The organism is Streptomyces sp. NPDC091682 (assembly GCF_044756625.1).
Lineage (GTDB): Bacteria > Actinomycetota > Actinomycetes > Streptomycetales > Streptomycetaceae > Streptomyces.
The window spans coordinates 511,159-568,829 of record NZ_JBIVTH010000003.1 but is presented as its reverse complement, the minus strand read 5'-3'; the positions used below and the strand labels follow the sequence as shown (position 1 = coordinate 568,829).

Annotated in this window: 44 protein-coding genes (1 of these 44 running past the window's edge); 27 read left to right on the top strand and 17 right to left on the bottom strand. The window is 71.9% G+C overall.

Annotation, left to right across the window (positions count from 1 at the left end; genetic code table 11):
* Positions 1 to 181: 181 nt before the first annotated feature.
* Positions 182 to 412, top strand: a complete 231-nt coding sequence (locus tag ACIQK6_RS10565) for a hypothetical protein (RefSeq protein WP_329098483.1) — start codon at positions 182 to 184, stop codon at positions 410 to 412.
* A gap of 119 nt (positions 413 to 531) precedes the next feature.
* Here the strand turns inward: ACIQK6_RS10565 and ACIQK6_RS10560 are convergent, their stop codons facing one another.
* Complete coding sequence (locus tag ACIQK6_RS10560; protein WP_402694667.1) at positions 532 to 2,784, bottom strand: amino acid adenylation domain-containing protein; 2,253 nt, start codon at positions 2,782 to 2,784, stop codon at positions 532 to 534.
* 812 nt (positions 2,785 to 3,596) lie between these two features.
* On the opposite strand from ACIQK6_RS10560, the gene ACIQK6_RS10555 reads away from it, so the two are divergent.
* The 17 genes from ACIQK6_RS10555 to ACIQK6_RS10475 all read left to right on the top strand — a co-directional run bounded on the left by ACIQK6_RS10555 (position 3,597) and on the right by ACIQK6_RS10475 (position 27,562).
* On the top strand, positions 3,597 to 4,763 hold the full coding sequence (locus tag ACIQK6_RS10555) for an ATP-grasp domain-containing protein (protein WP_402694666.1): 1,167 nt from the start codon (positions 3,597 to 3,599) through the stop codon (positions 4,761 to 4,763).
* Positions 4,764 to 4,791: 28 nt separating this feature from the next.
* A complete protein-coding gene (locus tag ACIQK6_RS10550; protein ID WP_329098477.1) occupies positions 4,792 to 5,562 on the top strand; it encodes an NAD(P)-dependent oxidoreductase in 771 nt (256 codons plus the stop codon).
* On the top strand, positions 5,559 to 6,500 hold the full coding sequence (locus ACIQK6_RS10545; protein WP_329098475.1) for a Gfo/Idh/MocA family oxidoreductase: 942 nt from the start codon (positions 5,559 to 5,561) through the stop codon (positions 6,498 to 6,500). Before ACIQK6_RS10550 ends, ACIQK6_RS10545 begins: the two co-directional genes overlap by 4 nt.
* Complete coding sequence (locus tag ACIQK6_RS10540) at positions 6,497 to 7,585, top strand: DegT/DnrJ/EryC1/StrS family aminotransferase (protein ID WP_329098473.1); 1,089 nt, start codon at positions 6,497 to 6,499, stop codon at positions 7,583 to 7,585. The genes ACIQK6_RS10545 and ACIQK6_RS10540 overlap by 4 nt, the downstream gene beginning before the upstream one ends.
* The gene (locus ACIQK6_RS10535) at positions 7,545 to 8,267 is read left to right on the top strand and encodes a DegT/DnrJ/EryC1/StrS family aminotransferase (protein WP_329098471.1); all 723 of its coding nucleotides are present in this window, start codon (positions 7,545 to 7,547) and stop codon (positions 8,265 to 8,267) included. Before ACIQK6_RS10540 ends, ACIQK6_RS10535 begins: the two co-directional genes overlap by 41 nt.
* Positions 8,261 to 9,094 (top strand): sugar phosphate isomerase/epimerase family protein, encoded by an 834-nt coding sequence (locus tag ACIQK6_RS10530; RefSeq protein ID WP_402694665.1) that lies wholly within the window; start codon positions 8,261 to 8,263, stop codon positions 9,092 to 9,094. The genes ACIQK6_RS10535 and ACIQK6_RS10530 overlap by 7 nt, the downstream gene beginning before the upstream one ends.
* Complete coding sequence (locus ACIQK6_RS10525; protein ID WP_329098467.1) at positions 9,091 to 10,353, top strand: M20/M25/M40 family metallo-hydrolase; 1,263 nt, start codon at positions 9,091 to 9,093, stop codon at positions 10,351 to 10,353. The genes ACIQK6_RS10530 and ACIQK6_RS10525 overlap by 4 nt, the downstream gene beginning before the upstream one ends.
* A gap of 55 nt (positions 10,354 to 10,408) precedes the next feature.
* A complete protein-coding gene (locus ACIQK6_RS10520; RefSeq protein WP_402694664.1) occupies positions 10,409 to 13,492 on the top strand; it encodes an amino acid adenylation domain-containing protein in 3,084 nt (1,027 codons plus the stop codon).
* 10 nt (positions 13,493 to 13,502) lie between these two features.
* Complete coding sequence (locus ACIQK6_RS10515; protein ID WP_329098463.1) at positions 13,503 to 15,125, top strand: condensation domain-containing protein; 1,623 nt, start codon at positions 13,503 to 13,505, stop codon at positions 15,123 to 15,125.
* Positions 15,126 to 15,166: 41 nt separating this feature from the next.
* Positions 15,167 to 19,333 carry an AMP-binding protein gene (locus ACIQK6_RS10510; protein WP_402694663.1) on the top strand — a complete coding sequence of 1,389 codons (4,167 nt, stop codon included), beginning with the start codon at positions 15,167 to 15,169 and terminating at the stop codon, positions 19,331 to 19,333.
* Between the two features lie 37 nt (positions 19,334 to 19,370).
* Positions 19,371 to 20,147, top strand: a complete 777-nt coding sequence (locus ACIQK6_RS10505; protein ID WP_329098458.1) for an SDR family oxidoreductase — start codon at positions 19,371 to 19,373, stop codon at positions 20,145 to 20,147.
* 63 nt (positions 20,148 to 20,210) lie between these two features.
* On the top strand, positions 20,211 to 21,488 hold the full coding sequence (locus ACIQK6_RS10500) for a nucleotide sugar dehydrogenase (protein ID WP_329098456.1): 1,278 nt from the start codon (positions 20,211 to 20,213) through the stop codon (positions 21,486 to 21,488).
* Positions 21,489 to 21,525: 37 nt separating this feature from the next.
* A complete protein-coding gene (locus ACIQK6_RS10495) occupies positions 21,526 to 22,851 on the top strand; it encodes an acetyl-CoA carboxylase biotin carboxylase subunit family protein (protein WP_402694662.1) in 1,326 nt (441 codons plus the stop codon).
* Positions 22,833 to 24,110 (top strand): MFS transporter, encoded by a 1,278-nt coding sequence (locus tag ACIQK6_RS10490; protein ID WP_402694661.1) that lies wholly within the window; start codon positions 22,833 to 22,835, stop codon positions 24,108 to 24,110. The genes ACIQK6_RS10495 and ACIQK6_RS10490 overlap by 19 nt, the downstream gene beginning before the upstream one ends.
* Positions 24,107 to 24,772 (top strand): GPP34 family phosphoprotein, encoded by a 666-nt coding sequence (locus tag ACIQK6_RS10485; protein WP_329098450.1) that lies wholly within the window; start codon positions 24,107 to 24,109, stop codon positions 24,770 to 24,772. The genes ACIQK6_RS10490 and ACIQK6_RS10485 overlap by 4 nt, the downstream gene beginning before the upstream one ends.
* Positions 24,773 to 25,124: 352 nt before the next feature.
* The gene (serS, locus tag ACIQK6_RS10480) at positions 25,125 to 26,405 is read left to right on the top strand and encodes a serine--tRNA ligase (RefSeq protein WP_329098448.1); all 1,281 of its coding nucleotides are present in this window, start codon (positions 25,125 to 25,127) and stop codon (positions 26,403 to 26,405) included.
* Positions 26,406 to 26,578: 173 nt separating this feature from the next.
* Positions 26,579 to 27,562 (top strand): LuxR C-terminal-related transcriptional regulator, encoded by a 984-nt coding sequence (locus ACIQK6_RS10475; RefSeq protein ID WP_329098446.1) that lies wholly within the window; start codon positions 26,579 to 26,581, stop codon positions 27,560 to 27,562.
* 157 nt (positions 27,563 to 27,719) lie between these two features.
* Here ACIQK6_RS10475 and ACIQK6_RS10470 read toward each other — a convergent pair whose 3' ends face one another.
* From ACIQK6_RS10470 to ACIQK6_RS10440, 7 genes are all read right to left on the bottom strand, one after another.
* The gene (locus ACIQK6_RS10470; RefSeq protein ID WP_329098444.1) at positions 27,720 to 28,604 is read right to left on the bottom strand and encodes a D-hexose-6-phosphate mutarotase; all 885 of its coding nucleotides are present in this window, start codon (positions 28,602 to 28,604) and stop codon (positions 27,720 to 27,722) included.
* 154 nt (positions 28,605 to 28,758) lie between these two features.
* Positions 28,759 to 30,408, bottom strand: coding sequence for a DUF6297 family protein (locus tag ACIQK6_RS10465; protein ID WP_402694660.1), 1,650 nt, complete (start codon positions 30,406 to 30,408; stop codon positions 28,759 to 28,761).
* A complete protein-coding gene (locus ACIQK6_RS10460) occupies positions 30,405 to 31,130 on the bottom strand; it encodes an ABC transporter ATP-binding protein (protein ID WP_329098439.1) in 726 nt (241 codons plus the stop codon). The genes ACIQK6_RS10465 and ACIQK6_RS10460 overlap by 4 nt, the downstream gene beginning before the upstream one ends.
* Positions 31,123 to 32,358, bottom strand: a complete 1,236-nt coding sequence (locus ACIQK6_RS10455; RefSeq protein WP_329098438.1) for a cytochrome P450 — start codon at positions 32,356 to 32,358, stop codon at positions 31,123 to 31,125. Before ACIQK6_RS10455 ends, ACIQK6_RS10460 begins: the two co-directional genes overlap by 8 nt.
* On the bottom strand, positions 32,355 to 32,546 hold the full coding sequence (locus ACIQK6_RS10450; protein WP_329098436.1) for a hypothetical protein: 192 nt from the start codon (positions 32,544 to 32,546) through the stop codon (positions 32,355 to 32,357). The genes ACIQK6_RS10455 and ACIQK6_RS10450 overlap by 4 nt, the downstream gene beginning before the upstream one ends.
* A 153-nt stretch (positions 32,547 to 32,699) precedes the next feature.
* The gene (locus tag ACIQK6_RS10445) at positions 32,700 to 33,167 is read right to left on the bottom strand and encodes an NUDIX domain-containing protein (RefSeq protein WP_329098434.1); all 468 of its coding nucleotides are present in this window, start codon (positions 33,165 to 33,167) and stop codon (positions 32,700 to 32,702) included.
* A gap of 157 nt (positions 33,168 to 33,324) precedes the next feature.
* The gene (locus tag ACIQK6_RS10440; protein WP_329098433.1) at positions 33,325 to 33,615 is read right to left on the bottom strand and encodes a peptidoglycan-binding domain-containing protein; all 291 of its coding nucleotides are present in this window, start codon (positions 33,613 to 33,615) and stop codon (positions 33,325 to 33,327) included.
* Positions 33,616 to 33,808: 193 nt separating this feature from the next.
* Here ACIQK6_RS10440 and ACIQK6_RS10435 point away from each other — a divergent pair, with 193 nt between their 5' ends.
* The 4 genes from ACIQK6_RS10435 to ACIQK6_RS10420 all read left to right on the top strand — a co-directional run bounded on the left by ACIQK6_RS10435 (position 33,809) and on the right by ACIQK6_RS10420 (position 37,210).
* Positions 33,809 to 34,336 carry a toxin-antitoxin system HicB family antitoxin gene (locus ACIQK6_RS10435; protein ID WP_329098431.1) on the top strand — a complete coding sequence of 176 codons (528 nt, stop codon included), beginning with the start codon at positions 33,809 to 33,811 and terminating at the stop codon, positions 34,334 to 34,336.
* Between the two features lie 172 nt (positions 34,337 to 34,508).
* Positions 34,509 to 35,357, top strand: a complete 849-nt coding sequence (locus ACIQK6_RS10430; protein ID WP_329098429.1) for a DUF4097 family beta strand repeat-containing protein — start codon at positions 34,509 to 34,511, stop codon at positions 35,355 to 35,357.
* Positions 35,358 to 35,402: 45 nt separating this feature from the next.
* The gene (locus ACIQK6_RS10425; RefSeq protein WP_329098426.1) at positions 35,403 to 36,416 is read left to right on the top strand and encodes an ATP-binding cassette domain-containing protein; all 1,014 of its coding nucleotides are present in this window, start codon (positions 35,403 to 35,405) and stop codon (positions 36,414 to 36,416) included.
* Entirely contained in the window at positions 36,413 to 37,210 is a 798-nt protein-coding gene (locus tag ACIQK6_RS10420; RefSeq protein ID WP_329098423.1) for an ABC transporter permease, read from the top strand. The genes ACIQK6_RS10425 and ACIQK6_RS10420 overlap by 4 nt, the downstream gene beginning before the upstream one ends.
* Before the next feature lie 129 nt (positions 37,211 to 37,339).
* Here ACIQK6_RS10420 and ACIQK6_RS10415 read toward each other — a convergent pair whose 3' ends face one another.
* Positions 37,340 to 37,576 (bottom strand): MbtH family protein, encoded by a 237-nt coding sequence (locus tag ACIQK6_RS10415; RefSeq protein WP_329098421.1) that lies wholly within the window; start codon positions 37,574 to 37,576, stop codon positions 37,340 to 37,342.
* A gap of 687 nt (positions 37,577 to 38,263) precedes the next feature.
* Between ACIQK6_RS10415 and ACIQK6_RS10410 the strand changes: the two genes are divergently transcribed.
* Entirely contained in the window at positions 38,264 to 40,510 is a 2,247-nt protein-coding gene (locus tag ACIQK6_RS10410) for an MMPL family transporter (protein ID WP_329098420.1), read from the top strand.
* A gap of 72 nt (positions 40,511 to 40,582) precedes the next feature.
* On the opposite strand, the gene ACIQK6_RS10405 is transcribed toward ACIQK6_RS10410, so the two are convergent.
* The 4 genes from ACIQK6_RS10405 to ACIQK6_RS10390 form a co-directional block, all read right to left on the bottom strand.
* Complete coding sequence (locus tag ACIQK6_RS10405) at positions 40,583 to 42,808, bottom strand: protein kinase (RefSeq protein ID WP_402694659.1); 2,226 nt, start codon at positions 42,806 to 42,808, stop codon at positions 40,583 to 40,585.
* A 4-nt stretch (positions 42,809 to 42,812) separates the two neighbouring features.
* Positions 42,813 to 43,748 carry a serine/threonine protein kinase gene (locus ACIQK6_RS10400; protein ID WP_329098418.1) on the bottom strand — a complete coding sequence of 312 codons (936 nt, stop codon included), beginning with the start codon at positions 43,746 to 43,748 and terminating at the stop codon, positions 42,813 to 42,815.
* A 130-nt stretch (positions 43,749 to 43,878) separates the two neighbouring features.
* Positions 43,879 to 45,984 carry a serine/threonine-protein kinase gene (locus ACIQK6_RS10395; protein WP_329098416.1) on the bottom strand — a complete coding sequence of 702 codons (2,106 nt, stop codon included), beginning with the start codon at positions 45,982 to 45,984 and terminating at the stop codon, positions 43,879 to 43,881.
* A 153-nt stretch (positions 45,985 to 46,137) separates the two neighbouring features.
* Positions 46,138 to 46,593, bottom strand: a complete 456-nt coding sequence (locus ACIQK6_RS10390; protein ID WP_329098413.1) for an Lrp/AsnC family transcriptional regulator — start codon at positions 46,591 to 46,593, stop codon at positions 46,138 to 46,140.
* Between the two features lie 151 nt (positions 46,594 to 46,744).
* Here ACIQK6_RS10390 and ACIQK6_RS10385 point away from each other — a divergent pair, with 151 nt between their 5' ends.
* Positions 46,745 to 47,746, top strand: coding sequence for an asparaginase (locus tag ACIQK6_RS10385; protein WP_329098412.1), 1,002 nt, complete (start codon positions 46,745 to 46,747; stop codon positions 47,744 to 47,746).
* Between the two features lie 125 nt (positions 47,747 to 47,871).
* Here ACIQK6_RS10385 and meaB read toward each other — a convergent pair whose 3' ends face one another.
* The 4 genes from meaB to ACIQK6_RS10365 are packed head-to-tail and all read right to left on the bottom strand — an operon-like array spanning position 47,872 to position 54,139.
* Entirely contained in the window at positions 47,872 to 48,855 is a 984-nt protein-coding gene (meaB, locus tag ACIQK6_RS10380; protein ID WP_402694658.1) for a methylmalonyl Co-A mutase-associated GTPase MeaB, read from the bottom strand.
* A 10-nt stretch (positions 48,856 to 48,865) separates the two neighbouring features.
* The gene (gene scpA / locus ACIQK6_RS10375) at positions 48,866 to 51,052 is read right to left on the bottom strand and encodes a methylmalonyl-CoA mutase (protein ID WP_329098410.1); all 2,187 of its coding nucleotides are present in this window, start codon (positions 51,050 to 51,052) and stop codon (positions 48,866 to 48,868) included.
* Complete coding sequence (locus tag ACIQK6_RS10370) at positions 51,049 to 52,914, bottom strand: methylmalonyl-CoA mutase family protein (protein WP_402694657.1); 1,866 nt, start codon at positions 52,912 to 52,914, stop codon at positions 51,049 to 51,051. Before ACIQK6_RS10370 ends, scpA begins: the two co-directional genes overlap by 4 nt.
* Entirely contained in the window at positions 52,898 to 54,139 is a 1,242-nt protein-coding gene (locus tag ACIQK6_RS10365) for an ROK family transcriptional regulator (RefSeq protein WP_329107572.1), read from the bottom strand. The genes ACIQK6_RS10370 and ACIQK6_RS10365 overlap by 17 nt, the downstream gene beginning before the upstream one ends.
* 1,344 nt (positions 54,140 to 55,483) lie before the next feature.
* Between ACIQK6_RS10365 and ACIQK6_RS10360 the strand changes: the two genes are divergently transcribed.
* The 3 genes in view from ACIQK6_RS10360 to ACIQK6_RS10350 are tightly spaced (at most 51 nt apart) and all read left to right on the top strand, a layout consistent with a single transcriptional unit that may run on beyond the window.
* A complete protein-coding gene (locus ACIQK6_RS10360) occupies positions 55,484 to 56,452 on the top strand; it encodes a TauD/TfdA family dioxygenase (RefSeq protein ID WP_329098406.1) in 969 nt (322 codons plus the stop codon).
* A gap of 21 nt (positions 56,453 to 56,473) precedes the next feature.
* A complete protein-coding gene (gene ssuE, locus ACIQK6_RS10355; RefSeq protein ID WP_402694656.1) occupies positions 56,474 to 57,049 on the top strand; it encodes an NADPH-dependent FMN reductase in 576 nt (191 codons plus the stop codon).
* Positions 57,050 to 57,100: 51 nt separating this feature from the next.
* A protein-coding gene (locus tag ACIQK6_RS10350; protein ID WP_402694655.1) for an ABC transporter substrate-binding protein crosses the window boundary here: on the top strand, positions 57,101 to 57,671 show its 5' portion. The gene runs 464 nt beyond the window's last position; 571 of the gene's 1,035 nt are visible here — the first part of the coding sequence; its start codon is at positions 57,101 to 57,103; its stop codon lies beyond the right edge, outside the window.

Below are 57,671 nucleotides of genomic sequence, written 5' to 3'. Positions count from 1 at the left end.
CATGGCACCAGGCGGCAGCGATTTGCTCACCGTCGTCGAGGTGGCGGCGATCTAAGGTTCCTGTGTGTATGCCATCAAGGTCGTCCTGCAGCCGCAAGAGAGCGCCCCTCGCGTTGAGCAGAGGCCCTGTGACGCGGTGGCCTCGTGGATCCGGTGTGATGCGCAGCCCGGGGTCGAGCACGTGACGCTCGTCCCGGCGCCGCCGTACGTCGTGGCCATGACCTTCGTGATGGCCAGGAACCTGCTGGGTGCGGAGGGCGTGGCTCTGGCGGCCTGGGAGCACTGGCTCCGCCAGTCCTGGTTGGACGCCTGGCGGCTCGTCTCCTGCGCGGGGGACCTCGGACTCGGGGTCCCCGCAGTGGCCGAGCTGTTCGTCGCCAGTGAAGGGGCCGATGACTCCGGGGGCTTCTGAGGCGCGAGGCCCCGTCCGTCGCCGATGGCGGTCATGGTTCCGTGGGCCCAAGGGCCCCGGGGCGCGACATGGCTGTGTCCCGCACGTCGTCGACGTGCGGGACACGGGCCGGTTCCGCATCAGGCTCGCGTCAGCGCCTTCAGGTCTCGCTTTCCGTTGTGGTTCGTGGGGATCCCGTCCACTTCGACCACTTGGCGCGGAACCATGTACGCGGGCAGGTCCGCCGCCAGCGCCTCGCGCAGGCGGGTCTGCGAGTAGTCCGGGCCCGGGACCACGTACGCGACCAGGGCGACGGCGCCGGCCCTGTTCGTCGCCGTGGTGACCGCACAGTCGACGACGCCGGGACAGGCTGCGGCGACGTGTTCGATCTCGCCCAGCTCGATGCGGTAGCCGCGGATCTTCACCTGGGCGTCGATCCGACCGAGGTACTCGATGGTGCCGTCGTCCAGCCAGCGGGCCAGGTCGCCCGTGCGGTACAGGCGGCCCCCGTCCTCGAAGGGGTTCGGTACGAACCGCTCCTCGGTGAGCTCGGGTGCGTTGAGGTAGCCGCGGGCCAGGCCGGTTCCGGCGATGCACAGTTCGCCAGGGGTGCCCACGGGCGCCAACTGGCCCGCTCTCGTCAGGATGTAGAGCCGGATGTTGTCGATCGGGCGGCCGATCGGGACCGCGCGGGTGGTATCGACGTCGGTGCACGCCTGGTACGTGACGTCTACGGCGGCCTCCGTGGGCCCGTACAGATTGACCAGTTGTGCGGAGGAGCCGAGCCGGCGCGTGAACGCCTCGCTGTGGCTCACCGCGAGCGCCTCGCCGCTCGCGAACACCCTTCGTAGCGAGGAAAGTTCGGGAACATCGCGCGTGACCGTGGTGTACAGCAGGAAGGCGTGCAGCATCGAGGGAACGAAGTGCATCGTGGTGACCCCGGCATCGGCGATCCGCCGGGCGATCCGCTGCGGGTCCCTTTCGTCACCGCCGGGCAGGGTGACGACCGAGGCGCCGGCCAGCGACCACCAGAAGATCTCCCACACCGAGACGTCGAAGGTGAACGGCGTCTTGTGCAGGATGACGTCGTCCGAGCCCAGCGGGTAGGCGCGCTGCATCCACCACAGGCGGTTGACGATGGCCCGGTGCTCGACCATGACGCCCTTGGGGCGGCCGGTGGAGCCCGACGTGTAGATGACGTACGCCAGGTCCTCGGGGCCGCTCACGGCCTCCAGGTCGGTCGCGTCCGAGGCCTCCACCGCCGGGTCGTCCGCGTTGACCGCCGTGCGGCCCGTCGCGACGTGCGCGGTCTCGTCGGTCACCACGACCACCGAGGTGCCGCTGTGGCCGAGGATGTAGTCGATGCGGTTGGCCGGCAGCGTCGGATCCACCGGCAGGTACGCACCACCCGCTTTGAGGACGGCGTACACCGCCACGAGCATGCGGGGTGAGCGCGGGACGCAGACGCCGACCACGTCGCCCGCGCCGATGCCCCGGGACCGTAGTGTGCGGGCGAGGCGGTTCGCCGCCGTGTTCAGCTGGGCGTAGGTCGTGCCGTCGTCGACGACGGCCACGGTGTCGGGCGTGGTGGCGGCCCGCTCCTCCAGGAAGCTGTGCAGGGTGCGGTCCGCCGGAAACGCTGCCGATGTCGCGTTGAACTCACGGCTCATCAGGGAGCGTTCGAAGTCGGTTGCGGGGAGGAGGGAGGTGACGGACTGCGCGGGGTCCTTGAGCAGCAGGCCCATGAACTCCACGAAGGACTCGGCCAGGCGATGGGCAGTGGCACCCGAGAACAACCGTGCTTCGTAGAGCAGCTCGATCCAGCCGGATCCGCCCTCCGGCTCAAGACGCAGGTCGAGCAGGAGCGGGCAGCCGCGGGCGGAGGCGTCCTCCTCGGTGAGGCAGCCGCCCACGGCGAGCATCAGATCGGTGGGCCGGGTCTCTTCCGCGTCCAGGAGCGCGTGCAGCGGAACGTCCAGGTGGACCGACGCCTCCTCGAGGGCGGCGCGAGCCGAGCCGAGCAGGCCCTCCCCGGTGAGGTCGTCCGTCAGTGCAATGGTCACGGGGACCGCCAGGTCTCCGCCCGCCGCCGCGGGCAGCGGGAGGAACACGGTCACCTCGTCCCGATCGGTGGCGCGCGCCGCGAGCAGGGCGAGCACCGAGCCGCCGAGCACCCGGGTCAGTAGCGGATCGCCGGAGGTCAGGGACCGGGCGGCGAGGGCCGTGTGGTCCGGGAGCGCCACGGTGACGGCGGTGCGGCCGCCGGCGTGGTCGCGCAGGTGGTCGCGGACCAGCGCCGTGGGATCGGCCCAGGTGGTCCGCTGTCGCTGCCAGAACGCAGCTTGATCCGGGAAGTCCTGCAGGATGAGCTGGAGTTCGAGGGCGTTGCTCACGAAGCGTCCTAGTAAGAGAAGTCGGTGGCCGCAGCAGCCGCGACGGGCTGCTGCGGCTCGGATCGCGGCCGGAGGGCCGCCAGGCCGTGTTCCCGGCGAGTGCTCGGTGGGTCGTGCCGACACGACCCACCGAGCACCGTCAGTCCCAGGCCCAGTTGCCGGGCGGCGCCTGCTCCGTTGCCCCGGCCGTTGTCTCGGCCGTTGCCTGGGCGGAAGCCAGGGCGGAGGCCGGGGCGGGCGCCTGGGCCGGTGCCTGCGCGACGTAAATCGGCGGAATGACGAAGAGCGCGGAAAGGAACGTCCCTCGAAAGACGTTCGTGATGTATCGATTCACTCTCGACCTCGCATGATCGGACTGTCTGGACCCAATCCTGTTTGCTGCAGGATGCCGCGTCACGCTTTCGGGCTGGCACTTACAGGTCATGTCCTCCAGAGGCCAAACCCCGATGGCGCGGATGTCAGGGAGGCGGCCCATCCCCGACGCGCCGGTTCTGCGGGATCCGGCGGGCCGCGACGTGGCCTCTGGGTGCCATGGCCGGGAGGGGCCAGCTCGAAAGCATGACGCCGCACTTCGCGAAGTCCAGGATTGGTCGAGACGGCCGGGTCGCTCAACTTCATCAGATTCGACGGCTATTTCGCGCCGTCCGACCGGACGGGCCTGAAGGTGCGTCGGTACGTAAGTAATTTCCAATCGGGCCCGGACTGGCCGTAGTTGTTTCCACTCACTGGGAGTCGGCGTGGTAGCTGTTGGCTGTGAAGATCGAGCCGTACCGGCGCGGAGGGTTCTCCTCATCGGCTGGAGGATCGCCACCTTGAGTGCGCTGCGTGAGCTGGGCGCCAGGGTGTGGTGCGTGGCCACCCCGGACATCTACGCCCGGTTCGGCGACCAGGCCGAGGTGGAGAGCGCCGTTCTGGTCTCCGACTGCACGGATGTGGAGGAGATCCTGTGCGCTCTTCAGCGAGAGGGTCTCAGCCCCTCTGATTTCGACGCCGTCTGTAGCCAGCAGGAGTTCTCCCTCGTCGCCACGGCGCTCCTCGGTGCGGAATTGAGCCCGATAAAGCCGTTGACGGCGGCTCTGCTGCGGGACAAGTACCTGCAGAAGAGCCGGATAGCGGAGGCAGATATTCCAGTCGCGGGTTGTCGCATTCATCCCGACCTCGCTGCGCTGGACAGCGTGTCGGACCAGCTGCCGGTGGTGGTCAAGCCCATTCTGGGCGCCTCGTGCGCGAACACCTATGTGGCGTGGGACACGCAGGAATTCGGCCACGCGATCGCCGAATTCCGTACCTCCGGATTCAACGGGCCGTTCCTGGTGGAGGAGTTCGTCACCGGTGCCGAGCACCACGTGGACGGAATCGTCCGCGACGGCGAACTGCTCTTCCTCGGCATCAGCCGGTACCTCCAGAACGTGATCGAGCTCCGCTCCGGCGTACTGTCCGGCAGCATCGCGCTGCGCCCCGTGCTGTACCCGTCCCTGTACGAGAAGGTCAGCTCGCTGGCACGCGCCTCCCTGGCCGCGCTCGGTCACCGGGACGGGGTCTTCCACATGGAGGTCTTCGTGCACGGCGACGAGGTCACCTTCAGCGAGTGCGCCGGACGCGTCGGCGGCGGTCCCATCGACCAGCTGGTCTCTGCGCACTTCGGCGTCGACCTCCACCTGGAGTGGGCGAAGACGATGTTCGGCGGCCCGGGCCCCGTCACCGCCGCACCCTCCGGCGAGGTGCACGGCTACGCCCTGCTGATGGCCGCGGGCACCGGCACCGTACGCGCCATTCCGAGCCGCGCGGAGTTCCTCGCGCAGGACGGGGTGGTCTCCGGGCGCCCCATGGTGGGCGTCGGCTACCGGGTCGACGCGCCGACCGCCGCATCCGACGTCCACATCGGCGAGGTGGTGGTGCGTGGCGCAACCGAGGACGACGTCGTCAAGAGGCTTCACGAGATCAACGAGTGGTTCCGCGCCCAGGTCGTCCTGGGCTGAGCCGACCGACAAGCGGGTGGGAAGAACTATGGATCAACCGGTACTCATCACCGGGGCGGCCGGGAACATGGGTCGGATGCTGAGGCAGGGCCTGCGGCATCCGCTGCGGCTCACGGACAGCACTCCGGACGAGGGCTGTGAGCAGGCGTCCGTCACCGACCTGGACGCGATGCGGGCCGCGATGCGCGGCGCGAGCGCCGTCGTGCACCTCGCGGGCATCACCGACGAGGACAGCTGGGAGCGGATCGTCGACGTCAACGTCGACGGGACGCGTACGGTCCTCGAAGCCGCGCGCCTGGAGGGCGTCCAGCAGGTCGTGCTGGCGTCGAGCAACCACGCGGCGGGGTTCCAGGAGCGGGGTGCGGGTGAACTGCCGGGCGACATCACCGCACGGCCGGACACCTATTACGGGTTCAGCAAAGCGGCTCTGGAGTCGCTCGGCGCCCTCTACCATGACCGGTTCGGCATGAACGTCGTCTGCCTGCGCATCGGGACCTGTTACGACAAACCGTTCGACGTCCGGTCGCTCTCCACCTGGCTCTCCCCGGCGGACTGCGTGCGGCTGGTCGAGGCGTCGCTGCGGGCCGAGGGCTTCCACATCGTGTGGGGCGTCTCCGACAACACCCGGCGCTGGTGGTCGCTCGACGCGGGCAGGCACATCGGCTACGTACCGCGCGACGACGCGGAGGTGTTCGCCGAGGAGATGCTGGCGAAGGCCTCCGGGGACCTGTCGGCCGACCTCGGGCAGCGCTACGTAGGGGGCTTCTTCTGCGCGCTTCCCCTCGGCGAGCGCCCATGAGGACCGTCCTCGTCGGATACGGGCACGCGGCGCGAGACCTCCACCGAACGGCCATCGAGGAATCCGACCTCAGGTACGCGGTCGACGAGATCGTCGCCGTCGACCCCCGTAGTCCGCAGGCCCATGACCTGCCGGTCTACGCCACCCTCCAGGACCTCCCCGGGATCACCGCGTCCGACGTCTTCCACGTGACGGTCCCGCCCGCCGACCACGCGGCCGTGGTCGAAGAGATCGTTGAGCTGGGCGGCAAGCGGATCATCGTCGAGAAGCCCCTGACGACGGACGGCAACACCGCACGCCGGATGGCGAAGGCGTGCGCGGGTGCGGGCGCCTCCCTCTACCCGGTGGGCATCTGGAACTTCTCGTCGGGCGTGGACCGTCTGCGCCGCGACCTGGACCGGGGCGGGAAGCCCCTGCACTACGAGTTCGAGCAGTCCAAGGACCGCGTCGGCCGGACCTTGTCGAACACGAGTCACAGCAGCGCCTTCGAGGTGGAGCTGCCGCACCAGGTGCTCGCCGCGATCTGGACGTTCGGCGAGATAGAGGACGTCCTCCAGGCCTCGTCGCGGTCGCTGTGGGCCGACGGCCGCGAACTGCCGCACGCCGGCGGCGCGTACGTGGTCGTCAGACACCGCAGCGGCGTGATGGGAACCCTCGTCGGCCACCTCGACAAGGAACTGCGGACCAGGCGCCTGCGCGTCGCCTGCTCCGGCGGCGACCTGCGGGTCGACCTCCCGCTCACCAAGGCCGACAGATCGAGCTTTTACCACGACAGCACGGGGCGGATCCACGAGATCCCGGACCGCCCCCTCACCGAGTGTCTGGTCTCCGCCTACACGGCGGGGCCGGCGGAAGGTCAGGCCAGATTCAACGTGGACATGCACGTGCATTGCATCGACGTACTGGAAGCCGCACGGCGCCGGGCAGGTGCTCCGTGACGAACGTACCGTTCTTCAGGAACTCGACGACCTGGCAGCAGGTGCGCGGGAGCGTCGAGACGAACATCGCCCGGAGCATCGACGAGGGCCTCCCCGTCGACGGCGTCCTGGTGCGCGAGGTCGAGGAGGAGCTGGCCCGGCGGCTCGGCTGCGCAGGGGTCCGCATGACCGCCAGCGGCTCGGACGCGCTGCTCGTACTGCTCCGACAGCAGGGCATCGGCCCCGGCGACGAGGTGATCGTCCCGGCGTACACCTTCTTCGCGTCGGTCGCCGCGGTGATCCACGTCGGCGCGCGCCCCGTCATCGTGGACATCCGCCCGGACTCCTACACGGTGTCCGCGGAGGCCGTCGAAAAGGCGGTCACCGAGCGCACCAAGGCCGTACTCGCCGTCCACCTGTTCACGACCATGGCGGACATGGAGCGCCTCGGCCTCCTCTGCGAGGACCGCGGGCTGCTCCTCATCGAGGACAGCGCGCAGGGCATCGGCATGAGCCGGGCCGGGCGCGTGGCGGGCACGGCCGCGCGCGGCGGAGTGCTCTCCTTCTTCCCCAGCAAGACGATCGGCGCGCTCGGCGACGCCGGGGCGGTCATCGCCACGGACCCGGCCCAACTCGAGCAATTCGACGCCATCTTGGGGCGGCTCGACGGATCGGCGAGCGTGTACGGGTGCGACGAGATCCAGGCGGCCGTCGTCCAGGCCTGCCTGCCGCTCCTCGACGCCTTCAAGGACAAGCGCCGGGAGCTGTTCGCCTATTACGACGGGCGGCTGCGCGACACGGAGGGCGTACGGCAGCTGCCGCAGCTGTCGCCCGAGGACGTCGGCTACGTCTACGTCGGCGAGTTCGACCGCCGCGACGAGCTGCAGGCCCATCTGAAGGCCCGTGGCATCACGACGGAGATCTTCTACCCGCTGCCGCTGTCCCGGCAGGAGTGCCTGGCGGACGTCGCGGACTGCGCGCAGCCCGTGCCGGTCGCCGAGGCCGCGTCCACCCGCGTGTTGGCCCTGCCGCTGTATTCGGATCTCTTGGAAGAGGAGGCAGCACATGTCTGCGACAGCATCGTCGACTTCTACCGCGGGGCGTGACCTGGCCCGCACGGTCCTGTTGTACATGGACGCCGCCGTGCGCGACGAGTCGTTCATCGTCGGCCCGCAGGTGCGGGCGCTGGAGGAGTACGTCAGCGGGGTTACGGGCAAGAGCGCGGTCTGCGTGAGCAGCGGACCGGTGGGCCTGATGCTGGTGCGCCGGGCCGGGTTCGCGGGAGCACCGCTGACCGTGGCGTCGGACGCCGGTGCCGCGGTGCGCGCCGTCGTCGAGGGCGAGGGCCGTCTCGTGCAGCAGGCGAGCGCACTGTGGGCCGATGGGGTTCCGGTTCAAGGATCCCTCTTGGTGAGGGACCTGACGGTGCCCGCAGAAGCTGCGCAGTGCCCGGGCGCGGTCGGTACCGCCGAGGTCGTGGGCATCGGGGAGTTCGCCTCGCTCGTACGCCAGGAGCGGGTCGCCCGACGGGTCGCCGCGGCGGACGCGGTGGTCGTCCACGCCGCCCGCGACTACGGGTACGGAGCCGGTGACTTCGGCATCGTCGCCTGCTCGGAGGAGACCGCCCGGCGTCTGCGCGTGCTGCGCAACCACGGGCGCGACGGTCTGGGTACCTATCTGCACGCCCAGGTCGGCTTCAACAACCGCATGGACGAGGTGCAGGCCCGGTTGCTGCTCGACCGGATCGCAGCCGAGGTCGACGACGGCGCGGAGGGCACGGCGTGCTGAACGAAGGGTGGCGCGACCGGCTGTCCGTCATCGGCGACGAGTGCGGCTTCACCTGGGAGCAGCAGATCGCCAACACCGAGGCCCTGGGACTGAAGAGCATCGAGCTCCGCTCGGTCGCCGGCCGCTCGTTGGGCGCGTACGCGTGGCCCGAGACCGAAGACATGGCCCGCTCCCTGGCGGACGCCGGACTCTCGGTCGTCGCCCTGGACAGCCCGGTCGGCGCCGGGAGCATCGCCGCCACCACGTTGGAGGAGGACCTGGCGACGGCCGAACGCTGGTTGGAGCTGGCCTGTCTCTTCGGGACGCCATCGGTGCGCGTGATGTCGTACGGACGGGCGGAGCTGACCGACGAGGCGTGGCAGGCCGAATCGGTGCGCCGCCTGCTCGCCCTGCGGGACCTGGCCAAGGGCTACGACCGCCGTCTCCTGCACGAGAACTGCGTCGGCTGGGGCGGCCGGGACGCGGCTTCGGCGGAGCTGTTCATGCGGGAGGCCGGCGACGAGCACCTCGCCTTCCTCATGGATACCGGAAACGGCGTCTGGTACGGCTACGACTCCGTCGAGATGGCCGGGGCGGTCCTCCCGTACGTGCGGCACGTACACATCAAGGACGCGCGACTGCGCGAGGGGGAGGCCGTGCCCTGCCTGCCCGGCGAAGGGAGGGCCCGCGTCGCGGACACGCTGGCACTCGTCCTGAGCGAATACCCCGAAATGACGCTGAGCCTGGAACCGCACCTCCTGGTGCAGCCGCACCTGGGAATTCAGTGCGAGGACGGCGAAGCGCTGTACAAGAGCGTCGCCGCATGCATAGAAGGTTTGACCGGATGATGATGGACAATGATGCGATCGAGTTCCTCCTGCGGTTTCTCGAAACCGACAGCGTGAGCCCGCTGGAGGGCGGCGACCCGGCCGGGACGCGGCGGGCGCAGGAGATGTTCGCGGAATTCACCCGGGACCGGGGATTCGAGGTGTCCTGGGAGACCGCCGACGTCACGGCGCTGCTCGCGGACCCGCACACTCCGGTGCTGGTGCGGGAACACGCCGGTGCCGAGGGGTGGCTGAGCGACCAGCCGGTCGTCGCGGCGAGCATCGGTGACGCCGACGCGGAGAAGACGGTCGTCATCAATTTCCACGTCGACACGGTATCCCCGCACCTTCCGGTCGAATTCCGGGACGGCGTCATTCACGCGCGGGGCGCGGTGGACGACAAAGGGGCTGGAATTGCCGTTGTCTGCGGTGTAGCGTACGCATACCGCCAGAATCCGGATCTCGCCGGAAAAGTCCGTACGGTCATTCTTTCCGTACCGGGTGAAGAAGGCGGAGCGATGGGGTGCTACGGCACCAAGCCGGCGCTGGCGAAGCGCGACAAGGCATCGTTGCTGGTGTTCGCCGAGCCGACCGGTCTGCTCGTCCACGACACGTCGTTCGCGACGATGACGCTCGAAGTCACGATGGACGCTCCGGACAGCACGGACGACTTCCCGTACGAGAACGCCAACGCCACGCTCGTCCTCGCGGCCGTCGCCACGGACCTCGCCTCCGGTCTGAAGGACCTGGTGGAGAACCGCGACATCAAATGCTGTGTCGCCGGTCTGCACACCGGCCTCCAGCACAACCGCGTGTACGGAAGCGGGCGCCTGCTCGTCAACTTCGCCTACTGCGACACGCGTTACGCCCAGGTCGTCCACGAGCGGGTGGAGGAGATCCTCGCCGCGTCCGTGGAGCGCGTGAAGGCGGAGTACGGACCGAGCCGGTTCGCCCGCGAGTGGGCCGCCGATCTCGGCGACGCACTGCACTGGCGGTGGCTCAAGCAGGGCCTGCCGTCGTTGCGCAACCGGTCGTCGGAGTACGAGGCACTGCTCGCGGAGTGCGGCCTGGAGCGGCTCGCGGGCGACCAGCTCGACGAAGCCTTCACCAGCGACGCGATCTGGGGCCAGGACGCGGCCGACTACACGGTGGTCTGCGGCCCCGGCGGCCTGGACAGCCACGGCGCCCACACCGACGGCGAGTACGTGGCGGTCAGCGAACTCGACGAGTACGCACGGCGGATCGCCCTTCTGGTCACCAAGGTCGCCGACTCCGGCTGACCGGGCCCGCGGCCCGTCCGACGAACCGACACGAAGCCGGGAATGAGGTTGAGTCATGAGCGAGACTGCCGCACTGCTGCGGGATCTCGTCGAACAGCGCGCGCGCACGAGCCCCGACGTGCTCGCGGTGGGCCGGAACGACGCCGGCTGGCTGACGCTCGGGCAGTTGGACCGGGTGGCGGGCCGACTCGCCCGCGACCTGGCCGCGCAGGGCGTCGGCCCCGGCGACGTGGTGGGGCTGCTGCTGCCGCGCTCGCCCGAGTTCGTCGTCGCCGCCTTCGCCGCGTGGAAGACTGGGGCCGCATACACCCCGGTCGACCCCGCCGCTCCGGAACACCACCGGGCCTTCGTCCTGGACAACAGCGACGTCAAGGCGGTGGTCACCGCCGACGAGGCGGCCGGGCGCGCGACGGGACGGCCGTGGTGCCTCGTCGGCGACGGGCGGCGCCCGGCGGACGGCGTCGGGGGAGGGACGGCGGGCGCCGAGGCCTTCACCTCCGTGCCGCTGGCCCCCCAGGACCCGGCATGGGTGCTGTACACGTCGGGGTCGACGGGGCGCCCCAAGGGCGTCGTCGGCTCGCACGGCGCGACCCTCAACCGGTGCACCTGGATGTGGGAGGCCCAGCCGTTCGCCAGCAGCGACGTCTCGGTCCAGAACACGGCGCCGTCGGTCGTCGACTCCCTCTGGGAGGTCTGGGGTTCGCTCGCGCAGGGCATCCCCGTGGTCCTGCCGCCCGCCCACGCCTCGCTCGACCTGGACCTGCTCGTCCAACTCCTGGCCGAGCACCGGGTCACCCGGATCTGCCTGGTGCCGTCGCTACTGCGGGCGCTGCTCACCAGCTTTCCGGACCTGGGCGCACGCCTGCCCGTCCTGGAGATCTGGACGTGCAGCGGGGAGACCCTCGACCGGGACCTCGCGCAGCTGTTCCGCACGGCCCTGCCCGGACGGACGCTGCTGAACCAGTACGGACTGACCGAGTCGTCCGCCGACGTGACGACGTACGACACCCGGGACCTGCTCACCGACGAAGACGCCGCGGGCGAGGCACGCGTACCGATCGGGCGCCCGATCCGCGGCACCCGCGTCCTCGTCGTCGACGAGGACCTGAGGCCCGTGCCCGACGGAGTGGCCGGTGAACTCCTGCTGGCCGGACCGTCCTTGGCCAACGGATATGCGAACGCACCCGAGCTGACCGCCGACCGCTTCCTGCCCGGCCATCCGGCCACGGGCACCACCGTCTTCCGCACCGGCGACCTCGCACGCCTCGACCCGGACGGCACCCTGCACCACCTGGGCCGGCGCGACCGCCAGGTCAAGATCCGCGGCTTCCGCGTCGAGCCCGAGGGCGTGGAGGCCGTACTCAAGGAGTGCGCCGGGGTACGGGATGCCGCCGTACGGGTGTGGGTGCGCGCGGGCGAGAGCGAGCTGGCCGCGTACGTGGTGCCCGAAACGCCCGGCACACCGCCCGACGCGGGCGAGCTGCGCGCCCGGATGCTGCGGGACCTGCCCTCGCACGCCCTGCCCTCGACGTTCACGGTCCTGGCTGAGTTCCCCCGCACCGCCAGCGGCAAGACCGACCACGGACTGCTGCCCGAGCCGGCCCGGCCCGGCACCCGATCCGGTGCGGTGGCCCCGCGCGACGAGGTCGAGAAGACGGTCGAGCGGATCTGGCGCGAGGTCCTGCGCGAGCGCGACTTCAGCGTCCTGGACGACTTCTACGAACGAGGAGGCCACTCCCTCGCGTTGATGCGGGTGATCGCCCGGGTGAACGCCGCGTACGGCGTACGGCTGCGGCGAGCGGACTTCGCACGCGCCGTCACCGTCGAGTCGCTGGCGCGCGCCGTGGACCGGGCGGCCGCCGAGCCGGATGCACCGGATGCAACGGAGCAGGCGCCGACCACCACCGGCGGCGTCGGTGTCGACCTGGCCTCCGAGACCCAGGCCGCCATGTGGCTGCACGAGAAGTGCACCCCGGCACCGGGGCTCTACAACATCCAGCTGGCGTTCCGGATCCGGGGCGCACTGGACGTCGAAGCCCTGGCCCGCGCGCTCCACGACGTGGTCGCCGCACACCGGGCCCTGCGCATCGGGTTCGAGCACAAGAACGGTGCGCTGCGACTCACCGAGACCCGACCGGCCCTCAGCCGCGTAGAGCTGGCCACTGTCCAGACGGACGAGGAACTCGTCCCGGGCCACCTCGGCGACGAGGGCGCCCGGCCCTTCGACCTGGCGAGCGGACCGCTGTTGCGGGCCCTCCTCCTCGACGTCGGCGACACCGGTCACGTACTGAGCCTCACGGTCCACCACACCGTCTGTGACGGACAGTCCCTGCGCCCGCTGCTCGCCTCGTTGAGCACGGCGTACGCGGCCCGCTCGCAGGGCGCGGCGCCCCACGCCGCCGTGAGCCGGACCCCGGTGGCGGCGCCGGAACCCGCCACGCACGCCCCGCCCCCGCACCGGTACCCGACCGCCCAACTGCCCACGGACCACCCGAGGCCCAAGCGGGCGGACGGCCACGGCGCCACGCTCCGCGTCGACGTACCGGACGATCTGGCCGTACGCGTCCGGGGCCGGGCACGACGGCTGCGGACGACCCCGTTCACGCTGTGCTGCGCGGCCTTCGCGGACGTCGTCGCCTCCTGGACGGACCAACGCCGCTTCGCCGTGTCCATTCCCGTCGCCAACCGCGGTGACGAGGTGTCCGACGACGTCCTGGGCTGCTTCATGCGGACGGTCGCGCTGCACGTGGAGATCGAGCAGGGCGCCCGCGCACCGGAGCTGCTCGACGGGATCCGGGGCGCCCTGGAGCGGGCGTACGAGGCGCCGAGCGTCACGCGGGTCGAGGTCGGCGGCCGGCCCCCGCAGCTGATGCTCGCCTACGACGAGGCGCACGGCGCCGCGTTCTCCCTGCTGGGCACGGACGTCACGCCCCTGCACGTCGAGAGCCGGGTCTCCAAGCTCGACCTGACGCTCTACCTGGACGAGTCGGACGACGACTACGACTGCCGGATCGAATACGCGACGGCCCTCTTCGAGGAGAGCACGGTGCGCCGGTTCGGCCGGGAATTCCTGGCGGCGCTGACCCGCATGTGCGGTGAGGAAAGCGACGCCGGCCAAAACGCCAAGAACGAATTCTAGGGTGGGAACAGTGGATCAGATCGAAAAGGTCGTACGCGACGGCTGGGCCACGATGCTCGGCTGCGAAGTGGACGACGACACCAACTTCTTCGAGGCGGGCGGAGATTCCATATCCGCCATCCTCCTGATTTCCCAGCTCAATGCGGCGCTCGGCACTTCGCTCGCTCCGCACATGCTGTTCGAGGCCGAGGACTTCGGGGCATTCCGAGTGCTGGTCCAGGCTGAACACGGCGGCGGTACGGAGCAGGAGCAGCAGCAGGAGCCGGCAGGGGAACAGGAGGCACCCGCGGCGCGGACCGGCGGCGCAGTGAGCGTCACCTCCCGCCTCCAGGAGCGCTGGTTCGGCCTCGCGAAGGAACAACTGGGCAACGTCGACCTGTTCTTCGAGGTGACCGGCGAGCTCGACCACCGACTCTTCGAGGCCGCACTGACGGAGCTGAGCCGCCGCCACGCCGTGCTGCGCAGCGTCTACGAGCCGGGCAGCCCGCCCCTGCAGCGGAGCCTGACCGACTGGCGTCCCCCGACCCGCACGCAGGACCTGCAGGGTCTGGGCGAGGCCGAGGTGCGGGCTGCGGTCCACGCCGCCGTCGAGCGGTCGATGCGGTTCTTCGACCTCGAGTCCGAGGTGCCCTTCGAGCTGGAACTGCTCACCCTGTCGCCGACCGAGCACCTCGTCATCGGTCACCTGCACCACATCGCCACCGACGGCTGGTCGATCTCCCTCCTGTTCGAGGACCTGGAGCGCGTCTACCACGCCCTGGAACAGGGCACGGACCCCGCGACACTGGAGCCCGCCCCCCAGTACGAGGCGTTCGCCGCCCGGCAGCGCGCGTACGTCGCGGACGGCCGGATCGAGGAGGCGCGGGACCACTGGCGCTCCGTCTTCCGCGGCGCCGGCGCCCCGACGGGGCTCCCGGCGACCCTGGCGCCGAGCTCGCCGGCCGGGTCCGGCGACTCCAGCCGGTACGTGAACCTGCTGCTCGCCCCGGGGCAGGCCGACGCGGTGCGCACGTACGCGCAGCACCAGCGCGTCACCGTCTACAACGTCCTGCTCACCGCGTTCGCCCAGTTCCTTTCCGAGGTCACCGGGAAGGACGACCTGCTGATCGGCACGTCGACCGCAGGCCGCCAGGGCGGCGAGGACGACACCTGCCTGGGCGTGTTCATCAGCCCGATGCCGCTGCGCATCTCGCTGACCGGCGCCGGTCCGGCCCAAGGTCTGCACGCGCTGATCAGCGAGCGGATGCGGGACCTCGCGAAGTACCGGATGTACCCCTTCGCCGACCTGATCGAATCGGTCGAGCCGTTCGCCGGAAAGCAGCTCGCCGAGGTCTTCTCGATCCACTTCATCTACCAGAACCAGCCGCAGCCGAGCGCTGCGCACGGCAGGCGCTATCACCAGATCGACTTCCAGGACGCCGGCCTGCAGCGTCCGCACGGGCTGCCGATGCCGCGCAGCCGGGTCCTGCGCGAGCTGGAGGTGGTCGCCTTCGACCGGCTGGACGGTTCGCTCTCGCTCAACTTCGCCTTCGACCCCGGCCGGTTCAACGAGACCGAAGTGGCGGGCTGGCTCCGGACGTACGGGGCGAAGGTGGCCGAACTCGTCGAGGAACAGCCCACGACGCTCGGGTGACTTCACGGCATGGGCCATGTGCTGGAAAGGAAAGGAAGCCCGTGTATCACTTTCTCGGGGAAATGCTCGAAGGGAACGTGCGCGAGTCGGGCGGGCGGATCGCCCTTTCGGACGCGTACAGATCGTGGAACTACTCCTCCCTCGGTTCCTTTGTCGGCCATCTGGTCGAGGAGTTCAAGAACACGGGAGTCGTGCCCGGCGAGCCGGTGGCGGTCGCGGGACCGCGTGACGCCCGCCTGATGGCGCTGCTGTACGGCGTGCTCGGCTGCGGCAACCCGGTCCTCGTCGTCAGCCCGGACTGGAGCGAGAGCGACCGCGAGCGCAGACTGCGGACGGTCGGCGCCCGGGTGGTCCTGTCGACGCGGGCCGCCGAGGACGCGCACTTCGTCGACGTGGACGACCTCATGGCCCGCGCCGACAGCGGCGCGAGCGTCTGGGGCTGGCAGCCGGACGCCGACGACGTCGCGTACTTCTCCTTCACCTCCGGGTCCTCCGGGGAGCCGAAGGCCGTGGCGGTGGCGCAGCGCAACGCGGCCCACTACGCCGCCTCACTGGCAGGGCGCCTGCGCTTCGAGGCGGCCGAGCCGCCCTCCTTCGCGCACATGACGACCCTCGCGGCCGACCTCGGTCACACGTCGTGGATGCTCGCCCTGGCGACCGGGGGCCGCGTCCACGTCGTCTCGGACGGCGTCGCCCGCGATCCGTACGCGCTGTGGCAGGAACTGGCGGATCACCAGGTCACCTGCCTGAAGACCACCCCCTCCCACCTCGCGGCGCTCCTGCCCGGACGCCCTGCGCGATCGGCCGCGCTGGACACCGTGATCATCGGCGGTGAGCTGCTGTCCCGGGAATTCGCGGCCGGCTTGCTGGAGGGCGGGGTCGCACACCGGATCGTCAACCACTACGGCCCGACCGAGACCACGGTCGGCACGGCTTGCTTCGTCGCCACCCGCGCCGGTGACCTCCCCGAGGACGAGCCGTCCGTTCCCATCGGCACCGCGATCGGCGAGAACACCCTCGACCTGGACCACGGCGCAGAACCCGGGAACCGGGTGGACCGCACGGTCGGCGAGCTGGTCGTGGGCGGCCCCGGGGTCACCCTGGGCTACGTCGGCATCCGGCCGGACACCGCCGGCCGCTTCCGCACCACCGAGGGCGGTACCGTCTACCGCACCGGCGACCGCTGCCGCAGGCTCCCCGACGGCAACCTCGTCTTCCTCGGCCGGGCGGACCGCCAGACCAAGGTGAACGGCTACCGCGTGGACCTCGCCGAGGTCGAGCAGGTCCTCGCGCACTGCCCCGGTGTCGCCGGCGCCGCCGTGCTCGGCCGCATCGTGGACGGTCAGACGCGCCTGGTCGCGGCGGTCACCCTGGACTCCGGGGCGGCCGGCGCGGATCGCGACGCGACGCTCGCCGCGCTCCCCGGGCACATGGCGCACAAGCTGCCCCGGTACGCGCTCCCCGCACCCATCGTCGCCGTCCCCCGGTTCCCGGTCGACGCCAACGGCAAGCGGGACAACCGCAGGCTCCGGGCCATGGTCGAGGAATCGCTGGAAGTTGGGCCGGAACAGCCGCACGACAGCACCGGGGCCGGCCGACTCGCCCACGAGATAGCCGAGTTCTGGGGCACGAGCCTGGGCCTGAGGAACGTCGGGCCCGACTCCGACGTCCTCGCCCTGGGCGGGGACTCCCTCCTCGCCATGCGCACGGTCGTCTTCCTCAAGGAACGCGGCCACGACGTCGTCGTCACCGACGTGTACGACCACCCGAGCGCGGCGCGGCTCGCCGAGGCCGCCGCCCGGCGGGAGAACGCGACGGATCGCGCACCGGCCGAGGCCGCCGAGCCCGGCAGGTGGGGCACGCTGGGCCCCGCGCAGCGCTGGTTCTTCGACGCCGTGCCGGGCGGCACGGCGCACTGGAACCAGGCGATGCTGCTCGCCTGCGAGCCCACCCTGGACATCGCTGCGCTCAGCGCGGCCCTCGCGGCGGTCCTCGACCGCCACGAGGCACTGCGCGGCTCGGTCGGCGCGACGGGCGCCCTCGACGCCCTCTACCCGGTGACCGGCACGCTGGCCGTGACCTGGTCGTCGGTCGGGGACGGGCCGCCGGCGGCGGAGGCGATCGCACGTACGAGCGCCGAGCTGAACCGCTCCCTGGACCCGGCCTCGGGCCGGCTCCTGCGCTGCCACGTCTTCCGGGGCGGCCCGGGCGCAGCGGACCGGCTGCTGCTCGTATGCCACCACCTGGTGGTCGACACCATCTCCTGGCGCATCGTCCTGGACGACCTGCTGCGGGCGTACGAGGCCGCCGCCGAGGGCGCCGACATCTCCCTCGCGCCGTCGCGGTCGTACTACGACTGGGCCGCCGCCCTTCCCGACGCCGAGGAGCGCGCCGCGCGCGGGGCGGCCGGTGACGTGCCGGACGTCCACGGAGCGACGTACACGTGGACCGCCGCACCGGAGGTGACCCGGAGCCTGCTGGCGCGGTTCGGTCACGGACTTCGCCTGGAGGCCCTGGCCATCGCGTCGATCGTGCGGGCGCTGCAGAACGCCACCGGCTCGGAGCGCACCCGCGTCACCGTCGAGACCCACGGCCGGGACCAGGGCGAGCACACCAGCGCCTACCTGGACACCGTCGGCTGGTTCACCGCGGTCAAGCCGCTCCTGGTGAGTGCGCTCGGCGACGACCTCGCCCGCAACGTCGCCGAGGTCGAGAACAGCGTGGCGAACGCCCCCGTCGAGCGCCTGGACTCGGCGCGGCCGGGTGCCGAGATCGCGGTCAACTACCTGGGACGGTTCAGCCCGCCCCGGGGCAGGAACGTCACCTGGACGTTCGCGCCGGAGTACTGCGGCCCGGCGCGCGCCGAGCGGCACGACCCGATGTACCCCATGGTGCTGACGGCCAGGCTGGTCGACGACGCGTTCGTGGTGGACCTCGTCTGCACCGAGCGGGAACGCGCCCGGGGAGCGGCCCGGCAGGCCTTCGACCGCTTCGTGGCCGACATCCAGCGCGCTGCCGGTGCCCGGGAGTCCGCGCCGCCCGTCGAGGAACTGCGGCGGACCACCTCCGGCCTCCCCGCCTACGCGGGCGGTCTGCCGCCCGAGACCAGGGCGCGCACCCTCGTCACACAGGCGCCCCGGGTCCTGCTCACCGGAGCGACCGGCTTCCTCGGCGCACACCTGCTGGACGGGCTGGTGGCGCAGGGCGCCCACGTCCTGTGCCTGGTGCGCGGCGCGGCCGGGCGCAGTGCGGCCGATCGGCTCGTGGCGTCGGACCGGGTCCGGGTCGTCGAGGGTGACCTGACCGACGGGGACCTGCTGCGCGAACTGTCGGCGCGGGGCGTCCTGGACGGGCTGACCTCGGTCGTCAACGCCGCCGCCGACGTACGGCTGGTGGCGCCGCCGGAGGAACTGGCGAAGGTGAACGTCGGCGGGGTGCGCAACCTCGTCGACCTGATCCGCGCGGACCACCCGGACATCCCGCTCCACCACGTCTCGACGCTGGCCGTCGCGGGATTCCACGACAGCGGCGCACGGCGCTTCGCCGAGTCCGACTTCGACCTCGGGCAGAAGTTCATGTCGCCCTACGAGGCCTCCAAGTTCGAGGCGGAGAAGCTGGTCCGGGCCGCGAGCGACAGCGGTGTCCGGTGCTCCGTCTACCGCACGAACCACGTCGCCGCCCACAGCGTGACCGGAGCCTTCCAGCCCAACACCGGCGACAACCGGGTCTACCAGACGCTGAAGGGCTACGTCCTGGCGGGATGCGCCCCGCGCAGCCCCCGGACCTCCTTCGGCTTCTCCAACGTGGACACGGTGGCGGAGGGAATCTGCCGGATCGCGCTCGCCGCGGAGGTGCCACCGGACGTGCACCACGTGGAGACGCCGCACTCCGTCCCGCACGACGAAGTCATCCGCTGGATGCGGGGGTTCGGCTACCCGGTGCGGCTCGTGGAGCGCGGCGAGTTCGCCCACGCGCTCGGCCGGCTCGAGAGCGCCGACGCCCGCAGCGCGGAGATGAGCCGCGCTTGGGAGCACCGGCCCGAGCGCAACGTCGCCTTCGACAACGCACGGACCGTGGCCCTGCTGCGCCGTCTCGACGTGGAGTTCGCCCCGCCGACGCAGGCCTGGCTGCACACGGCACTGGAGTGGGCCGCCGGGACCGGCTTCCTGCCGACCCCGGCGACGGCCGCGCGGTGCATGGCCTCGTAACCATCGCCCCCAACCATCAACGAACGTGGAGGTTTTGATGAAGCAGGAGATCAGGCGCGCGGCCATCGTCACCGGGGCGTCCTCCGGAATAGGCTTGGCCGTCTCGCGCAAGCTCGCCGCCCAGGGCTACGACCTCGTCGTCAACGGGCGCAACGAGGACCGGCTGCACGAAGCGGCCGTCCGGCTCGAGGAGTTCGGCGGCCGGGTCATCGCCGTGGCCGGCGACGCCAGCCGCACCGAGGTCCTCACCGAGTGCGTCGAGCGGTGCGCCGCCGAGCTGGGCGCGGCCCCCGCCATCGGTGTGGTGAACGCGGGCCGGGGCCTGCCCGGCACGGTCATGACCTCCGACGAGTCCCAGTGGGCCGAACTGCTCGAGGTCAACGTCCTCGGCGCGCTGCGGCAGATGCGGATCCTCGCCGGGGCGATGTGCGTGGAGGCCGAGGCGGCGCCGGCGGTACCCCGCCGCTCGTACGACCTGGTCGTACTGGGCTCGACCATCGGCCGCAACGTCTCCCCCTTCAACAGCGTGTACGGCGCCACCAAGTTCGCCGTGCACGGAGCATCCGAGGGGCTGCGGCGGGAGCTGGGGCCCAAGGGCATCCGGGTCTCGCTGATCGAGCCGGGCATCGTCGCCAGTTCGTTCCAGGCCAACGCCGGTTACGACCCGGAGTGGTTCAGGTCGTACCAGGAGCAGATCGGTCCGATCCTCACCCCGGACGACATCGCGGACCTCGTCCAGTTCGTGGTCTCCCGTCCGGCCCACATCCACCTGGACAACGTGTCCATCCGTCCGACCAGGCAGGACTACCCGTAGATGTCTGTTTCGTTCATAGCGCCCGAAGTATCCGATCTCAAAGAAAGCGGAAGGGGGACAGGCATGCGCGCGGTGCAGCAGAAGCAGAAGAGCGTGGCCGTCATCGGGCAGGGCTACGTGGGCCTTCCACTGGCCCTTCAGGCCGTCCGTGCGGGCTTCCAGGTCATCGGTCTCGAAGTCGACGAGCAGCGCGTCGCGCGGCTCCTCGCCCGCCACTCGTACGTCGAGGACGTCTCCGACCTCGAGCTCCAGGAGGCGTTCGACTGCGGGCGCTACCGCGTCAGCCCGGATTTCGGCGACGCCGAGGGCTTCGACATCGCGGTGATCAGCGTGCCGACCCCGCTGACCGGTGGGGAGCCGGACCTGTCCGCCGTCATCGGCTCGGCGACCACCCTGGCGCCCCTGATCAAGCCGGGCGCGGTGGTCATCCTGGAGTCCACCACCTACCCGGGCACCACGGAGGACGTCGTCGCGCCCCTGCTGGAGCAGGGCTCCGGCCTCAAGGCGGGGCGTGACTTCGCACTCGGCTACAGCCCCGAGCGCATCGACCCCGGCAACGCCACGTGGACTTTCGCCAAGACCCCCAAGCTCGTGTCCGGCGTGAACGAGTACTCGCAGATCAAGGTGAAGGAGTTCTTCGACACGATCGTCGAGCACACCGTCGTCGTCAGCGGTACCCGCGAGGCCGAGCTGGCGAAGCTCATGGAGAACACCTTCCGCAGCGTGAACATCGCGCTGGTCAACGAGACCGCGATGTTCGCCGCGGACATGGGCATCGACATCTGGGAAGCCATCCGCGCCGCGGGCACCAAGCCCTTCGGCTACATGGCCTTCACCCCGGGCCCGGGCGTCGGCGGCCATTGCCTGCCCATCGACCCGATCTACCTCGACTGGCTGTCCCGGGAGAAGACGGGCCGCCCGCTCGGCTTCGTCAACCTGGCCAACGACATCAACCGGGGCATGCCCGGCTACGTCGTGCAGCGCATCGGCGAGACGCTGAAGAAGTACGACCGGGTGCTCGCGGACAGCCGGGTGCTGCTGCTCGGACTCGCGTACAAGGCCAACACCGCCGACCTGCGCGAGTCGCCGGCCATGGACGTCGCGCTCAAGCTCTTGGAGGCGGGCGTCGAAGTCCGCGCGGTGGACCCGCACGCGACCCCCGGCACCCTCGACCCGCGCATCGAGATCGTCCAGCTCACCGCCGACGAGCTCGCGTCGGCCGACGTGACCGTGCTGCTGACGGACCACGATTGCTTCGACTACGACCTCATCGAGTCGGCCTCCCAGCACGTCTTCGACACCCGTAACCGGCTGCGCAACCGCGCCGTCGAACGCATTTGAACACACCTGCCCCGTGAGGCAGCCGGAGGTCATGCACATGGAAATGAGTACAGAGGGCAGCCGCGACGCGATCGCGGTGATCGGTCTCGATCCGCAGCTGCTCCACGAGGCCGTCCGGCGCGGACTGCGCACGGTCATGGTGCGGGACACCGCCGATCACCTGCGCGGCACGTCACTGCGGATCCCGCCCGGGGTCGAGGAGGTGGTGGTCGAGGACGTCACCGACGTCGGGGACGTGTGGGCCGGGCTGTCGCGCCACTTCGGCGATCGGCTCCGGGAGGACCTGCGCGGCATCGTGACCTTCGACGAGTTCGCGGTGAGCACCGTCGCCGCGCTGGCCGCACTCCTGAAGCTGCCGGGCACCCCGCTGGGGCGCGCGGTCCTCATGCGCGACAAGCACCTGCAGAAGCAGGCGGTCCTGGCCGCCGGGCTCACCGCCGCCCGCTCACGGGTCGTGGTGCCCGGCAGCCCCCTGACCGATGTGCCCTTCCCCGGCCCGTGCGTGGTCAAGCCCCTGGCCGGCGGTGGCACGACCGCCACCGAGGCGGCCCGGTCCGAGGAGGAGTACCGGGCGCTCCTGCAGCGGCTGGCTCCTTCGGCGACGACACCGTTCGTCGTGGAGGATCTGGTCGACGTGGAACGGGAGTGGATCGTCGACGGCGTCGTCCAGAACGGCACGGTCGTCTTCTCCTCCGTCGGCTCCTACGCCGAGCCGTGCCTGGAGTACACGACCGACACCAAGCCGCTGACCGTCTACCGCGCGGACGGCACGGGCGAGGACGAGCGGTGTGAGGAGGCGCGGGCGTTCGCGGGCAAGGCGCTGCACGCGCTCGGGTACGACGACGGGGTCTTCCACCTGGAGCTGCTGCAGGACCGGGCCACCGGCGCCTTCTGGTTCGGCGAGTGTGCCGCCCGCGTCGGCGGGGCCCTGATCCAGGAGGGGGTCATGGCCAAGCACGGCTTCTCGCTGGCCCGTTCCGCCGTCGAGGTCGCACTCGGAGTGCCGGTTTCGGGGGCGGACGAGGACACGGGCCGGTACGTGGCGACGACCTCCCTGCACCTGCCGCGCGGCACCGTCATGAAGGTGCCGGACCCGCAGCGGTTCTGCGCCCCGGAGTACGTCCACGAAGTGCGCATCGCAGCACGGCTGGGCGTCACGGACACGCCCGCCGTGCGCTCCACCGTCCACTGGCAGGGCCTGTGCCTCGTCTCTGCCGACTCCGCCGAGGATCTGGAGGTCCACCTGGAGGCCGTGCGCAGCGCGTTCGTCGAACAGTCGATGGTCGCCCCGACCTTCGGTACCGGCCGGCAGGTGCGCGCGTTCATGGACGGCTACGAGGAGATGTGGCGGCAACAGCTGTGATCTCGCTGCACCAGGATCTGCGGCCACTGCGGATACGGGAGTTCCGGATCTTCTGGGTCGGTCATGCCGTCTCTTGCCTGGGAGACGGCATGGTCCCCCTGGTCACCGCCTTCGCGGTGATCGGCCAAGGAGGCGGGGCCGTCGAGCTGGGCACCGTGCTCGCCGTCGGCATGCTGTGCAGGCTGGTCGCCACCCTGATCGGCGGCGTCGTGGCGGACCGCCTGCCGCGGCGACGCGTGATGGCGTGCGCGGACGGCGTCCGCTGCCTCTCCCAGCTGTCCCTGGGCGTGCTGGCGGCCACCGGCCACGGCTCCGCACTCGTCCTCGCCGTGGGCAACGCGGTCTACGGGATCGCCGCCGGATTCCACGGCCCGGCCTCCAAGGGGCTGATGCCCTCCTTGGTGGGCAAGGAACTGCTCCAGCAGGCGGCAGCCCTGCAGTCGCTGGTCCGCAGCGCGTCCATGATCGCCGGTCCCGTCGTGGCGGGCATGCTGATCCCGTTGGTGGGTACGAAGGCGGTCTACTTCCTCGATTCGGGGACCTTCGCGGTCAACTTCGTCGCCCTCCTGATGCTGCCCGCCGCGACGGCCCGGGGCATGCGCGGGCAGTCCTTCGCCGCCGACCTCGTCCAGGGCTGGAGCGAGATCGTCTCCCGCCGCTGGGTGGCCGCGAACCTCGTCGTGCACGCCCTGTGGAACTTCGGCATGGCCGTCTTCTTCGTCCTCGGCCCGGTCCTCGCACAGCAGCGCTTCGGTGGTGCCGCCGCTTGGGGGGTGGTCAGCGCGGGCATGGCGGTCGGCGCGCTGGTGGGCGGCGTGATCGCACTGCGCTGGCGCCCGCGGCTGCCCCTGGTGGCGGGCAACCTGGTGCTGGCCGCCTCGGTGCTCCCGCTGCTGACGCTCTGGCTCGAACTGCCCATGGCCTGGGTGGTGGTGGCGGCCGCGGTGGGCGACTGCTGCATGATCCTGCTGAACACCCTGTGGGACGCGACGCTGCAGCGCGTCATCCCCGAGCAGGTCCTGTCCCGGGTCTCCTCCTACGACTTCCTGCTGACCGTGGTGTCGATGCCGCTGGCGTACGCCCTGATCGGCCCCCTCACCGAGCAGATCGGCACGTCCGGTGTCCTGCTGGCCGGTGCGGCCCTGGTCGCGGTTCCCTGCGTACTCGTCTGCCTGCTGCCGTCCGTACGGGGGATCACCGGCCCGCAGCGGGCCGTCGAGCCCGCGCCGCGCCCCGAAGCGACGGCGGAGGCGGTGTGACCCTCGGCCTGCCCGGCCGCTACCTGCTCCTCGCCGCGGGCGCTCTCGCCGGTGACGCACCGGGCCGAAGGGAAGAGCTGAGCCTGGGAGTCGCCGGCGCCGCACTCATGTCCCTCACGCTGGCGGGGCGCCTAGGTAGGGAGCGGGGAGCCCTCGTCGTCGTCAATGACCGTCCGACGGGGGCGCCGCACCTCGACCAGATCCTGCAGCGGCTGCGGGCAACGCGACGGCCCAAGTCCGTGAGCACCTGGGTGAACGACCTCGCCCCCGTGACGTACGAGGGTGTCCTGAGCGCTCTCGTGTCGTCCGGGGAGCTGGTGCCCGTGCCGCGCGGGTGGCCGAGCCTGCCGGCCGGGGAGAGGTACGGGCCGGCGGACCGTGCACAGTACGAGCGGTACGTGGGTACCGTCCGCAATGCCCTGTTCCGCTACCCGCCGGTGAGTAGGAACGGTGCGCTGACCGCCTCCTTGTTGTGCGCCACCGGGGTGCACCAGGTGCTGTTCCAAGAGATCGGCCGAAAGCGGCTGGGTGAATGGAGCGTGTTGGAGGAGTCCCTTTCGGCGGTGTGCGACCCTGCCGAACGGGCAGCCGTCACCGCGATCTGCCTGGGTGTTCGGGACGTGATATCAGGGCGCACGGCCGAGCTGCAGTTCCACGGATGAAGAGCGGCCTCGACCTTCGGATTAATGTCCCTTGACCGCGGTCGAGTTCGTGATCTAGGGTCTTTACAACACGTTGACGGAGACGAGTAGTTCCGGGAAGTTGCGAGTCCAGAGAGCCGCCGATTTGCTGAGAACGCGGCCTCGTACCCCGGAGTGAATCCCCTCCCGAGTGCAGGGAGGAAAGGCTGGCGAACGCCGGCTCAATGCCCTGCCGGCTCGCCCCCGTGACCGGGCCAACCGAGGCCGACTCTGTCGGCGAAAGCGTGGTGGCACCGCGAGTTACCCTGCTCGCCCGCGCTCCGCAGGGACGATGCCGCAAGTCGGCCATCAGTGGAGTGGAGTGTCACCTCACATGCTGGATGTTGCTCTGATCCGTCAGGATCCCGAAAAGGTCGAACGAGCCCTGGCCAAGCGCGGGGTCCAAGTCGACCTGCGCCGATTCCTCACTCTGGACGCGGAGTACCGCCATGTCCAGAGTGAGATCGGGGCGCTGCGCGCCGAGCGCAAGAAGCTCTCGGGCCAGGTCGCCCGCGAGGGCCTCACCGACGGCGCCCTGGACGAGGTACGGACCAGGTCGCACGAGGTCGGTGCCCGCATCAAGGAGCACGAGGACCGCCTCGCCGAGCTCGCCGCCACCCGCGCCGCCTTCCTCGACCCGCTGCCCAACCTCCCGGACGACGACGTCGTGCCCGGCGGTAAGGAGAACAACGAAACGCTCCGCGTCATCGGAGACAAGCCCCGGTACGCATTTCCCGCGAAGGACCACGTGGAACTCGCGGAGACCCTGCGCCTGGTGGACTATGCGCGTGGGGTGAAACTGGCGGGAAGTGGGTTCTGGGTCTATACGGGTGACGGCGCAATGCTCGAATGGGCTCTGCTCAATTACTTCGTCGAGGCCCACCGTCGCGACGGATACGAATTCATCCTGCCGCCGCACATTCTCGGCCAGGAGGCGGGATATGCCGCCGGGCAGTTCCCGAAGTTCAGCGAGGACGTCTTTACGGTCGGTGCGGGCAAGGGTGAGCAGAACCGGTTCCTGATCCCCACCTCGGAAACGGCACTCATCGCCCTGCATCGAGACGAGACCTTGCCGGAGGAGGACCTTCCGAGGCGGTACTTCGCCTATTCCCCCTGCTATCGGAGTGAGATCGGCGGGTATCGTTCCACGGAGCGCGGAACCCTGCGGGGGCACCAGTTCCAGAAGGTGGAGATGGTGCAGTTCGCGCACCCGGATCGCTCCGACGCGGCCCACGCGGAGCTGCTCGCCAAGGCCGAGCAGCTGGTGGCCGACCTCGGACTGCACTACCAGGTGACCAAACTCGCGGCCGAGGACCTCAGCGGCGCCATGGCCAGGACCGTTGACGTGGAGGTGTGGCTGCCGAGCGTCGATGCGTACATGGAGGTCAGCTCGGTCTCCAACTCCCGTGACTACCAGGCGCGCCGGGGCGGCATCCGCTACCGCCCGCGCCACGGCAAGGGCGGCTTCGTCCACACCCTCAACGCATCGGGTCTCGCCACGAGCCGGCTCCTGCCCGCGATCCTGGAGCAGTACCAGCAGGAGGACGGCAGCGTCCGCGTCCCCGAGGTGCTCCAGAAGTACGGACTCGGCAAGGTCCTCAAGCCCGCCACGTGACGCTCCGGACAACCCGGCGAGTGTCCGAATATCGGACGTTCGCTGGGTTGTCAACGAACTCCCCTGCCTGTCTGATCACTCTAGAACTTCCTTTGGTCAGTGCAAACCGGTCAGTATGATGGCGCCACTGCGGCCTTCCCTGCTGGCCGTTTTGAAGGCGAGGGGGACCAGGGATGCTGTCGAGCGTTGGGCTGAGGGAGCGGGATCACGATGTCTACCGGGCGCTCCTGCTCCACCCGAACTGGGACATAGCGGAGATCCAGCGGAACATCGACCTCGCTGAATCCGAGATCCGCGCATCCCTCGACCGTCTCACCCGGCTGTCCCTTCTGCGTTCCTCTTCCAACGTCGAGCGCTTCGTACCGGTCAACCCCGAAGTCGGACTCGCGCCCCTGCTCCACGAGGCCAAGGCCGAGCTCGACGCGCAACGCGCCATGCTCTCCCGCGACGAAGCCGTCGTCGCGGCGCTGGCCTCTGAATACACGTCCTTGCACATCCAGGCGGGTACCGAGGGCGTCGAGCGGTTGCACGGGGTGGACAGCATCCGCATGCGGCTGATGGAACTCTCGCAACGGGCCACCTCCGAGGTCCGCGCCTTCATGCCCGGCGGCGCCCTCAGCGCCGCCGCCCTGGAGGCGTGCCGGCCGCTCGACCAGCGCAACCTGGCCCGCGGCGTACGGATGCAGACGGTCTACCTGGACAGCGTCCGCAACGACAACGCCACGGTGGACTACGCCACGTGGTTCGCATCCCGGGGCGGCCAGACCCGCACGGTGCCCTCCTTGCCCATGCGTCTGATCCTCTGCGACCGTTCCGTCGTGGTGATCCCCGTCGACGAGGACGACAGCCGCGAAGGCGCGTTCGTCATCCGCCTCAGGAGCGTCGTCGCCGCCCTCGACGAGCTCTTCGACGTCTTCTGGTCGCGCGCCGTACCGCTCGGCGAGGCTCCCGCCACCGACAACGACGACGCCCCCAGCGAGCGGGACCTGGCCCTGCTGAAGATGCTGGAGGACGGCCTCACCGACGAGGGCGTCAGCCGCAAGCTCGGTGTCTCCATCCGGACCGTCCGCCGGCTCATGGCCGATCTGCTCAAGCGGCTGAACGCGCAGAGCCGCTTCCAGGCCGGCGCGGAGGCCGTCCGCAAGGGGTGGATCTAGTGCTGTGGCCGGAAAGGCTTGCCGGTTCGCGGCGTTCGGTGCGGTCCATCGCAAGGCGGAGGACCGCGGCTCGTACTGGACGTACTTGCGCGGTCCGACAACGCGGCGAGGTGCCGTACCGGGCGTCGTGAGCCGGTGAACCTTTCCGGTCACAGCACTAGCCGGTCCGCGCCACCCGCAGCGAGACCGCGAGCAGCGCCGACTCCGACGGCGTACTCACGAGCGGTCGCCCCAGTCGCGCCGTCTCCACGCACACGAACTCCCGATGGGCTCCCTCCGCGACGTCGGGCACCGGCTCCTCGCCCGGATTCCACACCACCACATCGCTGTGCTCGCGGTGACAGACCTCGACGACCCGGCCCGTTCCCCGGCCCGCTCCCCGGTCCTCGACCCGGCTCACCTCGCCCGCCTCCGGGTAGTACCGCTCGATCTCTTCGTCCTCGACGAGAACGAGCGGACCGTCCTGCACCCCCGGGGCCTCCTCGCGCAATCCGTCCGTGTACCGGCCCCCCAGCCCCGCGACGCTCACGCCACCCACCTTGCCCACGCGCAGGTACGTGTGCAGGGCGCCCACACTGCTGTGCTCCCCGCTGACCTCCATCTCCAACGAACACTCCCTGCCCACCGCGATCCGGGCCCGGAGCGTGAAGTCGTGCGGCCACAGGGCCCGGGTTTCCTCGCTGCTGCGCAGCTCCAGCGTCAGCCGCACACCGTCGTCGCTCTCGCGGCACGCCACGAGCGCCCACATCGTGGTGCGGGCGAACCCGTGCATGGGCTCGCCCGCGTCGTCGAACCACGGCCAGCAGATCGGGATGCCTCCCCTGACCGCAACCCCCGCCTCCCAGCGGGCCTGCTCGCTCAGCCACAGGACGGGCTCGTGCCCCGCCGGCTGCCAGGCAACGAGCTGCGCACCCTGCAGGCATACGGCGGCGCGCGCCCGGGGATGGTCGACGACGAGGAGCGGAAGCCCACCCAGGCGACGCAGGCTGACGGTACCGGCCAGCGCCTCGTCCACGGGCAGGGCGAAGATCTTTTCGAGCATGGGACGACCCTCGAAGGCGAACCCCCGCGGAGTCAAGCCTTCAGGGCGGATTCGGACGTGGACGCGGGTGCTCTCAGGGCGGACGGACATGGATGAGCGACAGCACCCGCGGTTTCCACCGGGCGTGCGGTTGCGTACCTGCTGGCTCAGCTGCTCAGCTGCTCAGTTCCTCGGCCTGGCGGCCGATGCGGCGGACGGCCCAGGCCAGGACGGCGGCGGAGCGGACGGCCAGCCACAGGGTGTCCCCGTCCGGGCCGGCGGTCGGGTGGTACGCGACGTGCCACAGGTAGGGCGCCGTCACGAACCCCGCGGCCAGCGCGGGGGCCAGCCGCCACAGGACGAACGGCACGGCCGCGTACCAGTCGAGGGACAGGGCCAGCAGGTCGTAGCGGGGCGCCCCCCGGTAGGCACCCACCAAGGTGGTGCCGACCAGCGCGGGACCCGCGAGCAGCAGCGCCGTGGCGTACGCACCGAGCGGTCCCGCGGGCGGTCCGGACAGCAGGGCCGCAGCCCAGCCGACACCGCCGGCGGCCCACAGGAACGCGACCGGTACCACCAGGTGGGAGAGGGCCAGGACACCGGGCGACAGCGGCAGCAACAGGGCCCGGCGCGGCCGGTCCGTGTCCTGGTAGGCGGGTTCGGCCAGCGCGACCGCCGCGAGGTACGGCGGTACGACGAGGAGCAGGCCCACGAACGCCGCCTTCAGGGGGCCGACCGCACCGTGGCCCGGCTCCGTCAGCCAGTCGGCCACCACGCGGAACTGGGCGAACCCGGCGACCAGGGCGGCGCAGGCCAGGACCGGCCGCCAGGGGTGGCGCAGCAGGACGACGGCGTCCCGCCACAGCGGCAGCGCCCAGCGGGAGTTCGGCATCGGGATCCGGGCCGTCCGCCGGCGCCGCCCGCCCGTCGACTGCAGGACGAGGGTCAGCGCGCGCAGGTCCAGTAGCGTCGCGCCCCGAGTGACCTCCCGCCCGGTGCGGGCCCGGGCGAGCAGCGCGTCCGTCGGGATGCCGGCCACGGCCCGGAACGCCTGCCGCAGGGCGCCCGCCGCGCACGCGGCGAGGCAGGCCAGCGCCGCCGTCTGGGCCAGGGGCGAGCCGTGCCCGGCCGCCGTGTCGACGGCCGCGCCCGCCCAGCCCCAGGGGCCGGACCAGGCGGCCAATTCGGTCACCGCGGGTGCCGAGGTTCCGCAGGCGAGCACGGTCGCTCCGGCCAGTGCCAAACCGCCTCCGATCAGCCGGACCCGGCCCGCGAGGACGGGGCGGGCCTCGGCCACGGTGCCCACTCCGACCGCGAGGCAGGCCAGCGCCAGGTGGGCGAGGAGCGCGACGGGGAGGACCTCGTACCGCCGCTCGCCCTGCAGGGCCAGGGCGAGCGCGACGGCCAGTGCACCGGTGGGCAGGGCCGCCGCGCAGGCGACCGCCACGGCCCGCACCAGCCGGGGGCGCAGCAGTCGGCCCCGGTCGCCGGGCAGCGGCAGGAGCCAGGTGATTTCGGCGGGGCTGAGCAGTACCGGCCCCAGCCGTACGCACAGGGCGATCTGGCCGGCGAACAGCAACAGCGTGGTGCCGACCACTCCGGCGCGGGCGGCCGGTCCGCCGGACCATCCCAGCCCCTGGCCGATGCCCGGTGCCGCCTGGACCAGGCCCGCGAGCACCACCAGTGCGGAGACGGCCGCCACCACCCAGGTCCACGCGTCGTCGAACCGGGGCCGGCCGGCACCGCGTTCGCGCCGGGCCCGCGCCGCGGTGGCCACGGCCGTGGCCGTGGCGTCCCGGCCCTCGGCGGCGTGTTCGGTGGTCACCGCCACGGTGAGACCTCCGCGACACCGGTCACCTCGGCGGGGGTGCCCAGGGCGGCCGTCCGGCCCCGGTCCAGGAGCAGCACCCGGTCGGCGGCCTCCTCGACGGTGGCGCGGTCGTGCGAGGCCAGGAGTACGGCCGTGCCGGCGGCCTTCGCCGCCCGCAGCGCGGCGGCCAGCCTGCGCCGGGCAGCGGTGTCCAGGCGCTGCTCGGGCTCGTCCACGACGATCAGGCGGGCCGGGCGGACCAGTACCGAGGCGAGCAGCAGCATCTGGCGCTGTCCCGCCGACAGGGCGTCGGGGAAGGCGTCGCCACGGTGGTCCAGGCCGAGTTCGGCCAGTACCCGGTGGGCGGCGGCAGCGGCCCGGGGGCCCAGGCCGTGGGCGGTGGCGACCATCCGGACGTGCTCCGCGACGGTGAGGTCGGGAAAGCATTCGGCACCGTCGAGGAGCAGCCCGACGTCCCGCCGGAAGGCGGGGTCCGCCTCGCGCGGCGCGGCCCCCGCGAAGCGGGCCCCGCCCCGGTCCGGCTGCTGGCGGCCCACGCAGACGCGCAACAGGGTGGACTTGCCGGAGCCGTTGGCACCGGCGAGAGCCAGACAACGGCCGGGTTCCAGGGCCAGGGAGACGTCGGCCAGGACGGTCTCTTCGCCGTAGGCGACGTGGATGTCCTGCGCGTACAGCAGGGCGGCGTTCCCGGAGGTGTCCTCGGCGGCGTCAGTCACGTCCGTCCCCCTTCGCGGCCGGTACCGGCCGTGGCCCGCAGCCGAGGGTGAGGGGGAGGGCGGTCAGACCGCGAGTGAGCCGGGTTCGGCGCCAGGTCAGGGATCCAGCGGGGACGGCCGGGCGCGTGTTCGGGAAGCGGGTCACCAGCGCGCGGAGGGCGATCTCCGCCTCGGCCCGGGCCAGGGGGGCGCCCGGGCAGCGGTGGATGCCGTGGCCGAAGGAGAGGTGGGCGCCGGCGTCGCGGTCGAGGTCCAGTTGGTGCGCGTCCGGGAACGCGGACGGGTCGCGGTTCGCGGCCCCGGGGGCGATGAGCACCGGGAATCCCGCCGGGATGTCGACCCCGCCGACGCGCAGGTCCTGCGTGCTGTGACGGAAGGTGGCCACGCTCACCGGGGAGTCGAAGCGGAGCAGTTCGTCGAGGGCGCCGGGGATCAGGTCCGGGTCCCGGCACAGGCGGTCGAACGCCTCCGGGTGCCGGAGCAGGGCCAGGACGGCGTTGCCGATGAAGTGGGTGGTGGTTTCGTGACCGGCGACCAGCAGGAGGGCGGCCAGGGAGACGGTCTCGTCCCGGTCGAGGCCGCCTTGGTCGCAGGTGCGCAGGAGGGAGTGGAGCGGGCCGTCGCCGGGGGCGGTGCGGGCCGTGTCGACGAGGTCGGTCAGGTAGTCGCCGATCCGGTGCGATGCGGTGTCGACGAGGGCGGTGTCGGTCGCGTCGAAGAGGTCATGGGACCAGCCGGCGAGCGCGGCGCGGTCGGATTCCGGCACGCCGAGGAGTTCGCAGACGACGGTGACCGGCAGGGGCACCGCGAGGTCCGCGACCAGGTCGATGTCCGTGCCCGGTCGCCACGTGGTCATGAGGTCGTCCACGACCCGGGCGATGAACGGGCGCAGTTCACGGACGCGGCCGGTCGTGAACAGCCGGGTCGCCACCCGTCGGTGGCGGGTGTGTGCCGGGGGGTCGCTCGCCAGCATGTTGCGGGAGATCGCCGGGTGCAGGTCGCGGTCCGAGGGCCGGTCGGCGAAGAAGCGGGCGGTGTCCTTGGACAGGCGCGGGTCGGTGAACGCCTCGCGGGCCTCGGAGTGGCCGGTGATCAGGTACGCGTGGTGCCCGCCGGAGCCGGTGGGGACCCGCCTGACCGGGCAGCCCTCGCGCAGCCGGTCGTAGGTGGGGTAGGGGTCGGCGAAGAAGCGCGGGTCGCGCAGGGGGTCCTGGCGCGGGGCGGTCACGAGGCCGCGCCCGCGTGCTCGGGCACCGGGTGCCGCCCGTAGCCGTTCGCGACGAGCAGCAGCCGCGCGGCCTCGGTGCTCCCCGGGCCGAGTACGACCTCGGGAACCGCCGAGGTGACCTCCTGCCGGAGCGGTTCCAGCGCGGCGAACGAGTTCCGTCCCCGGCGCCGTCGGCGCAGTTGGTTCATCCGTGTCCTCAACTCTGTTGCCGCCGGTCGGCCGTGGTGAACCGCACCCGGCACCCGCACCCGGGACCCGCACCCGCACCCGCACCCCAATGTTGGCATGTTCGCGACTTCGGCGCCGCCGCGGAGGCGTCGCGCCGGCCGCTCGTCGGCCGATCAGGCCGAGGCGGTGGCCCAAGGGCCGTCGGGAGCCAACTCCGTCAGTACGTCGAGGAGCTGTGGTGGCTCGACCGGGTCGGGGAGGCCGCCCAACTCGTGCCACGGCACCCAACGGTGCTCCTGGAGCTGTTCGACCTCGTACGGTTCCAGTCCGCCCGGGCGGACCGCTGGTGCCGAGGAGGGCAGGCACAGGAAGAAGGCTTCCTCTCCGGCGAAATCCACCCCGTTCCAACTCAGCTTCCGGGCAACGATGACGGACCGCTCGCCGATGGGGACGTCCCGGAGCCCGGTCTCCTCGATCAGCTCCCGCCGCGCCGCAGCGAGCGGGTCCTCACCGGCTTCGATGCCGCCGCCCGGCGGCTCCCAGATGTGGTTCCCGGTCGCGGGATCACGCCAGCGCAACAACAGGATCCGCTGGTCGGGATCGACGCATACGACACGTACGGAAGGGCGGGGTGACTCCATGCGGCTCAGCTTAGCCAGGAGCCGCCACGGGGTCCGGGGACCGATCCCCTGAAGGGCCGCCGCGCACCGCGTACGACGGGACGGATCGGAAAGCGAGTCGATGGCTGAGGAACAAGCCGGCGAACCCGACCGGTTGGGCGCGTGCGCGGACGCTGCCCTACAGCGGCGGTACGGGTACGGTCGGGCTGCCGCCGCCGGGGCCGGTGCTGCCGATCTCGCGGGCGACGCCCATGGCCGCCGTGGTCCGCGGGCCGGCTATGCCGTCCACGGCGACACCGTTGTCCCGCTGGAAGTGCCCTACGGAGTTCTGCGTCCGCGGCCCGTACGCGCCGTCGACGCCGCTGCGCGGGAGGTAGCTGAGGCCCGACAGGCCCCGCCGGGAGCCCGGGCCGTGGCCTCGCTGCGCGTACCGGGTGCCGGGTACCGGCCGTCGATGATGTGGCGGCACGGACCTGGCGGAGGCGAAGCCCGACTTGTGCCCCGCACTCCGGTTGGAGGCCTTCGCAGCTGCGGGTGTGGCGCCGAATGGCTCAGGATGGCGCATTAATGGCACATGCCCTGACCTGCATCTTTGTTATTCTTGGCGCATCTGACGTCAGATTGGCTCGCCATGGCGCCATGCGTGTGTCATGCTAGGAGGCATGGACCTCACGCCCTATGTCGCAAATCTTCGCAACGAGCTCGCGGTAGCCGCCGGAGCAGGCGGCGAAGATGCCCGCGCTCTCGCCGAGCGCATCACGGCGCCGCTGGAGTCGGCCACCAGGCTCATCCTGCTGAGCGCCCTGTCGGACGCCATGGGCGAAGTCACCCGGGAGCTCGCCCCGGGCTCGGTCGACGTGCGGTTGCGTGGGCTGGAGCCCGAGTTCGTCGTCACCGCGCCGCCGAAGGAGGAGCCCTTCGCGGTGCAGGGTTTCGAGGAGATGCACACCCCGTCCCCCGTTCCGTTCGTGCCGGAAGGGGAGGACAGCAGCACCGCGCGCATCAACCTCCGACTCCCCGGCCACCTCAAGACGCGTGCGGAGCAGGCCGCCGCGCGGGAGGGCCTCTCGCTCAACGCCTGGATCGTCAGGGCCGTATCGGGCGTGCTGGAGCCCGGTGGCGGACGTCAGGGCGACGCGCCGGCGCCCCAGCGGGGTGGCCGCAGGAGCTTCACGGGGTGGGTGAGTTAGGCCGTCTCTTTCGGATCGGGCCGAGCGCGGTCCGAAGGAGGCACCCCCTGAGCCCGGGCGGGGTCGAGTCCCCGTAGTGCGACGTCGGCGGCGCGAGGCCGATCACTCTCGCGACATCTTCGCGTCCCCGCAGCGAGGGGGCGACCACCAGACTCACGAGGACGGGACAGCCATGCCTTCTTACGAGACCCAGGGACCCATCACCGCGACCATCCACGTCGAGGTCGGAGTCGCCCGGATCAGTGCCACGGACCGCACCGACACGGTGGTCGAGATCCACCCCCGCACCGCAGGCGACAAGGACGACATCCGCGCCGCAGAGGAGAGCAGGGTCGAGTTCAACGACGGCACGCTGACGATCCGCACCCCGAAGGCGCGCGGGCTGTTCAGCGCTCGTGGTGCCGTCACGCTCGACGTCGCGCTGCCCCGGGGCTCGCGCCTCCTCGGGACGCTGGAGATGGGTGACATCACCTGCAAGGGGACGCTGGGCGAGTGCGAGGTCCGCACCAGCGCCGGCGACATCCAGCTCGACCAGGCCGGCCCGGTGCGGTTGAAGACGCAGCACGGGGACGTGCGGCTGGACACGGTAGCCGGTGACGCCGAGATCACCACCGGTTCGGGTGACGTCCGGGTCCGGACGGTCGGCGGCAACGCCGACATCAAGAACTCCAACGGCAACACGTGGCTCGACGATGTGGCGGGCGATCTGCGACTGAAGGTCGCCAACGGCAACATCACGGTCGGCCGTGCCCAAGGGTCCGTGTCGTCGAAGAGCTCGAACGGCAACGTGCGCATCGAGGAAGTGGCGCGCGGCACGGTGGAGCTCCAGACCAAGGCGGGCGACCTAGAAGTCGGGATTCGCCCGGGCACTGCCGCCTGGCTCGACATCAACTCCCAGGCCGGGACGGTCCACAGCGCCCTCGAGGTCGCCGAAGGCCCCGAGGCGGGCGCGGAGACCGTCAAGGTGCATGCGAGGACCAGCCTCGGAGACATCACCATCCAGCGGGCGCTCGGTGCCTGACCTCAGAGCGCTGCGCCGTCACAGCTACGAATGGGAGGGGGCACGATGAGTGCCGCGACCGAACAGATGGCCCCGCCCCAGGGGATCAGCGCAGTCGGCCTGCGCAAATCGTACGGCGAGAAGGTCGTGCTCGACGGGATAGACCTTCAGGTGCGGGCGGGCACGATCTTCGCACTGCTCGGCCCGAACGGCGCCGGGAAGACCACCACGGTCCAGATCCTCTCCACGCTCCTCGTCGCCGACGGTGGCGAGGCGACGGTGGCGGGGCACTCGCTGGAGCGGAGCGCGGACGACGTCCGCGCCCGGATCGGCGTCACCGGCCAGTTCGCGGCGGTGGACGGACTGCTGACCGCCGAGGAGAACATGCTCCTCATGGCGGACCTGCACCACCTGGACCGGTCGGAGGGCAAGCGGCGCACCGCCGAGTTACTCCGGCAGTTCGAACTCACCGACGTGGCCGCCAAGATGGCCTCCACCTTTTCCGGCGGTATGCGCCGCAAGCTGGACCTGGCGATGACCCTCGTCGGCAACCCGAGCCTGATCTTCCTCGACGAGCCGACCACCGGCCTTGACCCGCGCAGCCGCCGCACCATGTGGCACCTGATCCAACAGCTCACCGCCCAGGGCGTGACCATCTTCCTCACCACGCAGTACCTGGAGGAGGCCGACCAGCTCGCGGACCGGATCGCAGTCCTCGACAAGGGCAAGATCGTCGCTGAGGGCACTGCGGACGAGCTCAAGCGCCGTGTTCCCGGCGGGCACATCCGCCTCCGGTTCTCCGACCTGCTCGGCCTGGACACCGCCGCCCGCCGCCTCGCCCTCGGCCCAGCGGCCCGCGACGAGGAGAAGCTCACCCTGCAGATCCCGAGCGACGGCAGCATCCCCGCACTGCGCGCCGTACTCGACCTGCTGGAGAGTGCCGGAGTCGAGGCGGACGCACTGACCGTGCACACGCCGGACCTGGACGACGTCTTCCTCGCCCTCACCGGCGACGGGTCGCGCCACCACGCCACCACCGTTCCCCAATCCGCCGACACGGTGCAGGAGGATCGGCGATGAGCACCACGTACGCGATGCGCGACTCGATGACGATGCTGCGCCGCAACCTGAAGCACACCCGGCGCTACCCCTCGATGATGGTGTGGATCGTCGCGATGCCGATCCTGATGCTCCTGCTGTTCGTGTACGTCTTCGGTGGCGCGCTCGGCGCCGGCATCGCGCTGCCGGGCGGCGGTACGGGCGACCGCGGCGACTACACCAACTTCGTCGCCCCCGGCATCCTCTTGATGGCCGCCACCGCCGGCGGGGTCTCGACCGCCGTCTCGGTCTGCACGGACATGACCGAAGGCATCATCAACCGCTTCCGAACCATGAACATCTCGCGCTCCTCCGTACTGACCGGGCATGTCGTGGGCAATGTCATCCAGACCGCGATCAGCCTGGTCCTGGTCATCGGTGTCGCGCTCCTGGTGGGCTTCCGGCCCAACGCCACCGTCGTCGAATGGCTCGCAGTCCTCGGCATCCTCACCCTGCTCGCCTTCGGCCTCAGTTGGCTGTCCGCGGCGATGGGCCTGGGCGCCAGCAGTGTGGAGGCAGCGAGCAACGCGCCCATGCCGCTGACGTTCCTGCCCTTCCTCGGCAGCGCCATCGTCCCCCCGGAGTCCATGCCAGTCGGCCTGCGTTGGTTCGCCGAATACCAGCCCTTCACCCCGATGACCGACACCCTCCGCGGCCTGCTCATGGGTACGGAGATCGGCAGCAGCGGGTGGCTGGCGCTCGGCTGGGGCGTCGTCCTCAGCGTCCTCGGCTACCTGTGGGCCCGCTCGGCCTTCAACCGCGAGGCGAAGAGTTAAAGGGCGAGGGGCGGACCGCACGGAACGTGAACGGGGCTGCCCGGCTGATGGCCGGGTAGCCCCGTTCCTCGTCATCGGTCCTTCGGTCGTTGGTCGTTCGGTCGTTCCGCGAAGTGCCCCGATCTCACTTCATGCGATGCCCACGGAAGCCGGGTCCGCGGCCATCACGTCGCGCAGGCTCTTCGGGCGCAGGTCGGTCCAGTGCTCCTCGACGTGTTCCAGGCAGCGCTGGCGACTTTCCTCGCCGAATATGATGCGCCAGCCGGCGGGAACTTCAGCGAACGACGGCCACAGCGAGTGCTGTTCCTCTTCGTTCGCCAACACGTAGAACCGGCCGTCCGCGTCATCGAACGGGTTGCTGCTCATAGAACCACTCCAATTCGAGCCGTTCACGGTCCGCCTCCCGGTCGGGGAGCGGACCGTCATCCGTTGGTGGGGATGGAGTCGGCGAGACCGCCGCGCCCGATCATGGCATGAGCGTCACCAGCGCGGCCCGCGTTCTCTCCACCCCGCGCGTCAGGGCTTCCTGTCGGTCCATCAGCATCGCGTCGTGTCCTGGACGTAGTCCCTCGGTGATGCGCCTCCGCGACCGGCCATGCCGGCGGCCCGCGGTGCGGTGCTGGGTCGACGGCGAGCCGGTGGAACTTGACGGGGTCGACAACATCGCCCAGATGGAAACCGGCGTCATCGAGTCGCCGTCCGACTGTTGTGTGCCACTGTGGCGCCATGTGTGTCGAGGGTGGCGTCGGGGTGAGCGGCGCCCGCCCAGTGCCGCGCGTTCGCTCGTCCAGCGGGCTGCCTTCCGAGATGGGGGCCGTGTTCGGCCGACTGCCCGCACTCGCGCCGGGGCGGCACCGCGGCCGGGGGCGGGTGGCGCTTTTCGGCCACCTTGATGCGATGGCTCAGATGTGGCGCGACAGTGGCGCCATGTGTGTGCCATTCTGGCGTCATGAACCTCGGTGGCGCAGACCGTGACGCCGAGGGCGAGGCGCCCACCGTTGCCCACGCCGCGCCCGCTCGTTCCGTACCGATCCACACGGGAGTTCTTTCGCCATGGCCACCTTCCTGTACACAGTGGGCCGTCTCGCCTTCCGGCGACGAGACCTGGTGTCACTGCTCTGGCTCGCCGTCCTCGTCGGGTTCGGCGTCGCCGCCTCCACCGCACCGCCTCCACCCACCGACACGTTCTCGATGCCGGGTACGGAGTCGCAGAAGGCCTTCGACCTGTTGAAGGAGAAGTTCCCGGCCGTGAGCGTGGACGGCGCCACCGCCCGCGTGGTCGTCCGGGCGCCCGCCGGCGCGAAGCTCTCCGATCCCACCGAGAAGGTCAAGGTCGAAAGGCTCGTCGCTGCGCTGACCACGGCGCCGGACGTCGTGTCGGCCTCCGACCCCTTCCTGACCGGGGCCCTCAGCCAGGACGGCACCACGGCGTATGCCGTGGCCACGTACAAGGTCCCCGCCCTCAAGGTGACCGACGAGGCGCACGACGGCCTCGACAAGGCACTCGCGGACGCCCGGTCCACCGGACTGGTGGTCGAGGCAGGTGGTGACGCCATCACAGTGGACGGAGCGCCCGGCGGCGGCGCCGAAGGCATCGGCATCCTCGTCTCCGCCATCGTCCTGGTGCTCACCTTCGGCTCGATGATCGCCGCGGGCATGTCCCTGCTGACGGCCATCGTGGGCGTCGCCATCGGTGGCGCGGCCATCACCGCCCTCGGCAGCACCTTCGGACTGTCCAGCACGACGTCCACCCTCGCGCTGATGATCGGCCTCGCGGTCGGCATCGACTACGCCCTGTTCATCGTCTCCCGATACCGCTCCGAACTGGCCGAGGGCCGGGAGCGCCAGGACGCCGCGGGACGGGCCGTCGGTACGGCAGGCTCCGCCGTCGTCTTCGCCGGACTCACCGTCATCGTCGCCCTCGCGGGCCTCAGCGTGGTGAACATACCGATGCTCACCAAAATGGGCCTCGCCGCCGCCGGTACGGTCGCCGTCTCCGTGCTCATCGCGATCACCCTGGTGCCCGCCCTCCTCGGCTTCGCGCCGATCAAGGTCATGCCCCGCAGGGAACGCAAGATGCACTACGGCAAGCCGCTCACGGAGCGCCAGCAGCGCAAGGCCGACAAGCGGGCAGCGCGCCGGAAGCCGAACCTGGGTACCCGCTGGGCGACCTTCGTCGTCCGCCGCCCGCTGGCCGTCCTGCTCCTCGGCGTCGTGGGCCTCGGCGCCGTCGCCGTGCCCGCCGCGGGGCTCCAGCTCGGCCTGCCCGGCGAGGGCACCATGGCTGCGGACACCACGCAGCGCAAGGCGTACGACCTCCTGTCCGAGTCCTTCGGAGCCGGGTTCAACGGACCGCTGATGGTCACCGTCGAGGCCGCGGACGCGGTGACCGCGGCCGCCGTCGTGGGCAAGGAACTCGGGAAGGTCGAGGGCGTTGCAGCGGTGACCCCGGCCACGCCCAACGGCAAGGGCGACACCGCGGTCCTCACCCTCATCCCGAAGACCGGCCCCGCCGAGCACGAGACCGAGGAACTGGTCGGGAGGATCCGGGGCATCGCGGGCGGCCTCGGGGCCGACCACGGTGCCGAGGTCCTGGTGACCGGCCAGACCGCCCTGTTCATCGACTTCTCCCAAACCCTCGACGACGCGATGCTGCCGTACTTGGGGCTGGTCGTCGGACTCGCCTTCGTGCTGCTGGTGCTCGTCTTCCGCTCACTGCTCGTCCCGCTCAAGGCGGCCCTCGGTTTCCTGCTCTCCGTGAGCGCGGCCCTCGGCGCGGTCGTGGCCGTCTTCCAGTGGGGCTGGCTCTCGGACCTCTTCGGCATCGACCAGCCCGGCCCGATCATGAGCACGCTGCCGATCTTCATGATCGGTGTGGTGTTCGGTCTCGCGATGGACTACGAGGTCTTCCTCGTGACCCGGATGCGAGAGGCCTACGTGCACGGGGCGCGGCCCGACGAAGCGGTGGTCACCGGGTTCCGCTACGGCGGCCGGGTGGTCGGCGCCGCCGCAATCATCATGATCAGCGTCTTCTCCGGCTTCATCATGGAGGTGAACGTCTTCGTCAAGATGGTCGGCTTCAGCCTCGCCATCGCCGTCCTGTTCGACGCCTTCATCGTCCGCATGGCCCTGGTGCCCGCCCTGTTCGCCCTGCTCGGCCGGTCGGCCTGGTGGCTGCCCCGCTGGCTCGACCGACTCCTGCCGAACATGGACGTCGAGGGCGAGAAGCTCGGCCGGACGACCCCCGGCCCGGCGCTGCCCACCCAGCCGCGGGAGCAGGAGGCCCGCGTGGCGGGCTGATGATCCACCGAACGGAACGCCCGTACGCCGACGGCCCCGAGCCGCCGGCGTACGGGCGTTCCCGCTGCGGCCCTACGGGAGCGGGAGGGCGATCAGTTTCTTCTCCTCGCGAAGGTAGAGCCGCTTGCCGTCCGGATCCGGCGTCAGGGCGTAGGCGTTCGTCGGGTAGCGCCAGACCGGGGCCTGGGTGCGGATGCGGACGGCTCGCAGACCCGCCCCGTCCATGGTGTAGATGTGGCTCGGGGTGACCACGGGGGCGAGGTCGCGGTTCGGGTTCGCACCCTCCGGCAGGATGTCCATCCACTGCAACGTGCCGAAGGCGGCGCTGATGGCGACGACGCCGCGTGTGCCCTCCACGGCGTAGACGATCCCGTCGCGGACGCTCGGTGTGCCGTACCGGCGCCGGGCGCCGACCTCGCCCGCGTCCCGGTTCGCGCCGAAGACCCAGGCGGATTCGCCGTCGGTGAGCCGCAGCGCGTGCACCTTCTCGGCGCCGATGTACACGCGGTCGTCATCCGTGGCCAGCTGGTCCGGCGTGGCGCCCGGCCCGTCCAGCGACACGGCCCAGCGCACGGCGCCGCTACCGGCGTCGTGCAGCGACAACCGGGAGGCGTCGCCCGTCTCGCCGCGATGCCACAGCAGAACCCCTCCGCGTACGGCCTTGACGCGGACGGGGGAGGGGCGCCCGAGTTCCACCTGCTGCTGGGTGGGGGCCGGCGTCGGCTGTCGCCACAGTTCCTTGCCGGTCTTCAGGCTCGCGGCCAGCACGGACCACTGGTCGCCGGCGGCCGCCTTGGCACACAGGAACACGGTGTCGCCGGCCACCCCGAGGATCTGGTTGAGCGCGTTCGTACCGTCGTACGCGCCCAGTTGGACGAGCGGCGCCTGCTCCTTGCCGTTCTCCAGGTCCAGGGATAGCACCGCGAGGGCCTTGTCCGCGGCGTCCGGCTTCCTGACCGCGTAGAGGGTCTTCCCGTCGGTGGCGACGCGCCAGCCGCGCGAGAACCCCTGGACGTCCCTCAGGCGCTTGCCGTCCTGTTGGTAGATCCCGGTGGTCGTGGTTCCGGTGGCTGCGACGAGCATGCCGTTCACCGACAGCGGGGCGTCGCCCGTCACAGGGACTGCCAGTTCGACCTTCCACAGCTCGTCCGGCGGTGACTCCAGGGCGGGCTGTCCGGCGTCCGCCGCTCCGTTCCCGTCTTCGGCGCGGCTGTCGAGCCAGGCCCACAGCCCGCCCCCCGCCGCGAGCGCGAGGGCGCCGGCCGCGGCCCCGGAGACCGCGAACAGTCTGCGGCGCGACATGCCGGCGTCGTCGGCGACGACAGGGTCCGCCTCCCCGCGGGGGGCCGGCAGTCGCGGCGGGGGCTCCTGCCACACGGCCGCGGCGCGCCGGGCGATGTCCGCGAGCACCGGCTGGGGCAGCCGGTCCGCGAACGGGCCGCCGCCGGGAGCGAGGAGGTCCGCCAGCTCGGCCGTCGTGGGGCGCTGCGCAGGGTCCTTGGACAGGCAGCGGGCGAGCAGCGGAGCCAGTGCCGCCGGAACGCGTCCCAGGTCGGGTTCCGCGTACCGCACCCGGTAGAGCAGGTCCGCGGCCTGCCCACTGCCGAAGGGGCCGTGCCCACCGGCCGCGAACACCAGGACGCCGGCGAGCGCGAACACGTCGCCGGCCGGGGTGTGTTCGAGGCCGCCGGCCTGCTCGGGCGACATGAAGGCGGGCGTGCCGGCCGCGGCCCCGGTGCGGGTCAGCCGTTCGTCGCCGAGGGCGCGCGCGATGCCGAAGTCGATGACCTTGGGCCCGGCGGCCGTGACCATGACGTTGGAGGGCTTGAGGTCGCGGTGCACCACGTCCGATCGGTGCAGCTGGCCCAGCGCCCGGGCGAGGTCCGCGCCCAGGGCGCGCACGCACGGCTCGGGCAGCGGGCCGGCCAGCCCCACCGCTTCGTCCAGTGGCGGCCCGATGACGTACTCGGTGGCCAGCCACGGCGTGCCGGCCAGGGCGTCCGCGGCGAACACCCGGGCCCCGTAACGGTCGCCGATGACCCGGGCCGCGTCCGCCTCCAACCGGAACCGGGTACGGAAGGCGGTGTCGGCGGCGATCCGGGCGTGGACCGTCTTCAGTGCGACCGTCCGCCCGGCCGCCGAACGGGCCAGGTAGACGGTGCCCATGCCGCCGCTGCCGAGCCGGGCGAGCAGCCGGAAGTCGCCGAGGTGCTGCGGATCGTCGTGCGTGAGCGGTGCGAGCGGTGCGAGCGGTGCGAGCGGTGCGAGCGGGGCGGGCGGTACGAGCGGGGCGGACATCGGGTCAGTGCACCTTCTGGGCCGTGGCGAACGGCTTTTGCGGGGAGGGGAGTTCCGCCGCGAGCAGCGCGGCGGACTGGGCGGCGAGCGCGGCAACGACCCGGCCCGGCAACGGTACGGCTCCGTGGTCGAGGACCGTTCCGGCCTGCGCGTACGGGTCCTCGGACGCGGCGGAGCCCGCCCAGGGGGACACGAGTTCGCCCAGCACTTCCCGCGCGGACTGCGGCCGGACCGCCGGGTCGGAGGACAGGCAGGTTCCGACCAGCGTCCGCAGCCCCGGCGGCAGTTCGCTCTGCTCGGGCACGGTGTGGCCGGTCGAGGCGTAGGCGAGGACGGCGCCCAGTGCGAAGACGTCCCCGAGCGGCCCCGGGCGGCCTCCCGACGCCTGCTCCGGGGCCAGGCAGCCCGGATCGAGCCCGGGCAGCCCCGTCCGCCGCGTCCCGTCGGGAGCCGCGGCCCGCAGGGCACCGAAGCAGGTCAGCAGCGGTCCCGCCGCGGTGACCAGCACGGCGGCCGGTGACAGCCCCGCGTGGGTCATCCCCTGGGCGTGTCCGGCGGTCAGTCCTTCCGCAAGTGCGGCGCCGAGCCTACGGACGGTGTCCTCGGGCAGCGGCCCGCCGTACGCGGCGAGCACGGCCGGCAGCGGCAGCACGGGCGTGTACGGGGACGCGTACCAGGGGAAGCCGGCCGTGCCGCCCACCTCCTCGATGCGCAGGAAGCGGGGCACGGACGACCGCCGGGCGCCTTCGGCCTCGATCGCCCACCGGGACGGGTCGGCGCCGACCCGGGGCACGCAGACGAGGACGGTGCGCTGCCCGTCGGCGGTGCGCCCGAGGTAGCGGCGCTCGGGAACGGTGCGTTCGGCGGTCTCGGAGTCGAGCCGGGCCAGGATCGCGTACGGCCCGACGTGCGACGGGTCGTCGTGGCGAAGGCGTTCCATGGGCGCTCTCCCGAGTCGGTTGATCGGCCCCGAGCCTAAGCGGTGCCTGCCGGGGCGCTTGAACCGGGCGGGAACCGCGTGCGGGGGAACGGGCGGGGGAAGGTGCGGGGGAACGTGCGGGGAGCGCGCCTCACTTCTCGATGGTGGGCATGGCCGTGAGCTTCCCGTCGTTGACGAGGAAGACGCGGTTCCCCGCGCCGGACATGCCCCAGGGGCCGCGCGATTCGGGCGACCAGGTCCAGAACCGGCGGCCGGCGACGACGGAGTGGGCCGAGACGCCCTGCCCGTCCCCCTGAACGACCCAGACCGTACCGGCCTGCACGACGGGGGGAGTGTGCGGCACCGGCCCCCGAGCGGTGCGGTCCCGCGGGAACGGCCCGCCGAGCTTCATGTTCGCCTCGGTCAGCTCCGTACCGTTCATCGCGAACACGCTGGCGTCCTTGACGACGGCCGGGCCCCAACCGCCGGCCCCCTGCTGCGGCGCCTCGACGGCCTTGATCTCCTCCCAGATCCGGTCGCCCGTCCTGATGTCCAGGGCCGAAAGGTCGCGCCCGCCGAGGTAGACGACGTCGTTCACGACGAGCGGCTGCACGGCGGACTTCGCCTGGCCGCCGAGCCGCCAGACCGTGCTTCCGGAAGCGGTGTCGACGGTGATGACGTCCCCGTCGGCGCCGAAGAACACCAGTCGGTCCATGCCGACCGCGGCCCGCGGCCCGGGTGCCTTCACCGCTGCCCCGGGCAGCGGCACCGTCCAGCGGACCTTGCGTCCGGCGGTGTCCACGGCACGCAGCTCCCCGCCCCGCGTCACCAGGTAGACCGCCGATGCGTCCGCGGCCAGGATGCGTCCGGTGTCGGCGCCCACCACCGACCATTCCTGCCTGCTGGTGGAGGCTTCGAAGCAGAGCAGCGCCCCGCCGGAGCCCGCGGTCACGAACCGGTTGCCGGGCAGTGCGACGAGTCCGGCGGCCGGCCGGACGTCGGGCAGCCGCCACTTCTCCTTGCCGTCGGTCGTCAGACGCGCCGCGAGGCCGCCGCCCGCGGCCGCGAAGACGACCACGTCGAGTACCGGCAGCGGGGTGGTGACCACGCCGTCGACCGGTCCCGCCGCCACGGGCAGCGGACCCCACAGCTCGCCCGGAGGCGTCCCGTGCCGCCCGACGAGGATCGACAGCGCCTCGGCGTCCCTGGCCGGTCCGGCCGGGGGGATCTCGCGCGGTTCCTCGCGCAGCAGCCACCAGGCGCCCGTGGCACCGCCGGAGGCGGCCAGGACGCCGCCCGCCACCAGCGCGCTGCGCAGCAGCCGCCTGCGGGACGGCCCGGTACCGGCTCCGGATTCCTGCCCGACGACCGCGGCCTGCCGGTCGGCCTCGGCTCCCCGGCGCTCGATGTCCTCGGCCAGGGCTCCGGTGCGCCAGATCCGGTCCGCTCCCGGCGGCGGCGCGAAGGCACCCGCGATCTGCTCGGGGGTCGGGCGGTGCGCGGGGTCCTTGGCGAGGCAGGGGGCGATCAGCTGCCGCAACTCGGGCGGTACGGAGTCCAGTTGCGGCTCCCCGTGCACCACCTCGTACTGCACGGCGGCCACGTGGGTCCCGTCGAAGGTGCGCTGTCCGGTGGCCGCGTACGCCAGGACCGCACCCAGCGAGAAGATGTCCGCGGCCGGGCCGACGCGCTGGCCGAGCACCTGCTCGGGGGCGCCGTACCCGGGGGTGACCGGCACCTGGCCCGTCGTGGTGAGCGTCAGCCCGTGCTCGGGTCGTGCGATGCCGAAGTCGATGACGCGCGGTCCCGCCGAGGTGAGCACGATGTTGGCCGGCTTCAGGTCGCGGTGGACCAGCCCGGCCGTGTGGATGTCCCGCAGGGTGGCGGCGAGCGGGGCGGCGAGCGCGCGTACGCCGTCGGCGCCGAACGGCCCGTACTGGCGCACCGCGTCGTCGAGGGTGGGTCCGGTCAGGAACTCGGTGGCGATCCAGGGCCGGCCGTCGTGGTCGTCGACCTGCGCGTTCAGGACGCGGGCGACGCCGCCGCTGGTGACCGCCTGGGCGGTGTGCGCCTCGCGCAGGAAGCGCTGGACGAGGTGCGGGTCGTGCGCGAGCTCGGGCAGCAGCACCTTGACGGCCGCGGTACGGCCGCCGTCCTCCCGGCCGAAGTACACCTTGCCCATGCCGCCTTCACCGAGGACGCCGAGGACGCGGTACGGACCGAGCCGGATCGGATCACCGGCGCCGAGGGGTTTCATTGGGTGCTGCTTCCTGTTCCTGTTGGTCCGGGCCCGCCGTCCGGGCCCGGGTACGTGCGTGAGTGCCAGAGTGCGCGAGTGAGCGAGTTCCCGGGTTCATGGGCTCACGGGTTCATGGGCTCACGGGTTCATGGGTTCGCGGGGGCGCCCACGTCAGTGACCGACGGGCAGGCCGTTCGGTTCCTTGATGCGCTTCATGATGATCTGCGAGTTGACCTCGGTGATACCGGTGAGGGCCGTCAACTTCTCGATCCACAGGCGCTCGTAGGCCCGCAGGTCGGCGACGGCGATCCGCAGCAGGCAGCCGGGACTGCCGAAGAGGCGGTAGGCCTCGATGACGTCCGGGATGTCCTGGAGGGCCGCCTCGAAGGCCTCGACCGCCTCCCGGTCGCGCCGCACCTCGACCGAGACGAGCACCTCGAAGCCGCGGTCCACCGCGTCGGGGGAGATCACGGCCCGATAGCCCTGGATCACCCCGTCCTGTTCCAGCTGGCGCACCCGGCGCATGCAGGGGGAAGGGGTCAGTCCCACGCGCTGGGCGAGTTCTTGGTTGGTCAGGCGGCCATCGGCCTGGAGCTCGCGCAAGATATCTCGGTCAATGGCATCCATGACGCAATTATCACCCAGTGTTTGTGAACAGGCCTGAGGGAATGCGCAATCACATTGCGCGTAGATCGCTCTATCATTGCTGCTTTGAGTACATATGTACGAGTGACGTACTAGTGACACGAGTGACTCGAGTGAAGGGCGGCCACGGCCGATGGGACGGATCGTCGTGATCAGCACCGGCGGAACGATAGCCAGCCGCTGGCAGGGTTCCGGCTTCGCAGCGGACGCCGACGGGAACGAGGTGATCGCCACCGCACCGCTTCCCGAGGGCATCACCGTCGAACTGGTCGACCTGTTCAGCGTGAACAGCCCGCGACTCACCACCGCGCACCAGCTCACCCTGCTCCGCACCGTGCACGAGGTGCTCGCCGACCCCGGCGTGGACGGCATCGTCGTCACGCACGGCACCGACACCCTGGAGGAGTCGGCGTTCTTCCTCGACCTCCACCACCACGACCCGCGCTCCGTGGTCTTCACCGGCTCGCAGCGCCCCATGGGCACCGCCGACGGGGACGGTCCGGGGAACCTCTACGACGCCCTGCTCACCGCCGCGAACACGCGCGGACTCGGCGTGCTGATCGCCTTCGCCGGTCGGGTGCACGCCGCCCGCGGCACGGTGAAGACCCAGGCCGTGGAGCTGGACGCGTTCGCCGACCCCTCGAAGGAGCTCTTCGGGAAGATCGGCTTCGGCAAGGTCACCATCCTGCGCACCCCGCAGCGCCCGGCGCCGCTCCCGTTGCCCGCGATGCCGGAGCTCCCGCCGCGCGTGGACGTGGTGGTGCACCACGCCAACGGTGACGCGGTCCTGCTGAACGCCGCCGTCGAGGCAGGCGCGCGCGGCATCGTCCTCGTCGGGACCGGCGCGGGCAATGCCACTCCGGAGATCGTGGAGGCCGTCCGCGCCGCCGTCGGCCGCGGGGTCCTGGTCGCGCTGACCACCCGCGTCATGGCCGGACCGGTCACCGAGATCTACACGCACGGCGGGGCGGTGGACCTGGTGGCCGCCGGAGCCGTGCCGACCGGAACCCTGCGCGCCGGACAGGCCCGCATCGCGGTCCTGTCCGCGCTGCTCGCCACCGAGAACCCGGTGGAGCAGACCCGCGTCCTGCGACTCGCCGTGAACGAGGCGGGCCCGGTCCTGGCCGAGGTCTGACCCGCAGCGCGTCTGCCGGTGGCCCGCCGGCGGGGCTGGAAAACCAACCCCGCCGGCGTTTGAGGCGCGGCGGGGGGGGGGGGGGGGGCCCCCCCCCCCCCCCCCCGCCGCCGCACGCACACGGGTCAGGCCCGGCCGAACGCCGCCAGGATCTGGTCCGCCGCAGATGTCGCCGTGACCGTGCCCGCCCGGACCGCGGCCTCCAGGCCCGGCGCGAGTTCCCGTACCGCCGGGTCCGCCCGCAGGCGTTCCAGCAGTTCGTCGCGGACCATCGACCAGGTCCACTCCACCTGCTGCGCAGCCCGCTTCGCCGCCAGCCGGCCCCCCGCCTCCAGCAGGGTCCGGTGCTGCTCCAGCCGGCTCCACACCTCGTCCAGCCCGGTCGACTCCCGCGCGCTGCACGTCAGGACCGGCGGGGTCCAGGCCGCGTCCACCGGGTGCATCAGCCGCAGCGCACCCGACAGTTCGCGGGCCGCGGCCTTCGCGTCCCGCTCGTGCGGGCCGTCCGCCTTGTTCACCGCCAGCACGTCCGCCAGCTCCAGGACGCCCTTCTTGATGCCCTGCAGCTGGTCGCCCGTACGGGCCAGGGACAGCAGCAGGAACGAGTCGACCATCCCGGCCACCGTGGTCTCCGACTGGCCCACGCCGACCGTCTCGACGAGGACCACGTCGTAGCCCGCCGCCTCCATCACGATCATCGACTCGCGGGTGGCCTTGGCGACCCCGCCCAGCGTGCCCGCCGACGGCGACGGCCGCACGAAGGCCGCCGGGTCCACCGACAGCCGCTCCATCCGGGTCTTGTCACCCAGGATGGAGCCGCCCGTGCGCGTCGACGACGGGTCCACCGCGAGCACCGCCACCCGGTGGCCGAGCCCCGTCAGCATCGTGCCGAACGCGTCGATGAAGGTGGACTTGCCCACCCCCGGCACACCGCTGATGCCGATCCGGCGGGCCCGGCCCGTGTGCGGCAGCAGCTCCGTCAACAGCCCCTGCGCCAGCACCCGGTGTGCCGGCAGGGTGGACTCGACGAGGGTGATCGCACGCGCGATGAACGCGCGCTTCCCGTCGAGCACCCCCTTCGCGTACGCCTCGATGTCGATCTTCGGCACCGGCGCCCGCCTACAGCTCGTGGCCCAGGTCCGCGGCCAGCCGCGTCACCAGGTCGTGGGCCGCGTCCGGGATCACCGTGCCCGGCGGGAAGACCGCCGTCGCGCCCATCTCCAGCAGCGTCGGGACATCGGCCGGCGGGATCACCCCACCCACGACGATCATGATGTCCTCGCGGCCCTCCTCCGCCAGCTGCTCGCGCAGCGCCGGTACGAGGGTCAGGTGACCGGCCGCCAGCGACGACACGCCCACCACGTGGACGTCCGCCTCGACGGCCTGACGGGCCACCTCCGCCGGGGTCTGGAACAGCGGGCCGACGTCCACGTCGAAGCCCAGGTCGGCGAAGGCCGTCGCGATCACCTTCTGGCCGCGGTCGTGCCCGTCCTGGCCCATCTTGGCGACCAGGATGCGCGGACGACGTCCCTCCGCCTCCTCGAACCGGTCCACCAGCGCACGGGTGCGCTCCACCGACGGGGACTCGCCCGCTTCGTTTCGGTACACGCCCGCGATCGTACGGATCTGGCTCGCGTGCCGCCCGTACACCTTCTCCAATGCGTCCGAGATCTCACCCACGGTCGCCTTGGCGCGCGCCGCGTCCACCGCCAGGGCCAGCAGGTTGCCGTCGCCGCGCTCCGCCGCGTTCGTCAGCGCCCGCAGGGTGTCCTGCGTGACCGCCTCGTCGCGCTCCTCGCGCAGCCGCCGCAGCTTGGCGATCTGCTGCGCGCGCACGGAGGAGTTGTCGACCTTCAGGACGTCGATCGCCTCGTCGTTCTCCACGCGGTACTTGTTGACGCCGATCACCGGCTGGCGGCCCGAGTCGATCCGCGCCTGCGTGCGCGCCGCGGCCTCCTCCACGCGCAGCTTCGGGATGCCCGCGTCGATGGCCTGCGCCATGCCGCCGGCCGCCTCGACCTCCTCGATGTGCTGCCAGGCCCGCCGGGCCAGGTCGTACGTCAGCTTCTCGACGTACGCACTGCCGCCCCACGGGTCGATTGACCGGCAGGTCCCCGACTCCTGCTGGAGCAGCAGCTGGGTGTTGCGGGCGATGCGCGCCGAGAAGTCCGTCGGCAGCGCGAGCGCCTCGTCGAGGGCGTTGGTGTGCAACGACTGGGTGTGGCCCTGGGTCGCCGCCATCGCCTCGATGCAGGTGCGCGTCACGTTGTTGAAGACGTCCTGCGCGGTCAGCGACCAACCCGAGGTCTGCGAATGTGTGCGCAGCGAGAGCGACTTGGCGTTCTTCGGGTCGAACTGCTTGACCAGGCGCGCCCACAGCAGGCGGGCCGCGCGCAGCTTGGCAACCTCCATGAAGAAGTTCATGCCGATCGCCCAGAAGAACGACAGCCGCGGTGCGAACGCGTCCACGTCCAGTCCCACCGCCTGCCCGGCCCGCAGGTACTCCACGCCGTCCGCGAGGGTGTACGCCAGCTCCAGGTCGGCCGTGGCACCGGCCTCCTGGATGTGGTAGCCGGAGATGGAGATCGAGTTGTACCGCGGCATCTTCTGCGAGGTGAACGCGAAGATGTCGGAGATGATCCGCATGGAGGGTCCCGGCGGATAGATGTAGGTGTTGCGGACCATGAACTCCTTGAGGATGTCGTTCTGGATGGTCCCGGCGAGCTTGTCGGGGGAGACGCCCTGCTCCTCCGCCGCCACGATGTAGAGCGCGAGGACCGGCAGCACCGCGCCGTTCATCGTCATCGACACCGACATCTTGTCCAGCGGGATCCCGTCGAACAGCTGCCGCATGTCGTAGATCGAGTCGATCGCCACGCCCGCCATGCCGACGTCACCGGTCACGCGCGGGTGGTCGCTGTCGTAGCCGCGGTGCGTCGGCAGGTCGAAGGCCACCGACAGGCCCTTCTGGCCGGACGCCAGGTTGCGCCGGTAGAAGGCGTTCGACTCCTCGGCCGTGGAGAAGCCGGCGTACTGCCGGATCGTCCAGGGCTGGTTGACGTACATCGTCGGGTACGGGCCGCGCAGGTACGGGGCCACGCCCGGGTACGTCCGCAGGAAGTCCAGGCCCTCCAGGTCACGCCCGGTGTACAGCGGCTTGACGCCGATGCCCTCGGGCGTCTCCCACAGCAGGTCGGCGGCCGCGGTGCCGGCGGACTCCTTCACCGCGGAGCGCCACTGCTCCTCGGACACCCCGGCGACGGCGGTGGGGTCGAGCGCCAGCTCGGAGAAATCGGGGATGCTCATGCGGGCACTCCCATCCGGTCGAGTACGGAGGACAGCACGGCGACGGCGTCACAGCCGGCGAAGACGTACTCGTCCACGGAAGCCCCAGCCGTGCCCGGCTTGCCGGCGAGGAAGACGGTCGTGGCGCCCGCCGCGCGCAGCGCGCCGGCCACCGCCTCGGCCTGCTCCTCGTACAGCGCGTCGCTGGAGCAGAGCACGGCCATGCCGTCCGCCCCGCTCGCGGCGTACGCCTCGGCGGCCGTCGCCGGGTCCACCGACACCGGGTCGTGCACGGGTTCGATGCCGCCCGCCTGGAACAGGTTCGAGGCGAAGGTGGCGCGCGCGGTGTGCGCGGCCGCCGGGCCCAGCGCGGCGAGGAAGATCCTCGGCCGGGCGCCGGTCGCCGCCAGGTGCGCGTCGCTGCGGGCGCGCAGGGCCTCGTACGCCTCGTCGCGCCGCACGCGCGGCAGCCCGCCGGTGGGGGCCGCGGGCGCGGGCTCGCGGACGACCGGCTTCTCCGAGAGCAGCGGGAACTCGCTGACGCCGGTGATCGGTTCGCGACGCTTGGCCAGCTTCTTGGAGCGCGCGGCCCAGGTGGCGGCGAGCCGTTCGGCGACCAGCCCGGAGCGCAGGGCGGCGGCCTGACCGCCGGCCTTCTCCACGGTCTGGAAGAACTGCCACGCGGCGTGGGCGAGCTCGTCGGTGAGGCGCTCCACGTAGTAGGAGCCGCCCGCCGGGTCGATCACCCGGGCCAGGTGCGACTCCTCCAGCAGGATGGTGGAGGTGTTCCGGGAGATCCGGCGCGCGAAGGCGTCCGGCAGGCCCAGCTCGCTGTCGAAGGGGAGCACGGTGACCGAGTCGGCGCCGCCGACGCCCGCGGCCATGCAGGCCACGGTGGTGCGCAGCATGTTCACCCACGGGTCGCGGCGGGTCATCATCACCGGCGAGGTCACGGCGTGCTGGAGCTGGGCACCCGCCTCCGGGGCCCCCGAGGCCCCGGCGATACGGGCCCACAGCCGGCGCGCGGCCCGCAGCTTGGCGATGGTCAGGAACTGGTCCGCGGTGGCGGCGTAGCGGAACTCCAGCTGTCCGAGCGCCGCTTCGGTGCTCAGCCCGGCTTCGGTCAGCGCGCGCAGGTAGGCGACTCCGGTGGCCAGGGACAGGCCCAGTTCCTCGGCGGCGCTGCCGCCGGCCTCGTGGTACGGCAGTGCGTCCACGGTCAGGGCGCGCACCCCGGGCCAACCCACGGCGGCCTCCACGGCCAGCTCGACCGCGTCGGCCACGTCCAGTGCCTCACCCGTACGGGCCTCGTGGCCCAGGGGGTCGGCGCCCAGCGAGGCCCGAGCGGCCTCGGGGGCCACCGCGCGCTCGGTGAACAGACGCAGCAACGCGCGTGAGGCCTCGGCGTATTGGGCCCCGGCGTCCAGGGTGATGGGGGCGAGGTCCAGGTAGACCCCGTCCAGCGCCCGGGCGAGGCCCTCGACGGGGAGACCGCCCCGGCCCACGGTGAGCCAGAGGGAGGTGACCCCGTTCTCCAGATCGGCGAGGGCCGCCTCGTTCACGCGTACCGGATCCGTGCCCGCGAGGCGCTGGCGCACGTCCCAGCCGTTCGCGGTGGTGCCTTCCGGCCTGCCCCCGCGGACGAACGGGGCGAAGCCGGGGAAACCGGTGTCGGGGGCCGCCCCGTCGGGCGGCGCGGTGTACAGCGGGCGCGTGGTGAGCCCGTCCTCGATTGGGGTGGACAACGCGTCTTCTGCGGCCTCGCCGGAGACTTCCTTGCCCGACTTGCGCAGTACGCCTTCTACAAGGCGCTGCCACTGCTCATGCGTCGCGTCAGGGAACTCGGCGGCCAGGGAGAGCCCGTCGTCAGGCAGGACCGTCATGGCTCGAATGTAGGGGAGCGCGCTCAGGTGGCACCATACCGGTGGGTGTGATCTCGCCCTCTCGGGCCATGCCGAAGGGGTCCTGGAACACCCGGCTGAGCAGCACGGTTGCCGCCGCCTCCGGGAGCACGGCGGGTCCCGCGTGCGGCACCACGATCCGCTCGGGATCGTCGCAGACGTGCGAGAGCTCCACCGCGGCGGCCCGGATCTCCTCCAGGTATCCCTCGTCGAGGACGCTCGCCAGCTCGGTCACGACCATGACCGCCGGATTGAAGACATCCAACAGAAGGGCGGCCGCGCGGCCCACCGCGCGGGCGCGCTCGCGCAGCAGCCGGTCGGCGCGCGGATCGCCGGTGGCGGCCGCGTCCACCAGCAGGTTCACCGACGGGTCCGGCACGATGCCGCGGCGCACGGCCTCGGTGCCCAGCGCGGTGTCGGACGCGGTCGCCTCCAGGCAGCCGGTACGCCCGCACGCGCACGGGGCCTGCGAGCGCGGCACCGGCAGATGGGCCACGTCGCCGGCCGCCGCGCCCGGACCCTGGTGCACGGTCCCCTCGATCCCGAAGGCGGCGTCGACGACCCGGCCGATGAACAGGTGCACGAGGCTCCGGCGGGCCTCGGGCCGGCCGAAGAGGATCTCGGCCCGTGCGACGGCCCGGGCATGGTTGTCGACCCACACCGGCAGCCCGAGTGCGGCCGACAGCTCAGCGGCCAGCGGCTTGCGGTTCCATCCCAGCGCGGGGTGCCGCACGACGGTCCCCTCGTCCGGGCCGACCCATCCGCCGAGGGCCGCACCGACGCCGAGGAGCGGCCGCCCGGAGTCGTACGCGCGGAGGAAGCGGCCGAGTTCGGAGGCGATCTCGGCGGACAGCCCGTCCGCCGGGCGCCCCTCGTGGGGGAAGGACCGCCGGGCGAGCAGCTGCCCCCGCAGGTCGACGAGGCTGAAGGTCGAATGCGGCACCCCGATGTGCAGCCCGGCGGCGACCGGCCCGCCGACGGCCCCGGTGTGCAGGTCCAGCGGGATCCGCGGCCGCCCCACCCCGCCGCCGGGCCCGGGCAGCTCGCGCAGCAGCCCGGCCCGGAGCAGCCCGGTGGTCTGCCGGGACACGGCGGCGGGACTCAGCCCGCACAGCGGGGCGATCGCGCTGCGCGCGACCGGGCCGTGGTCGAGCACCGTCCGCAGCACGGTGGCGGCATTGGCGGCGGCCCGGCTGTCACCGGCCATACGCGTCACGCGGTCTCCTCGGGGGTGAGGGGTGGGGGTGTGTCCCCCGATCATGCCGGTTCCCTTGCGGGGACCGGGCCGTCCGGTCCGGATCGTGCCCGGGCCGTTCGGTGCGTTACGTCGCAAGGCCGGACGGACGAGTCGCAGGGCGTGTGCGCACGGCGCGACGACGCGGTGAGCGTGTGTGGCGGGTCCCGTGGGCCGGCCGCCCGCGGGGCCGGGACCCTCGGGCACGCCCGGGGCCGGCTGGACGGGCCACGGGGCGCGTGCGCACAGCGGCGGCGGCAATGTGTGCGTGGCGCGGCCATGCGGCGAGAGCGCGAGGCGGGTCCCGTGGGCCGGCCGCCTACGGGGTCGGGGCCTTCGGGCATGCCCCGGGCCGGCCGGACGAGCCGCAGGGGGTGTGCGCACAGCGGTGGCGGTCGTATTGCGCGCGTGGCGAGATCTCGCGGCGAGGGTGTCCGGCGGGACTCACGGGCCGGCCGCCCGCGGGGCCGGGGCCTTCGGGTACGTCCCGGGCGGGCGGGACGAGTCATGGAGCGTGTGCGCACAGCGGCGGCAGTCCTGTGCGGGTGGCGGGCCCCGCGGGCGGGGCGCGGGGGCGGATCCCGGCGAACGCGTGGCGGCCGCATTGCGGGGCCATGAAATCCGGCCACGCTTTTCGGCCGTCGAGGTGAGGCCGCGCGCGGGTCGAAGCGCGGGGAAAAGCGCAGGCTGCAGGGGGTGTGCGGGGTGGACGCGGAAACCGGCGAGAGGCGCGTTCGGTGGCTCCGGACGGGGGTTGACCCCGGCCGGGGCCGCTGACACGCTCCGGGACATGTCCGCGAACGCACTCCTCGCCCCGCGGCTCCACACCCCCGGCCTGCGTACCGCGCCGGGTGAGTGTCCGGGCCGCTGTCCGGCCCCCGGCCGCGCCTGACCCCGCCGATCCGGCGCCCCGGCTGACCGGGTCCGCCCGGCCCCGGCCCGGTGCCGTCCCGCCGGTGCCCGCCTCGGTCGAAGCCGCCCGGTCCCGTTCCCGTTCCGGGGCACCCCCAGGGGTGGTGCCCCGGAACACCCCACCGGGCAGGTCCCTGCCGGGGCTCCGGAGCGTCCCCGCCGGGTCCCGCAAGGGCGTCCACCGGGGCGGCCCGTGCCGGGGACGGCGCGTCGTCGCCCTCCGCGGATCCGGGCGGGGCCGAAGCCGCCCGGGGGCCTCCGCGGATCCGGGCGGCCGGTTCCCGCACCACCCACCTGCACCCGCACGTACCCGTACCGCTCGGCGCAGCGCAGCGCCCGGCGCCCTCGTCACGCTGTTTCTTCCGCTGCGGAAATATCCCCCGCGGCCCACACCAGGGAGTCCTCATGGCAACTGCCACTGCCACCGCCACCACCACCGTCACCAAGATCGGCGGCCGCATCGGCGCCGAGATCGGCGGCGTACTGCTCGGCGGCGACCTGCCCGACGCGACCGTCGCCGAGATCAGGGCCGCCCTCCTCGCCCACAAGGTCGTCTTCTTCCGCGGCCAGGACCACCTCGACGAGGCCGGTCACGAGGCCTTCGCCCAGCTGCTCGGTGCGCCCGTCGCGCACCCCACCGTCCCCTCCGCGGACGGCCGTTACGCCCTCGGCATCGACTCTCACCACGGCGCCCGCGCCAACCAGTGGCACACCGACGTCACCTTCGTCCCCGCCTACCCCGCCTTCTCCATCCTCCGCGCCGTCACCATCCCCCCGTACGGCGGCAACACCCTCTGGGCCAACACGGCCACCGCCTACAGCAACCTCCCCGAGCCGCTCCGGGCCCTCGCCGACGGCCTGCGCGCCGTCCACTCCAACGAGTACGACTACGCCGCCCTCAAGCCCGACGCCCTGCCCGAGGCCCTGGCCCAGTACCGCGAGGTGTTCACCTCCACCAAGTTCCTCACCGAGCACCCGGTGGTCCGCGTCCACCCCGAGACGGGCGAACGCACCCTCCTCCTCGGCAACTTCGTCCAGCGGATCAACGGCCTCACCGGCCGCGACTCGCGCGTCCTCCAGGACCTCTTCCAGGCGCACATCGAGAGCCCCGAGAACACCGTCCGCTGGCAGTGGCGGGCCGGCGACGTCGCGATCTGGGACAACCGTGCCACCCAGCACTACGGCGTGGACGACTCCGACGACCACGAGCGCACCCTGCGCCGCGTCACCGTCGACGGCGACGTCCCGGTCGGCCCCGACGGCGAGCCCTCCCGACTGATCAGCCCGGGGGCCGTCCCGGACCCCTCCTTCGGCATCGCCTCCGGTGCCTCCACCACCGCGGCCGTTTCCGCCGCAGCCTCCGTCTCCGCCTGACGACATCAAGGAGCGCCCCCCGTGCCCAACCTGCTCGCGATCACCGGCAGCCCCTCCGCCCACTCCCGCACCGCCGTCGTCGCCGACCACGTACTGCGCCGCCTGTCCCACTCCGGCTTCGAGACCGCGCACCTGTCCGTGCGCGAGCTCCCCGCCGCCGACCTCCTCGCAGCCCGCCGCGGCGAGCCCGAGATCCGTCGGGCGCTCGAGGCCGTCGCCGAGGCCGACGGCCTGGTCATCGCGACCCCCGTCTACAAGGCGTCGTACACCGGACTGCTCAAGGCCTTCCTCGACCTGCTCCCGCAGGACGGCCTCGACGGCAAGACGGTCCTGCCGCTGGCCACCGGCGGCAGCCTCGCCCACGTCCTGACCATCGACTACGCCCTGCGCCCCGTGCTCGCCGCCCTCGGCGCCCGGCACGTCACCGCCGGCCGGTTCGTCCTGGACTCCTCCGTCGAGCGCGGATCGGGCCCCGACCGGCTGCGGCCCGAGGCCGAACTGGACCTCTACCAGGCCGTCGACGAGTTCGCCGCGGCACTTCGCTCCACACCCGCCACCCTCGCCGTCGCCGCAGCCGCCCTCACCACCACCCCGTAACACCGCCGCACACCGCCGCGACCACGCGACCCGCACCGACAAGGAACCGTCATGCCCGCAGCCTTCACCTCGACCACCACCTCCCGACGCCAGTTCCTCGCCCTGCTCGGCATCTCGGCGGCCGCGGTGAGCTGCGGCACGGCCACCGCGCGCGGCGGCGGTTCCGGTGCCCAGGTCAAGACCCTGAAGTACCAGGGCTCGGTCGGCGCCGTCACGCTCCCCGAACTCGCCTCCGACCTCGGATACCTGGGCGACCTCACGCTGGAGTGGGTCGGCAACACCATCAGCGGCCCGCAGGACATCCAGTCCGCCGCCACCGGCCAGACCCACTTCGGCGGCGCCTTCAACGGCGCGATCGTCAAGCTCGCCTCCAGCAAGGCTCCCGTCAAGGCCGTCATCTCCTACTACGGCGTCGACGAGTTCTCGTACAGCGGCTACTACGTCCTGGAGGACAGCCCGATCCGCTCCGCCCGCGACCTCCTCGGCAAGAAGGTCGGCATGAACACGCTGGGCGCCCACTCCCAGGCCGTCCTCGACATCTACCTGAGCCGCAACGGCCTCGCCAAGGCCGACTCATCGAAGGTCGAGTCGCTCGTCGTGCCGCCCGTCAACACCGACCAGG

What these genes read in the sequence shown, in the direction of transcription:
- ACIQK6_RS10360 (WP_329098406.1), top strand. Translation starts at nt 55,484, where the DNA reads ATGGCAACTGCCACTGCCACCGCCACCACCACCGTCACCAAGATCGGC.
- ACIQK6_RS10405 (WP_402694659.1), bottom strand. Translation starts at nt 42,808, where the DNA reads ATGTCCGCCCCGCTCGTACCGCCCGCCCCGCTCGCACCGCTCGCACCG.
- ACIQK6_RS10495 (WP_402694662.1), top strand. Translation starts at nt 21,526, where the DNA reads ATGGAAATGAGTACAGAGGGCAGCCGCGACGCGATCGCGGTGATCGGT.
- serS (WP_329098448.1), top strand. Translation starts at nt 25,125, where the DNA reads ATGCTGGATGTTGCTCTGATCCGTCAGGATCCCGAAAAGGTCGAACGA.
- ACIQK6_RS10395 (WP_329098416.1), bottom strand. Translation starts at nt 45,984, where the DNA reads ATGAAACCCCTCGGCGCCGGTGATCCGATCCGGCTCGGTCCGTACCGC.
- ACIQK6_RS10520 (WP_402694664.1), top strand. Translation starts at nt 10,409, where the DNA reads ATGAGCGAGACTGCCGCACTGCTGCGGGATCTCGTCGAACAGCGCGCG.
- ACIQK6_RS10500 (WP_329098456.1), top strand. Translation starts at nt 20,211, where the DNA reads ATGCGCGCGGTGCAGCAGAAGCAGAAGAGCGTGGCCGTCATCGGGCAG.
- ACIQK6_RS10525 (WP_329098467.1), top strand. Translation starts at nt 9,091, where the DNA reads ATGATGATGGACAATGATGCGATCGAGTTCCTCCTGCGGTTTCTCGAA.
- ACIQK6_RS10370 (WP_402694657.1), bottom strand. Translation starts at nt 52,914, where the DNA reads ATGACGGTCCTGCCTGACGACGGGCTCTCCCTGGCCGCCGAGTTCCCT.
- ACIQK6_RS10430 (WP_329098429.1), top strand. Translation starts at nt 34,509, where the DNA reads ATGCCTTCTTACGAGACCCAGGGACCCATCACCGCGACCATCCACGTC.
- ACIQK6_RS10505 (WP_329098458.1), top strand. Translation starts at nt 19,371, where the DNA reads ATGAAGCAGGAGATCAGGCGCGCGGCCATCGTCACCGGGGCGTCCTCC.
- ACIQK6_RS10445 (WP_329098434.1), bottom strand. Translation starts at nt 33,167, where the DNA reads ATGGAGTCACCCCGCCCTTCCGTACGTGTCGTATGCGTCGATCCCGAC.
- ACIQK6_RS10450 (WP_329098436.1), bottom strand. Translation starts at nt 32,546, where the DNA reads ATGAACCAACTGCGCCGACGGCGCCGGGGACGGAACTCGTTCGCCGCG.
- scpA (WP_329098410.1), bottom strand. Translation starts at nt 51,052, where the DNA reads ATGAGCATCCCCGATTTCTCCGAGCTGGCGCTCGACCCCACCGCCGTC.
- ACIQK6_RS10425 (WP_329098426.1), top strand. Translation starts at nt 35,403, where the DNA reads ATGAGTGCCGCGACCGAACAGATGGCCCCGCCCCAGGGGATCAGCGCA.
- ACIQK6_RS10400 (WP_329098418.1), bottom strand. Translation starts at nt 43,748, where the DNA reads ATGGAACGCCTTCGCCACGACGACCCGTCGCACGTCGGGCCGTACGCG.
- ACIQK6_RS10435 (WP_329098431.1), top strand. Translation starts at nt 33,809, where the DNA reads ATGGACCTCACGCCCTATGTCGCAAATCTTCGCAACGAGCTCGCGGTA.
- ACIQK6_RS10550 (WP_329098477.1), top strand. Translation starts at nt 4,792, where the DNA reads ATGGATCAACCGGTACTCATCACCGGGGCGGCCGGGAACATGGGTCGG.
- ACIQK6_RS10385 (WP_329098412.1), top strand. Translation starts at nt 46,745, where the DNA reads ATGGGACGGATCGTCGTGATCAGCACCGGCGGAACGATAGCCAGCCGC.
- ACIQK6_RS10415 (WP_329098421.1), bottom strand. Translation starts at nt 37,576, where the DNA reads ATGAGCAGCAACCCGTTCGATGACGCGGACGGCCGGTTCTACGTGTTG.
- ACIQK6_RS10390 (WP_329098413.1), bottom strand. Translation starts at nt 46,593, where the DNA reads ATGGATGCCATTGACCGAGATATCTTGCGCGAGCTCCAGGCCGATGGC.
- ACIQK6_RS10470 (WP_329098444.1), bottom strand. Translation starts at nt 28,604, where the DNA reads ATGCTCGAAAAGATCTTCGCCCTGCCCGTGGACGAGGCGCTGGCCGGT.
- ACIQK6_RS10475 (WP_329098446.1), top strand. Translation starts at nt 26,579, where the DNA reads ATGCTGTCGAGCGTTGGGCTGAGGGAGCGGGATCACGATGTCTACCGG.
- ACIQK6_RS10545 (WP_329098475.1), top strand. Translation starts at nt 5,559, where the DNA reads ATGAGGACCGTCCTCGTCGGATACGGGCACGCGGCGCGAGACCTCCAC.
- ACIQK6_RS10420 (WP_329098423.1), top strand. Translation starts at nt 36,413, where the DNA reads ATGAGCACCACGTACGCGATGCGCGACTCGATGACGATGCTGCGCCGC.
- ACIQK6_RS10535 (WP_329098471.1), top strand. Translation starts at nt 7,545, where the DNA reads ATGTCTGCGACAGCATCGTCGACTTCTACCGCGGGGCGTGACCTGGCC.
- ACIQK6_RS10365 (WP_329107572.1), bottom strand. Translation starts at nt 54,139, where the DNA reads ATGGCCGGTGACAGCCGGGCCGCCGCCAATGCCGCCACCGTGCTGCGG.
- ACIQK6_RS10410 (WP_329098420.1), top strand. Translation starts at nt 38,264, where the DNA reads ATGGCCACCTTCCTGTACACAGTGGGCCGTCTCGCCTTCCGGCGACGA.